Annotated in this window: 41 protein-coding genes; 17 read left to right on the plus strand and 24 right to left on the minus strand. The window is 69.8% G+C overall.

Going from position 1 to position 57,671, the window contains the following annotated elements; genetic code table 11:
* Positions 1-137 precede the first annotated feature (137 nt).
* Positions 138-1,154: a LacI family DNA-binding transcriptional regulator gene (locus IEZ21_RS16230; protein ID WP_189322614.1), complete on the minus strand. Its 1,017-nt coding sequence runs from the start codon at positions 1,152-1,154 to the stop codon at positions 138-140.
* A 285-nt stretch (positions 1,155-1,439) separates the two neighbouring features.
* Between IEZ21_RS16230 and IEZ21_RS16235 the strand changes: the two genes are divergently transcribed.
* The 4 genes from IEZ21_RS16235 to IEZ21_RS16250 all read left to right on the plus strand — a co-directional run bounded on the left by IEZ21_RS16235 (position 1,440) and on the right by IEZ21_RS16250 (position 6,385).
* Entirely contained in the window at positions 1,440-2,753 is a 1,314-nt protein-coding gene (locus IEZ21_RS16235; RefSeq protein WP_189322615.1) for an extracellular solute-binding protein, read from the plus strand.
* Positions 2,754-2,884: 131 nt separating this feature from the next.
* Entirely contained in the window at positions 2,885-3,874 is a 990-nt protein-coding gene (locus IEZ21_RS16240; protein WP_373302242.1) for a carbohydrate ABC transporter permease, read from the plus strand.
* A gap of 13 nt (positions 3,875-3,887) precedes the next feature.
* Complete coding sequence (locus tag IEZ21_RS16245; protein ID WP_189322617.1) at positions 3,888-4,829, plus strand: carbohydrate ABC transporter permease; 942 nt, start codon at positions 3,888-3,890, stop codon at positions 4,827-4,829.
* Positions 4,830-4,924: 95 nt separating this feature from the next.
* The gene (locus IEZ21_RS16250) at positions 4,925-6,385 is read left to right on the plus strand and encodes a GH1 family beta-glucosidase (protein WP_189322618.1); all 1,461 of its coding nucleotides are present in this window, start codon (positions 4,925-4,927) and stop codon (positions 6,383-6,385) included.
* A 379-nt stretch (positions 6,386-6,764) separates the two neighbouring features.
* Here IEZ21_RS16250 and IEZ21_RS16255 read toward each other — a convergent pair whose 3' ends face one another.
* The 10 genes from IEZ21_RS16255 to IEZ21_RS16300 all read right to left on the minus strand — a co-directional run bounded on the left by IEZ21_RS16255 (position 6,765) and on the right by IEZ21_RS16300 (position 26,558).
* Positions 6,765-9,878, minus strand: a complete 3,114-nt coding sequence (locus IEZ21_RS16255; RefSeq protein ID WP_189322619.1) for an alpha-N-acetylglucosaminidase — start codon at positions 9,876-9,878, stop codon at positions 6,765-6,767.
* Between the two features lie 67 nt (positions 9,879-9,945).
* Positions 9,946-10,842 carry a beta-sandwich domain-containing protein gene (locus IEZ21_RS16260; RefSeq protein WP_189322620.1) on the minus strand — a complete coding sequence of 299 codons (897 nt, stop codon included), beginning with the start codon at positions 10,840-10,842 and terminating at the stop codon, positions 9,946-9,948.
* On the minus strand, positions 10,839-11,783 hold the full coding sequence (locus IEZ21_RS16265) for a hypothetical protein (RefSeq protein WP_189322882.1): 945 nt from the start codon (positions 11,781-11,783) through the stop codon (positions 10,839-10,841). Before IEZ21_RS16265 ends, IEZ21_RS16260 begins: the two co-directional genes overlap by 4 nt.
* 5 nt (positions 11,784-11,788) lie before the next feature.
* A complete protein-coding gene (locus IEZ21_RS16270) occupies positions 11,789-13,237 on the minus strand; it encodes an alpha-L-fucosidase (protein ID WP_189322621.1) in 1,449 nt (482 codons plus the stop codon).
* Positions 13,238-13,248: 11 nt separating this feature from the next.
* Entirely contained in the window at positions 13,249-15,402 is a 2,154-nt protein-coding gene (locus IEZ21_RS16275) for a GDSL-type esterase/lipase family protein (protein ID WP_189322622.1), read from the minus strand.
* Between the two features lie 9 nt (positions 15,403-15,411).
* Positions 15,412-16,632 (minus strand): SGNH/GDSL hydrolase family protein, encoded by a 1,221-nt coding sequence (locus tag IEZ21_RS16280; RefSeq protein ID WP_189322623.1) that lies wholly within the window; start codon positions 16,630-16,632, stop codon positions 15,412-15,414.
* A 14-nt stretch (positions 16,633-16,646) separates the two neighbouring features.
* Positions 16,647-20,288: a beta-galactosidase gene (locus tag IEZ21_RS16285; RefSeq protein WP_189322624.1), complete on the minus strand. Its 3,642-nt coding sequence runs from the start codon at positions 20,286-20,288 to the stop codon at positions 16,647-16,649.
* On the minus strand, positions 20,285-22,156 hold the full coding sequence (locus IEZ21_RS16290; protein ID WP_189322625.1) for a DUF4091 domain-containing protein: 1,872 nt from the start codon (positions 22,154-22,156) through the stop codon (positions 20,285-20,287). The genes IEZ21_RS16285 and IEZ21_RS16290 overlap by 4 nt, the downstream gene beginning before the upstream one ends.
* 115 nt (positions 22,157-22,271) lie before the next feature.
* Positions 22,272-25,301: a TIM-barrel domain-containing protein gene (locus IEZ21_RS16295; RefSeq protein WP_506004885.1), complete on the minus strand. Its 3,030-nt coding sequence runs from the start codon at positions 25,299-25,301 to the stop codon at positions 22,272-22,274.
* Positions 25,302-25,664: 363 nt separating this feature from the next.
* Positions 25,665-26,558 carry an SIS domain-containing protein gene (locus tag IEZ21_RS16300; RefSeq protein ID WP_189322626.1) on the minus strand — a complete coding sequence of 298 codons (894 nt, stop codon included), beginning with the start codon at positions 26,556-26,558 and terminating at the stop codon, positions 25,665-25,667.
* Positions 26,559-26,753: 195 nt separating this feature from the next.
* On the opposite strand from IEZ21_RS16300, the gene IEZ21_RS16305 reads away from it, so the two are divergent.
* The 3 genes from IEZ21_RS16305 to IEZ21_RS16315 are packed head-to-tail and all read left to right on the plus strand — an operon-like array spanning position 26,754 to position 29,868.
* On the plus strand, positions 26,754-28,013 hold the full coding sequence (locus tag IEZ21_RS16305; RefSeq protein ID WP_189322627.1) for an extracellular solute-binding protein: 1,260 nt from the start codon (positions 26,754-26,756) through the stop codon (positions 28,011-28,013).
* A gap of 26 nt (positions 28,014-28,039) precedes the next feature.
* Positions 28,040-28,984: a carbohydrate ABC transporter permease gene (locus tag IEZ21_RS16310; protein ID WP_246567797.1), complete on the plus strand. Its 945-nt coding sequence runs from the start codon at positions 28,040-28,042 to the stop codon at positions 28,982-28,984.
* A gap of 56 nt (positions 28,985-29,040) precedes the next feature.
* Positions 29,041-29,868 carry a carbohydrate ABC transporter permease gene (locus IEZ21_RS16315; protein WP_189322885.1) on the plus strand — a complete coding sequence of 276 codons (828 nt, stop codon included), beginning with the start codon at positions 29,041-29,043 and terminating at the stop codon, positions 29,866-29,868.
* Positions 29,869-29,918: 50 nt separating this feature from the next.
* On the opposite strand, the gene IEZ21_RS16320 is transcribed toward IEZ21_RS16315, so the two are convergent.
* Positions 29,919-30,707, minus strand: a complete 789-nt coding sequence (locus IEZ21_RS16320; RefSeq protein ID WP_189322628.1) for a DeoR/GlpR family DNA-binding transcription regulator — start codon at positions 30,705-30,707, stop codon at positions 29,919-29,921.
* Between the two features lie 164 nt (positions 30,708-30,871).
* Between IEZ21_RS16320 and IEZ21_RS16325 the strand changes: the two genes are divergently transcribed.
* On the plus strand, positions 30,872-31,726 hold the full coding sequence (locus IEZ21_RS16325) for a class II fructose-bisphosphate aldolase (RefSeq protein WP_189322629.1): 855 nt from the start codon (positions 30,872-30,874) through the stop codon (positions 31,724-31,726).
* A gap of 78 nt (positions 31,727-31,804) precedes the next feature.
* Here the strand turns inward: IEZ21_RS16325 and IEZ21_RS16330 are convergent, their stop codons facing one another.
* Positions 31,805-33,721, minus strand: coding sequence for a glycoside hydrolase family 5 protein (locus IEZ21_RS16330; RefSeq protein ID WP_189322886.1), 1,917 nt, complete (start codon positions 33,719-33,721; stop codon positions 31,805-31,807).
* A 491-nt stretch (positions 33,722-34,212) separates the two neighbouring features.
* Here IEZ21_RS16330 and IEZ21_RS47610 point away from each other — a divergent pair, with 491 nt between their 5' ends.
* The gene (locus tag IEZ21_RS47610) at positions 34,213-34,473 is read left to right on the plus strand and encodes a hypothetical protein (RefSeq protein ID WP_246567799.1); all 261 of its coding nucleotides are present in this window, start codon (positions 34,213-34,215) and stop codon (positions 34,471-34,473) included.
* 61 nt (positions 34,474-34,534) lie between these two features.
* On the opposite strand, the gene exaC is transcribed toward IEZ21_RS47610, so the two are convergent.
* The 5 genes from exaC to xylB all read right to left on the minus strand — a co-directional run bounded on the left by exaC (position 34,535) and on the right by xylB (position 41,396).
* Complete coding sequence (gene exaC / locus IEZ21_RS16340; RefSeq protein ID WP_033322886.1) at positions 34,535-36,058, minus strand: acetaldehyde dehydrogenase ExaC; 1,524 nt, start codon at positions 36,056-36,058, stop codon at positions 34,535-34,537.
* Positions 36,059-36,210: 152 nt separating this feature from the next.
* Entirely contained in the window at positions 36,211-37,479 is a 1,269-nt protein-coding gene (locus IEZ21_RS16345; protein WP_246567801.1) for a GAF domain-containing protein, read from the minus strand.
* Between the two features lie 144 nt (positions 37,480-37,623).
* Positions 37,624-38,235: an N-acetylmuramoyl-L-alanine amidase gene (locus tag IEZ21_RS16350; RefSeq protein ID WP_246567803.1), complete on the minus strand. Its 612-nt coding sequence runs from the start codon at positions 38,233-38,235 to the stop codon at positions 37,624-37,626.
* Between the two features lie 418 nt (positions 38,236-38,653).
* On the minus strand, positions 38,654-39,868 hold the full coding sequence (locus IEZ21_RS16355) for an ROK family transcriptional regulator (protein ID WP_189322631.1): 1,215 nt from the start codon (positions 39,866-39,868) through the stop codon (positions 38,654-38,656).
* An 82-nt stretch (positions 39,869-39,950) separates the two neighbouring features.
* Positions 39,951-41,396 (minus strand): xylulokinase, encoded by a 1,446-nt coding sequence (gene xylB / locus IEZ21_RS16360; RefSeq protein WP_189322632.1) that lies wholly within the window; start codon positions 41,394-41,396, stop codon positions 39,951-39,953.
* Positions 41,397-41,562: 166 nt separating this feature from the next.
* On the opposite strand from xylB, the gene xylA reads away from it, so the two are divergent.
* Together xylA and IEZ21_RS16370 are read left to right on the plus strand one after the other, a co-directional pair.
* Positions 41,563-42,729, plus strand: coding sequence for a xylose isomerase (gene xylA, locus IEZ21_RS16365; RefSeq protein ID WP_189322633.1), 1,167 nt, complete (start codon positions 41,563-41,565; stop codon positions 42,727-42,729).
* A 122-nt stretch (positions 42,730-42,851) separates the two neighbouring features.
* Entirely contained in the window at positions 42,852-43,721 is an 870-nt protein-coding gene (locus IEZ21_RS16370; RefSeq protein ID WP_189322634.1) for a hypothetical protein, read from the plus strand.
* Between the two features lie 67 nt (positions 43,722-43,788).
* On the opposite strand, the gene IEZ21_RS16375 is transcribed toward IEZ21_RS16370, so the two are convergent.
* The 3 genes from IEZ21_RS16375 to IEZ21_RS16385 all read right to left on the minus strand — a co-directional run bounded on the left by IEZ21_RS16375 (position 43,789) and on the right by IEZ21_RS16385 (position 49,381).
* Entirely contained in the window at positions 43,789-45,135 is a 1,347-nt protein-coding gene (locus IEZ21_RS16375; protein ID WP_189322635.1) for an esterase-like activity of phytase family protein, read from the minus strand.
* 119 nt (positions 45,136-45,254) lie between these two features.
* On the minus strand, positions 45,255-46,523 hold the full coding sequence (locus tag IEZ21_RS16380; protein WP_189322636.1) for an SWIM zinc finger family protein: 1,269 nt from the start codon (positions 46,521-46,523) through the stop codon (positions 45,255-45,257).
* On the minus strand, positions 46,520-49,381 hold the full coding sequence (locus IEZ21_RS16385; RefSeq protein ID WP_189322637.1) for an SCO1167/SCO6262 family helicase: 2,862 nt from the start codon (positions 49,379-49,381) through the stop codon (positions 46,520-46,522). The genes IEZ21_RS16380 and IEZ21_RS16385 overlap by 4 nt, the downstream gene beginning before the upstream one ends.
* 246 nt (positions 49,382-49,627) lie before the next feature.
* Here IEZ21_RS16385 and IEZ21_RS16390 point away from each other — a divergent pair, with 246 nt between their 5' ends.
* Both IEZ21_RS16390 and IEZ21_RS16395 read left to right on the plus strand, forming a co-directional pair.
* Positions 49,628-50,671, plus strand: a complete 1,044-nt coding sequence (locus IEZ21_RS16390; protein ID WP_189322638.1) for an acyl-CoA desaturase — start codon at positions 49,628-49,630, stop codon at positions 50,669-50,671.
* 106 nt (positions 50,672-50,777) lie between these two features.
* Positions 50,778-50,960: a tail-anchor membrane protein gene (locus IEZ21_RS16395; RefSeq protein ID WP_033322903.1), complete on the plus strand. Its 183-nt coding sequence runs from the start codon at positions 50,778-50,780 to the stop codon at positions 50,958-50,960.
* 121 nt (positions 50,961-51,081) lie between these two features.
* Here the strand turns inward: IEZ21_RS16395 and IEZ21_RS16400 are convergent, their stop codons facing one another.
* The 3 genes from IEZ21_RS16400 to IEZ21_RS16410 form a co-directional block, all read right to left on the minus strand.
* Positions 51,082-51,942, minus strand: coding sequence for a hypothetical protein (locus IEZ21_RS16400; protein ID WP_189322639.1), 861 nt, complete (start codon positions 51,940-51,942; stop codon positions 51,082-51,084).
* 184 nt (positions 51,943-52,126) lie between these two features.
* Entirely contained in the window at positions 52,127-52,420 is a 294-nt protein-coding gene (locus tag IEZ21_RS16405) for a hypothetical protein (protein WP_033323004.1), read from the minus strand.
* Between the two features lie 165 nt (positions 52,421-52,585).
* Positions 52,586-53,194, minus strand: coding sequence for a class I SAM-dependent methyltransferase (locus IEZ21_RS16410; RefSeq protein WP_189322640.1), 609 nt, complete (start codon positions 53,192-53,194; stop codon positions 52,586-52,588).
* 194 nt (positions 53,195-53,388) lie between these two features.
* Between IEZ21_RS16410 and IEZ21_RS16415 the strand changes: the two genes are divergently transcribed.
* Genes IEZ21_RS16415 through IEZ21_RS16430 form a run of 4 tightly spaced genes read left to right on the plus strand, consistent with a single transcriptional unit; the run spans position 53,389 to position 57,617 of the window.
* The gene (locus IEZ21_RS16415; protein ID WP_189322641.1) at positions 53,389-54,162 is read left to right on the plus strand and encodes an MHYT domain-containing protein; all 774 of its coding nucleotides are present in this window, start codon (positions 53,389-53,391) and stop codon (positions 54,160-54,162) included.
* Positions 54,163-54,215: 53 nt separating this feature from the next.
* Entirely contained in the window at positions 54,216-56,753 is a 2,538-nt protein-coding gene (locus IEZ21_RS16420) for a sensor histidine kinase (protein ID WP_189322642.1), read from the plus strand.
* Positions 56,750-57,187 (plus strand): roadblock/LC7 domain-containing protein, encoded by a 438-nt coding sequence (locus tag IEZ21_RS16425; RefSeq protein WP_189322643.1) that lies wholly within the window; start codon positions 56,750-56,752, stop codon positions 57,185-57,187. Before IEZ21_RS16420 ends, IEZ21_RS16425 begins: the two co-directional genes overlap by 4 nt.
* A gap of 16 nt (positions 57,188-57,203) precedes the next feature.
* A complete protein-coding gene (locus IEZ21_RS16430) occupies positions 57,204-57,617 on the plus strand; it encodes a DUF742 domain-containing protein (RefSeq protein ID WP_189322644.1) in 414 nt (137 codons plus the stop codon).
* Positions 57,618-57,671: the final 54 nt, after the last annotated feature.

Here is a 57,671-nt window from a genome sequence, read left to right on the forward strand (position 1 = left end):
CGTCCACCCGCCGGTGGCTTGTCTCCGGGCGCCCGACCCGACCGAGCCGATGCTTTCGGCATGGCGCCCGGCCCGGCTCCACCGCGGAGGCGTGTCGGCTGTCGGCGACGGGTGACCCACCAGCACCCCTCATGGGCTCATGACGATTCGCGTACGACGAGCTCGGTGGGAAGCGTGACCTGCCGACGCGGTTCCTCGGGATTGTCGATCTCTTCCAGAAGGATGTGGGCGATCATGCTGCCGATCTCCTCGACGGGCTGACGCACGGTGGTGAGGGGCGGATTGCTGTGCCGGGCGATGATGGAGTCGTCGAATCCGACCACGGCCACGTCGTCGGGGACGCGGCTTCCTTGCCTGCGCAGCTCCGCCAGTGCCCCCGCGGCCATGACGTCCGAGGCGACGAACACGGCGTCGAGCTCGGGGACTTGTTCAAGGAGTGAACGCATCGCCGCCTCGCCGCCCTCCACGGTGAAGTCGCCCGAGGCCACGAGACGGTCCGTGGCCTCGTGGCCCGCCTTCTCGAGGGTCTCGCGCCAGCCCTGGAGCCTGCTGCGCGCCACGTCCATGTCGAGCGGGCCGCTGATGGTGGCGACGGCGCGCCGCCCCCGCGTGAGGAGGTGGCTGACGGCCGTCGCGGCCCCGCCCGTGTTGTCGGAGTGCACGTAGCTGAGTGACTCGTCGGGGGAGCGGCGCCCGGCGAGCACCGTGGGCAGCCCCATGTCTTCCAACAAGCCCGGCAGCGGGTCGTGTTCGTGCACCGAGACCAGGAGCACCCCGTCGACACGCCGCTCCGCCACCGACTCGGTGAGCTGGTCCCGCTCGGCCTGGTCGCGTACGAGCACCAGTTGGAGCTGTGTCCGGGTCTCGGCGAGCGCGGTGCTGACCCCGCGGATGACCGCCGAGAAGTAGGGCTCCGAGCCCAGTCTGCTCTCCGACTCGGGGATCACCAGGGCCACGGAGTTCGTCCTGCTCGTCACCAGCCCCCGGGCAACCGAGTTCGGTACGTAGTTCAGCTCGGCTATGGCGGCGAGCACGGCGGCCCTGGCCTTCTCGCTGACGAGTTCGGAGCCGTTGATGACTCGTGAAACCGTGGTGCGTCCGACACCGGCGCGCGCGGCCACGGTCTTGATGGTCGGGCGTTGCCTGCCCCCCATGACGCCTCCCTCACTTCTGCGCTGTTCGGACGGCTCTCACCTGCGCGCATTGTGCCAGACCGGCGCCGAGCCTCCGCAGGGTCCGAGCGCGGGGCAGGACATCTTCTCGCAACGAAGTGGATTTGACTTCTTGACAGACGCCTCTCGTGGCGGCGAAGCTGCGGGCTCCCGAGTGGGCACGTTCCCATCGCTGTTTGGGAACGTACCCACCGGACAAATCGTGCCTGCGGAGCGGACCGTGGGGCTCGAACTCCGGTGCGCCAGCGCCGCCGCTAGGAGGGCGAAATGTACAAGTTCCGAAGGAAGTTGCGTACGAGGGTCGTGGCCGCCGTGTCGGCTGTGTCGGCTCTCGGCCTGGTCGTGGGCTGCGGGGGCAGCAGTGACGGGGGGACCGGTGGGGGGAAGAAGGACGGCAAGGTCACCATCACCATGGGGCTGTTCGGCGTCATGGGCTTCAAGGAGACCGGGCTGCTCGACAAGTACATGAAGGAAAACCCGAACGTCGTCATCAAGGCGGACGTCGCGGGCGACGAGCAGACCTACTACACCGCCCTGCAGACCCACTTGGCCGCCGGCAGCGGGCTGAAGGACATCCAGGGCATAGAGATTGGTAGGGCCAAGGAACTCTCCGACACCCAGAAGGACAAGTTCGTCGATCTGGCCGGCGTGGCAGGGACGGACCACTTCCTTCCGTGGAAGCAGAGCCAGGTCACCACCGCGGACAAGAAGGTCATCGGCCTCGGCACCGACATCGGCCCGATGGCGGTCTGCTACCGCAAGGACCTCTTCGAGCAGGCCGGCCTGCCCACCGACCGCGACGAGGTCGCCAAGCTGTGGGAGGGCGACTGGTCGAAGTACGTCGACGCGGGCAAGCGGTTCAAGCAGAAGTCGAAGGACGACAAGGTCGCCTTCATGGACAGCTCCAGCGGGCTGTTCAACGCCATGATCTACGGCAACTCCCAGCAGTTCTACGACAAGGAGGGCGAGCTGATCTATGCCACCAACCCTGTCGTGAAGGACGCGTGGAAGCTGGCCTCCGAGGCGGCCACGTCCGATCTGACCGCGAAGCTCCGCCAGTTCCAGCCCGGTTGGGACCCCGGTCTGGCCAACAGCACCTTCGCCAGCACCGTCTGCCCGGCGTGGATGCTCGCGCACATCAGCGAGAAGGCGGGCCCGAAGAACAAGGGCAAGTGGGACGTCGCCAAGGCACCCAAGGGCGCCAACTGGGGCGGAGCGTTCCTCGGCGTGATGGAGAAGAGCCCCGTCAAGAAGGAGGCGCAGGAACTCGTCGCCTGGCTCACCGCCCCTGAGCAGCAGGCCTACATCTTCAAGAAGCTCGGCAACCTCCCCTCGTCGCAGACCGCGTTGGAGATGCCCGAAGTGGTCAATGCCAAGTCGGACTACTTCAGCGGCGCGCCCATCGGGCAGATCTTCGCCGCCGCAGCCCAGGAGATCCCCGACGAGCAGGTGCTCGGCCGCAAGGACGGCACCATCAAGGACATCTTCTCGCAGGGTCTGACCTTGATCGAGGCGCAGAACAAGAGCCCGAAAGAGGCATGGGAGACCAGCGACAAGCGCATCGAGAAGGCTGCCGGCTGACCTCGGGCCCCATTGCCTGTCTCCGTAGCCGCCCGGCGCCCCACGCACGGCCCGTGTGGGCCGCCGGGCCCCTGCTCGCCTCCCTCAGAGCCTGTTTCTGAACCCTCCAGGAAGGACGCCTTCCGGTGGCCATCTCCACCTCGACACCCCAAGACGGTGCGCCCGGCACCGCCCCGCCGGCCGGGACCGGCACCGGCGGGGACGGTCAGCGGCGCCGTACGCTGCTGCACCGCCTCGACGTCCGGGGCGCGCCGTACGCCTTCGTCGCCCCGTTCTTCGTCGTCTTCGCCGCCTTCAGCTTCTACCCGCTCATCTACACCTCGTGGATCTCGCTGCACCGCGTCGAACTGTCGACCCTGAACCTCATGGAGTGGGTCGGCTTCGACAACTACACGGCCCTGTGGGACGACGAGCGCTTCTGGAACGCGCTGCTCAACACCTTCACCATCGGCGTCCTGTCGACCGTGCCGCAGTTGCTGATGGCGCTCGGCCTTGCGCACATGCTCAACTACCGGCTGCGCGGCTCTACGTTCTTCCGCGTCGCCGCCCTGACGCCGTACGCCACGTCGGTGGGTGCCGCGGCCCTCGTGTTCACGATGCTCTTCGAACGCGACTTCGGCATGATCAACTGGATGTTGAGCCTTTTCGGTGTCGACAACATCGACTGGGAGAACAACAAGTGGGCCGCGCAGACGGCGATTTCCTCCATCGTCATCTGGCGCTGGACCGGCTACAACGCCCTGCTCTACCTCGCCGCGATGCAGGCGATCCCGCGCGACCGCTACGAAGCCGCGGCCATCGACGGCGCCTCGCGGTGGCAGCAGTTCCTGAAGGTCACCGTCCCCGGCATCCGCTCCACCATCGTGTTCACCATCGTCCTGTCCACGATCGGCGCCACCCAGCTCTTCGGTGAGCCCCTGATCTTCGGCCAGGGCCCGAACGGCATCACCGGGGGAGCGGACAACCAGTACCAGACGCTGGGTCTGCTGCTGTACGAGGAGGGCTGGAAGAACTACCAGATGGGCCGGGCCGCCACGGTCGCCTGGGCGATGTTCCTGCTGCTCATCGTCGTGTTCATCGTCCAACGAGTCGTCAAGCGCGTCCTGGCGCGCAAGGCCTGACCGGGAGATTTCCATGACCACAGACAGCATCCCGGTCCAGGCGGCGGACGCGCGCCCCGGGGTCGCGAAGAAGGCCCGGAAGGACACCCCGTCCGGCGGACGGCGCCGAGGGCTGTTCCGGCATCCGGGTGCCGGACGTCAGCACCATGCGGGTCCCGTTGCCTACATCCTGCTGGGGATCGCGGCGCTGTTCTCGCTGTTCCCGCTCTACTGGACGATGGTGGCGGCGTCGACCGACAACACGCGTGTCACCCAGACGCCTCCGCCGTTCCTGCCGGGACCCCACCTGCTGGAGAACCTCGGCAAGGCCTGGCAGGACGCTGCGCTGGGCAAAGCCATGCTCAACAGTCTGATCGTGGCCGGCGTGATCGCCCTGTCCACGGTGCTGTTCGCCACCCTCGCCGGCTTCGCGTTCGCCAAACTCCGCTTCAAGGGCCGCAACATCCTGCTGATGCTCGTGATCGGCACGATGATGGTGCCGCCTCAACTCGGCGTCGTACCGCTGTTCATGATGATGACGGAACTGGGCTGGGGCCAGAAGCTGCCCGCCGTCATCTTCCCCACGCTCGTCAGTGCCGTCGGCGTGTTCTTCATGCGGCAGTACCTGTCCGAGGCACTGCCCGACGAACTCGTCGAGGCCGGGCGGGTGGATGGTGCGCACTCTCTGCGCATCTTCTGGAGCATCGTGCTGCCGATCGCCCGGCCTCCCATGGCCGTGCTGTTCATGATCACGTTCGTGCACGCCTGGAACGACTTCTTCTGGCCGTTCATCGTGCTCGACATGACCAATCCGACGGTCCCCGTCGCTCTCACCCAGCTCAGCGCGGGATACGTGCGCGACCAGTCGCTGATCATGGCGGGCGCTCTGCTCGGCACGCTTCCCCTGCTCGCCCTGTTCATAGTCTTCGGCCGGCAGATCGTCGGCGGCATCATGCAGGGAGCGGTCAAGGGATGAGCACTCTGCCGTCCCCCCCGCTGCCGCGGCCCTTCGACGCCCGCCACCCCGCTTCGTCTCTCCCGCCGCCCCGCAGTACACCTGGAAGGACCCACGTGACCACCGCAACCCGACGTGTCGCGCCCGCCCCGGAGAACACCACCCGCATCAGCTTCCCGCAGGGATTCACCTGGGGCACGGCGACCGCCGCGTACCAGATCGAGGGCGCCGCCTCCGCGGACGGACGCACCCCTTCGATCTGGGACACCTACTCGCACACGCCCGGCAGGGTGCGCAACGGCGACACCGGTGACGTCGCCACCGACCACTACCACCGCTGGCGCGAGGACGTCGAGATCATGGCCGACCTCGGAGTGAGCGCCTACCGGTTCTCCCTGTCGTGGCCACGCGTGCAGCCGACCGGCCGCGGCCCGGCCGTCGAAAAGGGACTCGACTTCTACCGCGCCCTCACCGACGCACTGCTGGAAAAGGGCATCGAACCGGTCGTCACGCTGTACCACTGGGACCTGCCGCAGGAACTGGAGGACGCCGGCGGCTGGCCGGAGCGCGCCACCGCCGACCGGTTCGCCGACTACGCGGCGCTGGCGGCCCGTGCGCTGGGGGACCGGGTGAAGACCTGGATCACCCTCAACGAGCCCTGGTGCAGCGCCTTCCTCGGATACGGCTCGGGCGTCCACGCGCCCGGACGCACCGACCCGGTCGCGGCCCTGCGCGCGGCGCACCACCTGAACCTCGCCCACGGCAAGGCCGTTCAGGCGCTGCGCGCCGAACTGCCCGCCCGCGCACAGGCGTCCATCACACTCAACATTCACCACGTCCGCGCACTGACCGAGGCCGCCGAGGACCTCGACGCGGCCCGGCGGATCGACGCACTGGCCAACCGCGTCTTCACCGGCCCTGTGCTGGAAGGCCAATACCCCCAGGACCTCCTCCAGGACACGGCGAGCCTGACCGACTGGTCCTTCGTACGGGACGGCGACACCGCCACGATCCACCAGCCGCTGGACTTCCTGGGCGTCAACTACTACACACCCACGCTCGTTTCCGCCGCCACCGGCGATGCCAGCCACGGCTCCGACGGCCACGGGCAGAGTGAGCACAGCCCCTGGCCGGGCGCCGACAAGGTCGCCTTCCACCGGCCGCCGGGCAGTACCACCGCGATGGGCTGGGCGGTCGACCCCAGCGGCCTCTACGACCTGCTGATGCGACTCAAGGCGGACTTCCCCGCGATGCCTCTGGTGATCACCGAGAACGGGGCCGCGTTCGACGACTACGTGAACCCGGAGGGCGAGGTGGCCGACCCCGAACGCATCGCCTACCTCCACGGCCACCTGTCGGCCGTGCACCGGGCGATCGTGGCCGGCGTCGACGTCCGGGGCTACTTCCTGTGGTCTCTGCTGGACAACTTCGAGTGGGGCTACGGCTACAGCAAGCGCTTCGGTGCCGTCTACGTCGACTACCCGACCGGCAAGCGCATCCCCAAGGCCAGCGCGCGGTGGTACGCCGACGTGGCCCGCACCGGCACCTTGCCGGAGGGGAGCGGCGGGAACCCTTGAGCATGGGGGCCTCGCCACCAGTCCCATGACGACAGCTTTCACGGAGGACCTGCCGCTGGTCCCGGGGTCACGTCCGCGGACGTGACCCCGAGGTGGGTTGAACACAGTGATGTCGAGGTCCTGTAATGCCTCTGCGGTCCAGCGCTGCCAGTCCGGGCAGTCGCTGATACCGCCAGACGAACGTCTGGACACAGTCTCTGAGCCGGCGCGGGGCACGGGGTCCTGCGACCACTGGTAGCAAGACCCCGCTTGGCAGGAGTCGTCAGAGGCGTGGTCGTGCTGTGCCGGTGTCGTCCGACAAGGCCGGGCCGTCGTCTTGTGGCCGAGCTTCCGGGCTACCGCCGCGGCGTGCTGACCGCGGCCGTCGCGGTCACAGAGATCACGCCACCGTGAATCCGTCGAACGTGGCGATGCCCCGTGCGCCGTTCCAGCCGTTGGCCGCGGTCATGAAGACCCCGACGTCCTGTGCGGCCGCCGCGCCTCCCGGCGTGGCCGTGCCCACCGTCGTCCAGGTGACGCCGTCCGCGCTGGCTTCCCCGATGTACGAGGCGCCGGACCTGGTCAGCCGCAGCCGCACCGGCGCGGTGAAGGAGCCCGACAGCGCGATCGAGTCGAAACGGCCGTCACCGTCGGCGTCCCAGCTCAGCGCGCAGCCGTTGGACGGTGTGACCGCCAGGTTCACATAGCCCGCGCCGGCCTGAGTGCCCAGGTCGTTGCGGACGACGAGGCCCGCCCGTGCCCAGCCCCCGGTCGCGTCCTGGGACGTGACCATGACCTCGGCCACGGTTCCGTCGCCGTACGCGCCCGCCCGGTACACCGCCCCGAACTCGTTGGTGGCGCCCCACAGGTCGGCCCCGGCGCCCTCGACGGCGATCTCGTCGCCTGCCTGGCCGAACACGGCGTCGTTGTAGGAGACCGTGCGGTACGGGTCGCCGACCCCGGCCGCGGCCACCAGCCGTACCGGCGCGACCGCCTTCCCGCCACCCGCGTACGCCGCCGCCGCGACGACCCGGCCGACCAGTTCCGTCGGCTCACCCGCAAGAGAGACCTCGAAGCGAGCGGCGAACGTCTCGCCGGACGCCACCGACGCCGCGCGCACCGGATCGAGCGGCTTCACCGCCATGCCTTCGGGGGCGGTGACGGAGAGGGTCACGCCGCGTACCGCCGCGAACCCGTTCCTGTTGGTGAAGGTGACCGTCACCGTCGCGGGCGTGTCCTCGGCCACCGCTCCCCGGTCGGTCCCCGCGGTGAGGGCCGCCTGATGGGGAGTGGCGGCGAGCAGGTCGCGCACGCGGCGGGCCAGGGCGTACGGGGAGCCGTGGGGCTCGGGCGGGTGCGTCTCGTGCGCGTGAGCCCAGCGGTCCTCCAGGGCGAACCAGTCGATCGTCGCCGGGTCCTTTCCCGTGGCGAGTCCCGTGGCGAGCGCGTCGAAGTACGTCTTCCAGCGGGTGCGGTACAGGCCGCCGACCAGCCCGGCCCACTCCCGGTTCGCGTAGTCGTGCAGGCCCTCTTCGCTGCTGGCACGTCCGCCCCAGGTGGTGAGGAGGGAGCGGGCGTCGTATTCCAGGCGGTCCTTCTCGGTGCGGTCGGCGCCCCAGGAGCGTGCGTCGGCAAGCCACCGCCCGAGCAGGTGCGGGCCGGAGGCCGCCAGCAGGTCGTCGAGGAGGTTCATCCAGTGCAGCCAGGTCCCGGTCAACTTGCCGAACAGGGCCCTTTCCCCGGCCTCGTACGCGGCCTTGATCTGCGGCAGCAGGACACGGCTGCGGTTGGACAGGACCTGCCGGGCCACGTCGACGACGTCGTAGCGATACGCCGAGCTGTCCCTCAACTCCGCGCGCACGGCAAGGAGTTCGGTGAGCGCGGTGTCGAAGGCGGTGGTGTCGTAGCGGTCCTTCTCCGGGCCCCAGGCGGCGGCCTTGTTCGCCGTCAGGCTCGGACGGGCGCCGAACAGGCCGTCGGGCGCCTCGCTCCAGGAGTCCGCGCGGGACATGTTGTACGCGGTGTCGCGGATCGTCTGCCAGGCCGCGGCAGCATGCCGGTCCGGGCCGCCGTAGCGGGAGAGCGCGTAGGCGGCGAACCAGTCGTCCAGGTCGATGACGCCGGGTGTCCAGGCCAGGTCGGTGAGGAGGGCGAGGGCGGGTGCGTTGTTGTCGGCGGCCTCCGGCATCGCCGCGATACCGGCGAGCGAACTGCCCTCCTTGTCACGCCACTTGGGGTACTGCTCCACCCAGTCCGGGGCGTTGGCGCCCATCGGGGTGTGGCCGCCGAAGTTCCAGATGCTGCCGAAGGCGTACGGGGTGCCGTCCCAGTCGCTCTCCCGGTCGGTGACGGTGGTGTAGCGGTCCGACAGACCGTCCACGATCAGCATCCGGGACTTGTCGACGCCGTCGAGCAGCGCCTTGGACGGGTTGGACTGCCAGCCCAGGATGGCCCAGATCGCGCCCGGGTGAGCCTTCTGGAGCGCCCCTTCGACGGCTGCCGCGGCTTCGTCCACCGGAACGTCACCGGGATTGCCGCCCTCGTGCAGCAGGTCCATCTTGTACATCGTGCTGTCGCCGAACCGCTCCGACTGGGACCGGTAGAAGGCGGCGGACACCTCGTCGAAGGCCGTCGTGCGCGGGTCGAGCCAGTCGGGTCGCTTGAAGGCGCCCCAGTCGCCCTGGGGGACCACGGCCGCGTCCCCGCCGTGCTTGGCGACGAAGTCGTCCGGCACGGTGCCGAAGTAACCGGGCAGCACCGGTGTCATGCCCAGTTCGCGCACCCGGTCGGTGATCTTCCGGGCGAGATCGGCGCGCCTCTCGATGAGCCGCCTGGACACCGGACCGCCGAACCCCGACATGTTCTGCAGCAGCCACCACGGCTGATGGGCCGGTGCCGGTATCCACGCCCGCATCTCGGCGTCGGAGTAGCCGAACTGCCGGAAGGTGTCGTAGTAGACGGCGTCGCCGCCGGTGTAGACCAGCACCCGGTTGATGCCGTGCAGCGCGAGCACGTCCAGCTCGCGCTCCCACGCGTCCCAGTCCCGGTAAGGGCCGGTGTAGCCGTCGTTGGTGTCGTTGAGGGCGAACCGGTGCGGCACGTTCGCCGATCCGGCGATCTCCCCGTCGGGGGCGGGCAGCAGCCTGGGGAGGTTCAGCTGTTCGCCGTTCCAGGAGATGTCGGCCTTTGCCACCCGCGCGAGATAGGTGTTGAGACCGGTGAGCAGCACCGCCGGGCTGGTGCCCTCCACGGTGATCGCCCCGGCCCGGCCGGTGACCTTGAACCGGTCGGCGCTGCCGTCGTCCAGCGCGCGCAGCGTCACCTGCCGGTGGTGGTCGGGCAACAGGCGTCGCAGCGCGACCGATGCGGGGGTCGTGTTGAACGGCTTGCCGTCCTTGTCCGCGGCCCCTGGGGCGGCGTGGGCACCCGGCTGCGGGGTCAGCAGCACCACTCCGCCGAACGCGGCCGCTCCGGTCAGCAGGCGTCTGCGGCTGAGGGGTTGATTGCCTGTCATGAACGTCCTCTCAGAACTTTTCGGATCTTCCGGGCGGCGGTGCGACCTGGCGGTACCGCGGTTCGGATCAGGCGACGGTCAACGCGAAGATGTGCAGAGCGGGACTACCGCTCGGCAGGCCGTCGCTGACCTTCGGCAGCACGACGGAGTGCAGTTCCTTGTCCTTCAGCTCGACGCCGAAGGTGTAGAGGCTGACCGGGTTCCTGTCCTGGCCCGAGGGGGTGTTGCGGTACGGCAGTACCACCGCGGCCGCGGGGTTCGCCCAGTACCAGTCGGGGACCTCGACGGAGAAGGCCTGCTCCGTACCGTCCGCGTACACGACCTTCCCGGACCCCTTGCCGTCGCCCCAGGTGCAGGTGCCGAGGAAGGCCAGCCGTGAGCCGGTGCCGGACAGCCGTACGGTCTGCCCGGAGGACACCACGTTGTCCTTGGCCCCGGGCTCCGTGTCCGGCCAGGTGAAGGTCGTTCCGCCGTAGGTGACCGAAGCCCCGGGAGTCAGTCCGACCGATGCCAGCGCCTGGGCGGACAGGCTGGATCGCGAGCCGTCGATGTCGGCGGTGGCGGTGGCGTCGTCGGAGGAGATGCCGGCGTTGTCGAAGGCGCTGGCCAGCGACCGGTACGGCAGTTTCAGCGACGAGGTCGCGCGGGTGCAGTCGGATCCGTCCTCGTGCACGTCGAAGAGCGCGTGCGCGATGCAGGGGACCACACCCTCGGCGTCGTCGGGGAGCCGGGTCTTCCAGGTACGGGTCACCACCTTGCCGGGCGCCACCTTGCCGAGGACGAAAGGCGCCTGGCCGGAACCGTCCACGGAGAGATACAGCACGGTGCCGCGCAGCGTGATCCTCGTGGTGTTGGTGAGTTCGGCCGTCAGTGTCACCGCCTGACCGGGCTCGGGGGCGGGCGGCTCGAGGGTGATCGAGACGGGCGGGGTGAGGAAGTCCTCCTCGGAGCGGTAGGGACTCATGCTTCCTCCACCGTGAAGTGGTCGAAGACCGCCTGGACGGTCGTGCCGGGGTAGTTGAGGTTGACGGCGCTGGCGACGACGCCGGCGTCCATGGCGCCACTCGCCGAGGGCACCGTCACGCTCGCGACCTCGGTCCAGGAAAGGCCGCTGTTGGTGCTGGAGTACGCGGTGCAGGAGGTGCCGTCGCGGACCAGGCGCAGCCAGGCGGGGTGGGTGGAGCCGCCACCGCCGGCCCAGGTGTCGAGCCGTCCGTCGCCGTCGCTGTCGGTCATGAACTCCAGGCCGAACGACTTCGACATGGTGAGTACGGCGTAGCCGCCCTTCTCCGGGGCGGTGAGGTCGTTGGCGACCGCGATGCCGTACTTGGCGGTGGGGTTGTCGCTGCCGGTGAGACTGACCGTCTTGACCTGCACCACGCTCGACTCGGCGGCGGAGGCGGGAAGGAGGATGCCCCCTTTCTCGTCGGTGCCGCCGGAGAAGTCGCGGCCGCCCGCCCAGATCACCAACTGGCTGCCGTACTGGCCGAACTCGGCGTCGTCGGTGGTGGCGAACGTCCGGTACGGGTCGCGCACCTCATTGGGCTCGTAGGGCACCGTGAACGTCTTCGCGGAACGCGCGCAGTCGCTGCTGTGCCCGTCGACGTCGAAGACCACGTGCGCGGTGAACGACACGTTCCCGGCCACGTCGGCCGGCATCGCCGTCTCCCAGCGCCGGGTCGTCTTCGCGCCGCGCCGCAGGTCGCCGAGCGGGATGGTCTTCGCCGCCGTGGTGGCGCCGGGGTCGATCAGGTGGAGCACGGCGTTGCGGAGCGGGAAGGGGCAGTCGTTGGTGAGGACCGCGGTGGCGGTGACCGTGTCACCGCCGGCCGGCTCGGCCGGCTGCGTGGTGACGGTGAGGGTGGGGCCCAGGGTGTCGAACTGGGTGCCGTCAGGGATTCCCATGCCGGTCACCGGGCCCAGTCGACGGTGAAGACGTTGGCGATGTCGCTGGGCAGGGAGGACGGGACGGTGATGTTGATCTTTCCGTCACCGCGGGTCCATCTCAGACTGCCGCTCTTGCCGAGCAGCCGGATCCGGGAAGTGGCGCTGATGGGGATGTCGCCGGGCACCGAGAGGGTGCCGCGGGGCGCGCCCAGCACGATGATGTTGAACTTGCCCGGGGAGACGGTGTAGCGGATGCCGAGCGAGCTGCCCTCCTCCTCCGCCCGCACCCAGGGCGTCGACCCGTAGATCGCCGGGCCGTTGACCTTCAGCCAGGCACCGATGTCCCGCAGCCGCTCCTGCATGATCTCGGGGATCGTGCCGTCCGGCCTGGGACCGATGTTGAGCAGCAGGTTGCCGTTCTTGCTGACCACGTCGGCGAGCAGCTGGATCAGGAACTCGGACGTCTTGTAGTCCTCGTCCGGCTCGTGCTTGTTGTAGCCCCAGGAGTAGCCCATGGTCATGCAGCACTCCCACTTCTGCGGATCCATCGTGGGGTTGGTGCGCTGCTCGTACGTCGCGAAGTCGAAGTGGGTGTCGAACCGGTCGTTGATCACGACACCCTTGGGGTACTTACGGTTCTTGGCCTGGTTGTAGTAATGGGCCATGGGCTCTTCGCTGCGCCACGGCGGTTCGCCGGTGGGCCGGAACCACTGTCCGTCCGCCCACAGCAGCTCCGGGTCGTAGCGGTCGATGATCTCGTACAGCTGCTTGAGCTCGTAGTCGCCTATGTAGTCATTGACCGGCTTGTAGCCGGTCATCGGGATTTCCTTGTCGGTGTAGAAGTTGCGCATCGGCCGGCCGATCGCCGGGTTGAAGTACTCGCCGAGCGAGTAGTACAGGCCCGGCCGCACGGTGCCGCGCTTGCGGGCCGCGGTCATCAGCTCACCGACGAGGTCGCGCTTCGGGCCGTACGCCACGGAGTGACGGTCCGTCACCTGGCTCGGGTAGAGGGCGAATCCGTCGTGGTGCTTGCTGGTCAGCGCGAAATACTCGGCGCCCGCCTGCTCGAACAGCTTCACCCAGGCGTCGGGATCGTACTTCTCGGCCTTGAACTGCGGGATCAGGTCGTCGTAGGTGACGTCCTCGCCGTAGGTGTCGCGGTGGTACTTCCACTCGGCGGTGTCCTTGGTGCTCTGGTACCAGAGGTACCACTCGGAGGCGCTTCTCGGGGTCGCGCCGGCGATCACCGAGTAGATGCCCCAGTGGACGAAGATGCCGAACTTGGCGTCCTTGTACCAGCGCGGCACGGGATGGGTGTCGAGGGACGCCTTGGTGGGTTGGTAGTCGGGAATGCCCGGGGTCCCGGACACAGCGCCCTGCGCGAGCGCCTGGGCGGTGCCGGGCGGGGCGAGCAGCACCGCGCCGCCGAGGGCTGCCGCGGTGGTCATGAAGTGTCTGCGGTCGACTGCCATGAATGTGCCTCTCACTCGTGGGTGGAGAAGGAGTCGAAGAGTGCGGTCGTGGTCTGGCCGGGGTAGTTGAGGTTGACGGCGCTCGCGACCATTCCGGCGTCGCCGGTGCCGCTTGCGGACGGCACGGTGGCGGTGGCGACCTGCTGCCAGGCGGTGCCGTCGGGGCTGGCGTACGCGGTGTAGGCGGAGCCGTCGCGGACGAGCTTCAGCCAGGCCGGGTGGTACGAACTGCCGCCGCCTGCCCAGGTGTCGAGCCGTCCGTCGCCGTCGCTGTCGGTCAGGAACTCCAGGCCGAACTGCGCGGACATGGTGAGCACCGCGTAGCCGCCCGCCTCCGGCGCGGTGAGGTCGTTGGCGACCGCGATTCCCGCCTTGGCGGAAGGGCCGCTGCCGGTCTGACCGACGACCCGGGCGGTCACCGTGCCGGACGGCGGCACGGCGTCGGCGAGGTAGACCGCCGCCTTCTCGTCCTTCCAGCCGGACAGGTCCTGGCCGCCCGCCCAGATGGCGAACTGGTCGCCGTTCTGGGCGTATTGGGGCTGTTCAGGGGTGGTGACGGTCGTCAGGTACGGCGTCCGCACCTCGGAGGGAGCGGGGGCCACCGTGGCGTCCACGCTGTCGGAGTCGTGGCGTGTGCGGCCGTCCTGGATGAAGGACGTGCGAACGCCGATCTCGTGGGTGCCCCAGACCGCGTCGGCCGCAGGGGTCACCGTCCAGGTGACGGTGGCGCTGTCGCCCGGGGCGAGGGAGCGTGTCGGCGTGCTGTCGGCCGGTTCGGCGGACCAGCCGTCGGGGAGATCGAGACGGGTGCTGACCTGGGTGACCTTTGTGGGGCCGGTGTTGGTTACGGTCGAAGTGATCTCCGTGCCGTCGCCCCCGGCTTGCAGGGTGGGCCGGTACGGGGTGAGCCGGACGTGGACCGACGGGCAGTCGCGGCCCGCCCCGAGGGTGGTGAGGTCGACGGCGTCGGCGAACGCCTTCATCCCGGTGTCGTTGGGATGCAGATGGTCACCGGAGTCGAACGCGGCGGCGTAGAGGGTGGGGTCGTCCGGGTCCCGTACCGCCTTGTCGAAGTCGGCGTAGTCGTCGAAGACGCCACCGGAGTCGCGGACGAACGCGTTGACCTTCTGCCGGTCGGCCTCCTTGGCCTCGGTCCACCAGTCGCCCCAGCCGCGATACGGCACGACCGTCGCGCCGATCAGACGCAGCCCGCGGGCGTGGACACGGCGCGCGATCTCCTTCATGCCGTCGATCACCTGATCGCCGGTGGCGCCGCCCCAGCTGAGGTCGTTGACACCCTCGAACAGGACCACCGTCCGGGCGCCCGGCTGCGACAGCACGTCGCGTTCCAGCCGGTCCAGCGCCGACGGGTTGCCGTCGACACCGGCCGTGATCCGGTTGCCGCTGATGCCCTCGTTCAGCACCCCGGCGGTGGACGAACACGCCGACAGCCGCCCCGCCAGATAGTCGGGCCAGCGCCGGTTGGCGTTGGCAGTGGAGGACGCCCCGTCGGTGATGGAGTCGCCGAGCGCCACCACGGCGCCCGCCGCGTCACCGCCCCGCACGTCGACGCCGGTCAGGAACGGGAAGGTGGAGTCGGTCCGGGTGAAGGCGTCCCCGTCGGCGTCCGAGGCGTGGTCGCCGCCGCCGTCGGGCGTCCAGTAGACGGTCTGGAGGCCCATCCAGTGCTGGCTGATGTGGGTCAGCCGGCCGGGGAAGTACAGGCTGACGACCAGGTCGCTGCGGGCCGGCACGGGGACCCGGACGGCATCGCTCACCGCCTGTTCCCCGGCGGGGATCGTCACCTCGTCCTTGCCGCCGAACCGGACCTCGTACGGCTTCGCGACGGCGGAACCGCCGTCCCGGCGCCCCACGGTCGCGTGCCCGATCGTCACCGGCTCGGTGGTGAAGGCATTGGTCAGGCGGATGCGTACGCTCGACCCGCCGGCGCTCACCCGCACCGGTATCCGTACGGTCACCTCCGAGGTGCCCGGGTCGTACGAGGCGTGCTGTGCGGTCGCCCAAGTCCCTGTCCACTCCGGCTGCTTGGTCTCGGCCGCGGCCGGAGTCGCCGGGAGCAGGGCCGCCAGGACGGCCGCCACGGCCGCGGTCAGGGCTGCGAATCTTCGGCGTTCACGCAGGTGTCCACGTAGATGTCCGAACACGGGTCCTCCTCAGGAACAGCCGCGGCCGAGCCCGAGCGCGGCGAGGTCGATGGAGTCGGCGAAGGCCTTCATCCCGGCGTCATTGGGATGCAGATGGTCACCGGAGTCGTACGCCGCGCCCAGCCGCCGCGGATCCGCCGGGTCCCGTACCGCCTTGTCGAAGTCCGCGTAGTCGTCGAAGACCCCGCCGGAGTCCCGGACGAACGCGTTGACCTGCTCTCGCCGGGCCTCCGTCTCCTCGGTCCAGCCGCCCCAGGTGAAGTCCTTGTACGGCGTGATCGTGGCGGCGACGACCCGCATCCCGCGCTGGTGCGCCCGGTCGGAGATCTCCGTCATCCCGGCGATGATCTGCTCGGCACTCGCCCCGCCGAGATCGTTGATGCCCTCGAAGAGGATCAGGGTCCTGGCCCCCGGCTGGGAGAGCACATCCCGTTCGAGGCGGTCCAGGGCCGAAGGGTTGGTCGCGGTCCCGGCGGTGATCCGGTTGCTGGTGATGCCCGCGTTGAGCACTCCGGCGCCGGGCCGGCACGCGTTCAGCCGGGCAGAGAGCAGGTCGGGCCAGCGCTGGTTGGTGTCGGGCGTCGAGAAGGACCCGTCGGTGATCGAGTCGCCGAGCGCCACCACCGATCCGGTTCTCGGCGCGATCACGTCGACGCCGCTGAGGAAGGGCCAGCTCGTGGTGGTCCAGGTGAAGGCGTCACCGGCGGTGTCGGCGGCGTGGTCGCCCGCCCCGTAATCCGTCCAGTAGACGGTCTGCTGCGCCCACCAGTGGTCGGTGATGTGCGTGACCTGACCGGGCAGATGGAGACTGACCACCAGGTCGGCCAGGGCCGGCACGGCGAGTCCGACCGGATCGCTGACCGCCTCGCCGCCCGCCGGGACGGTCACCTCACGCTTCCCACCGAACCGCAGGTCGTACGGGCGCGCCACGGCGGAACCGCCGTCGCGCAGGCCCACGGTCGCGTGCCCGATCGTCACGGGGTCGGTGGCGTAGGCGTTGGTCAGACGGATGCGTACGGATGAGCCGCCGACGCTGGTGTGCACCGGCATCCGCACCGTCACCTCGGACATGCCCGAGACCTCGTAGTGCTCGCTCGGTGCCGTGGCCCACGTCCCCGTCCAGCCGCGCCGATCGTCCTGCTGACCGGCCTCGGCGGGCGCGACCGTCCCCGCCACGAGGGCCATGACCGCGAGCAGCAGCACGGTGAACCTGCCGCGTGTCGAACGCATCCCGCTCACGGGCATCAGACACCGCCGCCGCAGGTCAGCCTCGCGTCGGCCCAGTCGGCATGGTCCGTGGAGACATCGCCGTCCCCGTCGACCAGCAGGTCCAGCCAGCGGGCTCCGCTCACGTCCACGTCGACCGCGGCGCCGCCGTCGGAGCCGTACCGCACCGGGCTGTCGAACAGGGTGCGGCCGTCGGCGATCACCTCGAAGGAGACGCTGCCGTTGTCGCCGACCTCGTCGTCCACTCCGGCGGTCGCGGTGAAGCGGGTGCAGCCGCCGCCGAGATAGACCCGGACCTGACTGTTCGCGTGGACGCCGAGGCCCTTGTCGTACGAGGTGTCACCGATCGAGAGCATCCGCCCGTCGCCCGCCGCGGACTCGCCGTTGGAGGCGTCCTTCTCCACCGGACCCCAGCCGTTGACCGCCTTGACCAGGGTCAGGTCGCTGACGTAGGCGTCGGCGGACAGCCCCGGCGGCGGCACCTGCACGGCCCGTGCACCCGTGACGGTGCCCGGACGGCCGGGCTGTGTGAGCGTGGCGGTCGCGGACAGGACGGCGTAGTGGACCGGGTCGCCGGGCGGGGTCACGGTGTAGGTGGCGGTCACCGTGTCGCCGGGCCGCACCCGGTCGAAGCGTGTGGTGTCGTCGGTGGTCGAGGTCCAGCCGTCCGGGGCCTTCAGCGCCAGCTTGACGTTCCGGGCGGTCGGCGCGTCCTTCGGCACGCTCAGGGTGACGGGGACCTTGGCGGCGGTACCGGTGCTCAGGAACGGCTCGGCGTCGACGGTGACATGGGCGCCCGAGTCCGGCATGGCGTACGTCTTGGCGTTGTACGAGGGCGCGGCGACGGGGCGTACGTCGACACCGCCGGCGGAGGCTCCGAGGTCCACGAGCTTCGCCGTTCCCGGGCCCGCCTCAGCCTCGGTGGACCAGATGGCCAGGGCGATGGAGTTGTTGCCCTGCTCGCGCAGGATCCCCTTGGGGATGACGAAGCGTGTCTGGGGTCCGGTGTTCGGCAGGTAGCGGCCGATCAGCCAGCCGTTGAAGAAGATCTGGGCGCGGTAGCCGGTGCGGCCACCGTCGGCTTCGGCGAGATCGAGTGCGATCGCGTTGTCCTGGCCCTGCGGCAGGTCGAGCCGGGCGGAGGTGCGGTACCAGCGCACGCCGGGCCCGGTCTTCCCGGACTGCCCGGACAGGGTGGTGCTCTTCCAGCCGCCGTCGGGGAAGCCCGGCAGCGACCAGCCGGCCCGCTCCCCGTAAAGCCCGCCGTTGTTGTACGGGCCCCGGGCAGTGTCGACCGGGTCCTCGCCACCCCGGCTGCCCTGGATCTTCCAGGTGAGCGTGGAGGCCCCGCCGACCACCTCGGCGCCGAGCAGACCGCGCGGCTCCTTGGAGTAGTCGTGGCCCCATTCCTCGTTGTGGCCCGCGTTCTCGACGAGCACGGAAAGGACGTTGTCGCCGTCCGCCTTGAGCGTCCCGGACGGGATGTCAAAGGTGTGCGCGCCGTCGCCGGAACTGCCGAGGTAGCGGCCGTTGAGCCAGACCGCGTACTGCCCGGTCGGGCCGGTGTTGGCGTCGAGTGCGAGCGCGGTCGCGGCACCGGTGGTTCTGAACCGGCCGCGGTACCAGACGTTGCCGTGGTGGTAGCCGTACTCGTCCATCGCGAGGACCGGCAGCGACCCGGCCAGTTCTGGGTTATTGGCGGTGAGGTGGTCGGCGGTGGTCCAGGTGGAGTCGTCGAAGCCGGGTGCGGACTCTGGCGCCTCCTCCTTGTACTTCCACGTCGTCAGCTCGGGCAGCTCGATGGGGCGCGGCGCCCGGGTCACGGCGACCTTGCGGCCGTTCCAGGTCACCTTCTTGGCATCGGCGATGACCTCGATCTTCGCGGCCTCGGTGGAGTCGCCGGTCAACTTCAGGGTGTTGCCCGCCAGTTCGGCCGTACGGACGAGGGACGGGCCGCGTACGAGAACCGGGCCCGTGGCGGTGTCCTGTTGCCACCAGTGGGCGGTCTCGGCGGTGTCGGCGATCAGCAGTTCCATGCCGTTCACCAGCACACGGGCCAGGCCCTTGTGGGTGTAGTTCAGCCGCAGGTCGCCGCGTTCGGCGTCCCAGGTGGTGGTGACATCCCCTTCGAGGACGGTGACCTCGGGCCGCTCGGCGTACCGCAGCACGGTCTCGCCGACCTCGCCCTCACGCCCGTACAGCAGCGCCACGTCCCGGTCGGCGATCTGGGCGTGCGTCATGATCTCCGAGGTGGAGTAGACGAGCCGCTGGGTCTTGCTCAAGTCGTAGCCTGCGACGAGGAGTTTGGCGTCCCGGCCGTCGACGGTGATCGTTCCCTGCTGCGGCACGCGCGGGTAGTCGCCGTCCGCGCCGGTCAGGGACAGGGTGGTCTCGTCCTTGTCCTTCACCCGGGTGTCGGCGTGCCGGACGGTGAAGAACTGGGTGCCGTCGTCGGGGTTGACGCGCCGGTCGATGCGCAGGGCGTCGTCGGACGGGGCAGGGGCCTCGGCCTTGTCGGTGCGCGCCAGTGAGGTGACGGAGTTGACCATGTAACCCAGGCGCTTGAACTCCTGGTACTTGTCCGTCAGTTGGCGGGACTCGTTGATCGGGGCCCCGTAGTCGTACGACGTGTAGACCGCGTTGGGGTCGGCGAGCCAGCCCCAGTTGGTGCCGCCGTACGTCATGTAGAAGGACTGGCCGCTCACCCCGGCAGCGATGTTCATCTTGCTGAACACCCTGGTGAAGTCGGTGCCGGTGAGTTTCGCGCAGTCCTGGTATCCGGTGCCGCCCCAGGGGTCGAAGGCGCCGCCCTGTGCCTCCGGGATGATCAGGGGAGACTCGGGCTTCCACTCATTGACGTACGAGTAGTCGGGCAGGTTCTTCCAGGTGTCGGGGTCCTTGCAGTCGAAGCCCTGCGGGTAGGCGTCGAAGCCGTAGATGTCCGGGGCGCCCTTGCCGCTGACCCAGTTCTGGTTGGCGCCGCCGTCGTTGACGAAGGTCGGGACGTCGATGCCGTCCTCGCGTGCCCAGTCGATGAGGGTCTGCATGTAGTCGGCGTCCTCGCGACCTCCCTGGTACTCGTTCTCGACCTGATAGAGGATCACGTTGCCTGTGCCGCGCGTCAGTTGGTGCCGCGCGATGATCGGGTTGATCCGGCTCATCCACTCCCGGGCCGCCTTCATGTACTCCGGCTCGGAGGTGCGGTTCACGCCGGCCTGTGTCTTTCGCCAGGCGGGCATGCCGCCGCCGGAGACCTCCGCGTTGATGTACGGGCCCGGTCGGGCGATCACATACAGGCCCGCGCGCTCGGCCTCGTCGAGCAGCCGCTCCACGTCACGGGTACCGGTGAAGTCGTACGAGCCCGGCTTGGCCGAGTGGTAGCCCCAGTCGAAGTAGAGCGAGACCGCGTTGAATCCGCCCGCCTTGATCTTCTGGAGGACATCGCGCCAGGCATCCGGGCTGGGCAGCCGGAAGTAGTGGAACTCGGCGCCCCAGATGTACAGGGGTTTGCCGTCGACCCGCACGGAGTACTGGTCGTAGGTGACGGTGTGCGGGGCCGTCGGCTTCGCCTGAACCGGTGCCGCGGCAGCACCTGTGCTGGTCAGGGGCATGACAGACAGGACTCCGGCGAGCAGCAGAGATCTCCACTTGCCCCTCATGACGTCAGCCCCTTCACGACCGCCGCCCGCGCGGTCTCCATGTCGCTGACGTCCTTCGTCCGGCCATCGAGGTTCCGGGTCGCGGTGGTGAGGGCATCGGTCAGCGCGTCGCTGTCGGTGCCGCCGCCCTCCTTCTTCCGCAGCTGGGCGATGAGTTCGTAGTCCTCGATGCCCTCCTTCAGCTGCTCCCAGCGGATGCTGGACATCGGGCCGTCCTTGCCCGGGTAGACCAGGTACTCGTCGCCCTGCGTGAAGATGTGCACCGGCTGCTTGAAGGGGTCGCTGGTCCAGCTGTTGTACGACCAGCGCAGGAAGCCGTCCAGGTTCCGCTGGGCGGAGATCCACGGCAGCATCCGTGACTCGACGGCGGGCGAGTACGACAGCGTGTTGGGGTGGGCCGGCGCGCCGTACACGTAGAAGGTCGTGGTCTTGCCGGCCTTGCGCCGCTCGGCCACCTTCTCCTTCGTCATCGCGTCGATGCCGCCCCAGTCGACGGACAGGTTGGACGCGACGCCCTCGGTGCTGATCGAACCGGCCACGGAGATACGGTCGTCGAAGACCGGCGCCACCTCGTGGACGAAGTCCTTGACGACCGTCATGGTGTCGATGGGCCGCTCGTCGAAGGACAGCCAGGTGTCCTCCAGCCAGCCCCTCGCCTTCAGATGCTTCTCGAAAGCGGGAAGGAACGCTCCCCACGCCTCCCGCCAGCGGTTCCCGCCCAGATCGACGTTCTCGTAGACCGTCTTGCCGGTGCGGGTGTCGGTGTAAGTGAGGTGCTCCTGGTCCTGGAACGCCAGCATGGAGAAGGCACCGATGTCGGGCCCGAGACCGGCGCGTCTGGCGGTCTGGACGTACTTGTCCCAGCGGCTGAAGTCGAAGGAGAACGTCTTCCCGTTCCAGGTCCAGCCCACCATGCTGGTGTACGGAGTGGCGGTCTGCGACTCCCGGGTGCCGAGTGACCACTGGTGGTGCCACGGGTTGTCGACGATGGTGGTGTTGATGACCTTCTGACCGCGCGACGCCAGATCGCGGTTGTACTTCTCGATCAGCTTCCAGTGCTGGTCGGACCAGAGCTTGACGCCGTGGTTCTTGGCCATCGTCTCCGGCTGCGCCCATACGTCGAGGAAGAAGTCGTAGTCCTGAGGGTCGGGCACGCTCGCGTCCGCGACCTCGATGGCCAGCGGGTAGGTGGTCTGGGTACGGCCGTCGGCGTTGACTTTCACCGTGCCGGTGTAGGTGCCGGGCCGGGCCTTCTCAGGGATCTTGAAGGTGAACCACAGTGGTTGTGCCGCGTACGCGGGTACGTCAACAGAGGACCGCTCCTCCAGCGCGTCGCCCACCACATCGGGATTGCGGTCGCCGGACACCTCCTTGCCCGAGCTGACCTGGTCGATGGTGGCGGACCAATCGACCTCGCTCTTGGAGCGCTGTACGGGCACGTACTTGACGAACCTGACCTGGGTGTCGTCACCGGACAGCTTCGCTCCGCCGGGCCCGACGAGGTCGCCGACCACGGCCTTGACGTCGTCGAGGTCCTGGCCGGACGCGATCGCCAGCTGCGCCGAGACCTGCTCATTGCGCACGGCCGAGAGCTTGAGCTTCTTGGTGTCCTTACCCTGGATGGCGGTCATCGGGTAGCGCGGGACCCGCTCCTCCGCGGAGCCGGCGAAGGAGCCGGTGGGAACCCAGGTGATGGTGTCCCTGGTGCCCATGGCGTCGGCGACCTTGACGGTCAGCCAGGTGGTGGTGGGCTTGGAGTTGAGGTCGGTGCCGGTGGTCGTCGTACCTGTGACGGCGATCGCGGTGGTGCTCGCGGCCACGACCACGCCCGCGACGAAGCCGGCGACAGCTGAGGACGTACGTGCCATGGGGGTGGGTTCCCTCTCTCATGGACGTGCAGGGAGTGTCCGTCCCCGGCAGGCCCCACGGAGGGCCTGCCGGGAAACGGGGGTGGTGCCGGCGGTGCCACTGGCACCTGTGGCGTCAGGAGGTGACGGAGAATCCGCTGAAGACGGCTTCAATGTTCTCGTCGGGGTAGTTGGCGTTGGCCGCGCTGGCGACCATCCCCGCGTCTCCGGTGCCGGCGGCTGACGGCACCTGGGCGGTACCGACCTGCGACCAGGTCTCGCCGTCCTTGCTGGCGTACGCGGTGTAGGTGGCGCCGTCCCGGGTCAGCTTGAGATGCGCCGGGTGGTAGGTGGAGCCACCGCCCGCCCAGGTGTCGAGCTTGCCGTCGCCGTCGCTGTCGGTCATGAACTCCAGGCCGTAGCTCTCGGTCATGACCAGCACCGCGTAACCGCCCTTCTCGGGTGCGGTCAGGTCGTTGGCGAAGGCGATGCCCGCCTTGCCGACCGGTGAGGCGCTGTCCTGGGAGACCAACTGGGCCTGCATGGTGGCCTTTTCGGCGGCCGCGTCGTCGCGGTAGATGACGCCCTTCTCGTCCTTCCAGCCGGACAGGTCCTGGCCGCCCGCCCAGATGGCGAACTGGTCGCCGCCCTGGGCGTATTGGGCGCCTCCGGAGGTCGTGTCGGCCGTCAGATACGGCTCCTGCACACTGCCCGGGGCGGCCTTCACCTGCGCCCGCACTGTGTCGGACACCTTCTGCGAGCTGTTGCCACCGTTGTAGATGGCGGTGCCGGTGAGGTCGTGGCTGCCCCAGCGGGCGTCGTCGGCCGGGGTCACCGTCCAGGTGGTGGTGAGGGTGGCGCCGTTCTTGAGGGACTTGGCGGTGGTCGGGCCGGTCGCCTTGGCGGTCCAGCCGTCGGGCAGGTCCAGTGCCGTCTTGGCGTTCCTGAGGGTCCGGGTGCCCCAGTTGGTCACCTCGGTGGTCACCTCGAACGGCTTACCGGCGTCGGTGGACGGGGCGTCCGGAGTGATCAGGACGGAGGCGGCCGGAGCGTCGTCGCGCTTGAGCGCCTTGACGGCCTTGGCGGCACCCTTGGCCTTGAGGTTGACGAAGGCCGGGGTGACGCCGAGCGGCGCCGCATACCCCTTGAGGGTCTTGGGGCCGCGGATCACGGTGCCCTGGTTCACGTCGTACCACGTGCCCGGCGGCAGATGGACGGAACGGGTGGCGCCGGTGCTCAGCTTGGGTGCGGCCAGCACGGCCGGGCCGAGCATCCACTCGTCGGTGACCGTGTAACTCGCCTCGTCCTTCGGGAAGTCGAAGAACAGCGGCCGCATGATCGGATCGCCGGTCTTCAGGGTGCTCTGCACCTGGTCCCAGATGTACGGGGCGAGCTTCTCGTGGGTCTCGATCGCCTCCCGGTAGAGGTCGACCGTCTCCTGGTCGTAGTCCACCTTCTGCCCCGTGGTGGTGTCGTTGGTGTCCACCGGGGATGTCGAGGCGTACATCAGCGGCATCAGTGAGGCGGATTGCGCCCACCGCACCAGTACGTCCTTCGTCGGTGCGGGCTGGCCGCCGGAGCCGCCGATCATGTCGGACTCGACGAACGGGTAGCCGATGGTGGAGATGGCCAGGTTCTGGGTGGCGGAGGCGCGCAGGGAGTCCCAGCCGGTGCCCTTGTCGACCTGGCGGGTGACGAAGCCCGCCTCGTGGGCTGTCTGGTTCCAGTGCACCCGGATGCCGGCGCCCTGGAGGTCGAACTCGTCGGCGAGTTCGGTGCCGAGCTTCTGGTAGTCCGTGGCCTGGTGGCCCTCGCGCGGTGCGCACTTCTCGTCGAAGAAGCGGGTGTCGAACTTCAGCCCGTCGATGTCGTACGTGTCCATCAGCTTCTTGAGGTTGCCCTCGTACCAGGCTTTGGCTTCGGGGTTCGCCAGGTCGATGATCCCGGCCTGGCCGTTCCACCAGGTCACTTCACATGGCTTGCTCGTGTCCTTGGCGTCCATGAGCAGATAGCCCTTGTCGACCGCGTACTGGTAGTTGTCGGAGTCCAGGTTGATCCACAGGGTGACCCAGATGCCGAAGTCGAATCCCATGTCGTGGATCTTCTTGGAGAGGCCCTTGGGATCGGGGAAGGTCTTGGGATCCCAGGTGAGATTGCCGTAGTTCGACTCCCACTTGTCGTCGAGCTGGATGGTGTGTCCGTCCAGACCGTTGTCGTGGAGGTCGGTGGCGTAGTCGAGCAGTTTCTCCTGGTCGATCTTTGTGTAGAACTGCGCCCAGGAGTTCCACAGCGGTTTGGCGTACTGCTCGTACGTGGCGTCGCTCTTGGTCGGCTTGCCGACGATGCCGATGTAGTCGCGGTAGACCTCGAGCGGGGTCGACTCGACGAACACGGTGGCCTTGTAGGTGTTGGGCGACTCGACGGTGAAAGTGCCGAGGCCGTCCTTGCCCTTGTTGAGCGCCACGTCCATGACGTCCCCGGTGTCGACGCGCAGACCGGTCGACTTGGAGGTGTACCAGAACGGGTCGATCATGTTGTACGACGCCGGGCCGAAGGTCTCGTGGTCGACCTCACCGGCGTCGAGCGGCCAGGGCTGGTTGACACCGGGACCGCCCTGCGGGGTCTCCGCCTCGCCGTGGCCGTACCAGTGGCCGGCCGATGACAGGTCGTAGGCGAGGCCCAGTTGCTCCGCTCCGCCGCCGTGGACGTCCCAGTCGAGCTGGTAGCGGTCGGCGCCGGGGGTGATCCGGGCCTCCACCGTGGTGCCGTCGAGGGTGCTGTCGGCGGTGACGGTCAGGACGCCGTTCTTCCACGTCCAGTCGGTGACGCCGGTCGCGTGCTGCCATGTGCCGTCGGCCGCGGTGAAGCGCAGGGCGCCGGTGTCGCCGGTGGCGGTGGCGAGCACGGTCTTCCTGGCGCGGCGCGTGGTCAGGGCGAGTTCGTCGGTGGCCACGTCGAGGGTGTAGCCGGGGGTTCCGGCGGAGGCCGGTACGGAGACCGTGACGGCGTGCGCGGTGCGGGCCACCTTCGGCCCGTCGGTGGTGGCGGTGGTGGGGCGGGCGGCGGCCGTTGCCGCGGTAGAGCCGGTGACGGGCGCCATCAGCATGGCGGCGGTCAGGGCGGCAGCGAGCAACAGGCCGCCGGGATTGCTCAGTCGGGCGTGCACTCGTGTCCTCCTGTCGGACAGGACGGTGACGGTGACTCAGAAGCTGCGGTGCGTGGTGCCGGTGGCGTGCGGAGTGCGCGGTCACGAGGAAGCGCGGCGCTTGGGAGGGCTTGATGTCTGTTTGATGCTGCGTGCAGATGCAAGATTCCAAGCGATTTCGCTCATGTTCTTGCGGTAACCGCCACCTGTCAACCTGTGGGACACACGGCTTCCCAAGGGCCCCGAGGGTTCTCGTGGAACAGTTGTTGTCCCTGGTGGCAGTCGGTCCCGGGGCCCGCCGAGAGGCCTCGACGGGCCCGGAATCCGTTCGTAACGGACGGGTAAATTCTGCGACTTCCCCGAGATCCGTCCGGGGGCGCCCGGTCAGGTCAGGATCACGGAACGGGCCAGATGGCGCGGATTGTCCGGGTCCAGCCCGCGTGCCGAGGCGAGGGTGGCGGCCAGCCTGTGCACCACGACGAGGTCGGACAGGGGGTCCCGGCCGAGTGCCACCAACTGCCCGCCGGTGCGGGCGATGTCGTCGGCGAGACCGGACGGAAGGGCCGCCGGGTCTCCGAACCACCACGCCACGCGGCCGGGTCCGGTAACACTGATCGGGCCGTGCCGGTACTCCATCACCGGATAGGCCTCCGTCCAGGCGCCCGCCGCCTCGCGCATCTTCAGCGCCGCCTCCTGAGCGATCCCGTAAGCCCAGCCCTGCCCCAGGAAGGTGAACTGCTCGGCCTCGAGCACCCCGGCCGGCAGCGGTTCGTCCAGCGCAGAGTGCCCCTGCTGCGGCAGATGTCCCAGGTCCTCGCCCAAATGCGCCCGCAGGAGCACCAGTTCCGTGCTGGCGAACCGGGTCTGGACGACCGAGATCTCGTCGGCGAAGTCGAGCACGACGACGGCGTCCGCCAGCCCCGTCACCGGCGCCTGCGGTACCGCGGTCACTGCGGTCGTGGGGGTGCGCCCGTGCAGTCGGCGGAGCAGCTCCAGCACCTCGGTCGTGGTGCCGGACCGGGTCAGCGCGACCACCCGGTCGTAGGCACGCCCGGCCGGCATCTCGGAGGCGGGAAAGGCGTCGGTCTCGCCGTGGCCACCCGACTCCCGCAGCGCCGCGTACGCCTGGGCGATGAACCAGGACGTCCCGCAGCCGACGACGGCCACCCGCTCGCCGGTTCGGGGCAGCGAGGCGGGGCCGTCGGGCCGCCGGGCCAGTGTCACGGCCTGCCGCCAGCAGTCGGGCTGGGTGGCGATCTCGATCTCGGTCTGACTCATCGGGAGTCTCCCCTCTCGGGCGCGCGGTGTGACCGATACGTGATGTGACGGCCCTTGACGCCGTGCGCGTTTCATTGAGCATCATGTCGTTGGATGATTGATAACACCAGTAATCGAGCATAAACAAGCAAGCGAGCGCGCCATCAGGCGAGCACGCGCTTGACGAAGCACGCCATGCGTGCGGAGAGGTACTCCGTGAAACGGCACCTCGCATGCCTCGCCGGGGGACTGTCCCTGGCACTGGCCCTCACCGGATGCGGCAAGGGCAGCTCGTCGGACAGCGGCGGATCCGACGGCAGGACGATCAGGTTCGTCGCGGCGAAGTACGACGACGACACCCAGGCCTACTGGACGGCGCTGATCAAGGACTTCGAATCCGCGAACCCCGGCTACCGGGTGAATCTCGAAGTCGTCGACTGGGAGCAGATGGACTCCAAGGTCAAGACGTACGTCCAGACCAAGCAGGAACCCGACATCCTCAACTACAACAAGTTCTCCGACTTCGCCCGCGACGGCCTGGTCCACAAGGCGCAGGACGTCGTCTCCCCCAAGGTGCTGGCCGACTTCCTCCCGTTGTTCCGGCAGAAGGCGCAGTACGAGGGAACCCAGTACGGCCTGCCCTTCATCTCCAGCGCGCGCATGTTCTTCTACAACAAGGACATCTTCGCCAAGGCGGGCATCGCCCGGCCGCCGTCCACCTGGGCCGAGGTCGAGGCCGACGCCAAGAAGATCAAGCAGGCCGGTTACATCGGCCTCGGGCTGCCCCTGGGCCCCGAGGAGGCCCAGGCCGAGTTCCAGATCTGGGCGATGAACAACGGCGGCGGCTGGACCGACGCCTCGGGCACATGGGCGATCGACCAGCAGGCCAACGTCGACACGCTCACCTATCTGCGGAAACTGACGAAGGACAAGGTCACCCAGCCCAACCCGGAGACCACCAACCGCAAGGACGTCTTCAACCAGTTCGCCCAGGGCAGGATCGGCATGCTGAACGGGGCGGTCTTCATGCGGAAGGGCTTCATCGACCCGGTCGACGCGAAACTGAACTACGGCGTCGCGCCCCTGCCGAGCAAGGACGGCAGTACGCACAAGACGCTCGGTGTGCAGGACTACCTCGTCGCGTTCAAGAAGGGCGACGGGTCGAACAAGGCGGCGGTGAAAAAGTTCCTCGACTTCTTCTACCAGAAGGAGAACGCCGCCGAGTTCGTCTCCACCGAGGGGTTCCTGTCGGTCACCAAGTCGGCCGGTGAGGTGCTCAGTTCCGACAGCCGGGACGCCGCCTACTACAAGCCGTTCGTCGACGCCCTCTCCGACGCGGAGTTCGCCCCCACCGACGACCCCGCATGGGCCGCGGTCGACGGCGCCGTGAAACAGCGCATCGGCACGGCGGTGGCGGGCGGCGACCCGGCGAAGGTCCTGGACGAGATCCAGAAGACCGCGCAGAAGGGCGACTGATCTCGGTGGCCGTACACGATGTCACCGTGAGCGCCACCGGGGCCGAACACCCGGCCCCGGTGGCGCCGACGCCACCCTCGCCGCGTCGCCGTCGCAGGACTTGGCGCGCGCTGGAGCCCGTGTTGTGGCTCGGTCCCGCGACCCTCCTCATCCTGACCATGGTCGTCTGGCCGGTCATCGAGATGATCCGTACGTCCCTGACACGGGTGAGCTCCACCGGACAGTCCCAGGGGTTCGCCGGCGTCCGCAACTACACCGACCTGTTCGCCGAGGGCGACCTGCCCGGAGTACTGCTGCGCACCCTCGTGTGGGTCGTCGGAGTCGTCACCGTCACGCTCGTGCTCTCTCTCGGCCTGGCCGGGCTGCTGAACTCCCGGTTCCCCGGGCGCAGGCTGGTGCGGTGGGCGCTGATCGTGCCCTGGGCCTCGTCCGTGCTGATGACGGCGCTCATCTGGCGCTGGATGCTCAACAACTTCTACGGCGTGGTCAACCGGCTGCTCATGGACCTCGGTGTGCTGGACGCGCCCGTCAACTGGCTGGCCAAACCGGGTCTGGCCCTCGCCGCGATGATGGGCGTGGCGGTGTTCGTCTCGCTGCCGTTCACCTCGTTCGTCCTGCTGGCCGGTCTGCAGAGCATCCCCGCCGAGGTGTACGAGGCGGCGCGGGTGGACGGCGCCGGCCCGGTCCGCGGTTACCTGGGCATCACCCTGCCGCTGCTGCGGCCCTCGCTGGTGGTCGCCGCGATCATCAACATCATCAACGTGTTCAACTCGTTCCCCATCATCTGGGCCATGACGCGCGGCGGCCCCGGTTTCGCCACCGACACGACCACCACCTACCTGTACAAACTCGCCTTCGACAACCAGTCGGTGGGGGAGTCGGCCGCCATGGCCGTCGTCAATTTCGGGCTGATCCTGGCTGTGGTGCTGGTCTATCTGCGCGTCGTCCGCCGACAGGAGGACACCGCGTGAGCAGGACCGCCGTCATCCCCCGCAAAGCCGCGCCGCGCAGGAGGCGGCCAAGACCGATGAAGCTGCGCACCGCCCTGCTCACCGCCGTCGGATGGCTGGTGGCGCTGGCGTTTCTCGCGCCCTACGCGGAAATGCTGCTGACGGCGCTCAAACCGACGCCCGAACTGATGAAGTCCCCGCCGTCCTATCTGCCCTCCCGATGGGAGTGGTCGAACTTCACGCACATCTGGTCGCTCACCGACCCGCGCGTCGCGGACGCGCTGGTCTTCTCGCTGTACGTCGCCGGGGCGGCGACGCTGCTCGCCCTGGCCGTCGGGCTGCCCGCCGCGTACTACACCGCCCGGCACAGTTTCCGCGGGCGCGGCGCCTTCCTGCTGCTCGTACTCGTCACCCAGATGTTCGCGCCGACCGCACTGCTGGTCGGCATCTACCGGGAGATGGTCAGCCTCGACCTGACCGACACCGCCGAGGGCCTCATCCTGGTGAACGCCGCGTTCAACCTGCCGTTCTGCGTGTGGATCCTCAACGCGTACTTCGCCAGCATCCCCCGGGAACTGGAGGAGGCGGCCTGGCTCGACGGCACCGGGCGGTTCGGCGCCCTCACCCGTGTCGTACTGCCGCTCGCGATGCCCGGTGTGGTGACCGCGCTCGTCTACACCTTCATCGCCGCGTGGAACGAGTACGTGGTGGCGCTCACCATCACCTCGTCCAGCAACCGGATGACCCTGACCAGGGCGATTCCCGGCTTCGTCACCTCGTACCACGAGCAGTGGCAGTACCTGTTCGCCACTTCGCTCGTCTCGATCGTGCCCGTGGTGGTGCTGTTCGTCTTCGTGGAGCGCCACCTCGTCTCCGGCCTGACCGCGGGCGGCGTCCGGGGATGACGACGGGATGCGCATCGCGGCCGGGGCCGGCACGGGAGCGGCGCGCGGTGTCAGGCGCGGATGACCTCCACACCGGCCGCCACGAACGACTTGGTCAGCTCGTCCGAGGCGGCCTTGTCGGTCACCAGGACGTCGATCTCCTCCACCGGGCAGATGCGGGCGAAGGCCCGCCGGTCCAGCTTGGAGGAGTCGGCGACCGCGACGACCCGCTGGGCGCGGCGGGCCAGCGCCCTGTTGATGCTGGCCTCGCCCTCGTGGTGGGCGGTCGCCCCGTGGACCACATCGATGGCATCCACCCCGATGAAGACCAGGTCCAGTGCGATCTCCGCGAGCAGTTCGGTGGCCAGCGGCCCGATCAGCTCATAGGACGCCGGCCGGGCCACTCCACCGGTCACCACGAGCTTGACATGGCGCCGCACGACCAGCTCGTTGGCGATGTTCAGGGCGTTGGTCACCACGGTGACCGCCGTCTCCGCGCCGCCGGAACTCAGGTCGGCGCGGGTGGCCAGTGCCCGCGCCACCTCGGTGGTCGTGGTGCCGCCGTTCAGCCCCACCACGGCGCCGGCCTTCACCAACTCGGCGGCCGCGTGCGCGATCCGCTCCTTCTCCGGAGCGTTGCGCGCGGCCTTGTAGCGCAGTGGCAGGTCGTAGGCGATGGCGTTGAGCGCGGCCCCGCCGTGCGTGCGGGTGACCATCTGCTGGCGGGCCAGCTCGTCGAGGTCTCGCCTGATCGTCGCGGCGGAGACCCGCAACTCCTCGGCAGCCGCCTCGACTTCGATCCGCCCGTCGCGCGTCAGCATCTCCAGCAGCGCACTCCACCGGGCTTGCGGTGCCGCCATGTCTCACAACTCTCTGTCGATGGTGTGCGCCACAATGTGCGCACCTCCATGAAACCACAGTGCTTGATTGGGTATTTTATGGTAGCGAAACGAGCAAAATACTGCACTCCCCACACGTCCATGCCGCTGTCGCGGCCCTCGCACGCCGCGATCGGAGGCCGTCCGTGCCGCTGACTCCCACCGCCGACGTGATGAGCTCCGCGCGCCGCGGCAGACGGGCCGTCGGCGCCTTCAACGTGATCACTCTGGAACACGCCGAGGCCGTGGTCACTGGGGCGGAAGCCGCGGGCTGCCCGGTCATCTGCCAGATCAGCGAGAACGCCGTGCGGTTCCACGACAGCCGGCTCGCCCCGATAGCCCGCGCCACCGCCGCGCTCGCCGAGACGGCCGCCGTCCCCGTGGCGCTGCACCTCGACCATGTCACCGACGAAGCGCTGCTGCGCCGGGCCGCGGACTGCGGCTTCGGATCCGTCATGTTCGACGCGTCCGCGCTGCCGCACGCCGAGAACGTCGCCGCCACGCGCGCTGCGGCGCGATGGGCGCAGGCCCAGGGCCTGTGGGTGGAGGCGGAACTCGGCGAGATCGGCGGCAAGGACGGAGTGCACGCCCCCTCGGCACGTACGGACCCCGATCAGGCGCGCGACTTCGTGTCCGTCACCGGGGTCGACGCACTGGCCGTCGCGGTCGGCAGCTCCCACGCGATGACCACACGCACCTCCCGGCTGGACCACGGCCTCATCACCCGCCTCGCCGAGGCGGTCCCCGTGCCGCTGGTTCTGCACGGCGCGACGGGCGTGCCCGACGTGGAGCTCCGGCAGGCGGTGGCGGCCGGCATGGTCAAGGTCAACATCGGTACGGCACTGAATGCCGCCTTCACCGGCGCGGTCCGCGACACACTTGCCGCGGCGCCCACGGTCGTCGACCCCCGCCCGGCCCTCACCGCGGCGCGCCGGGCGATGGCCGATGCCGTGACCTCGGCGCTGCGGACCCTGTCGGGCGGCGGGTACGGGACGAGATGAACCGACCGGGGTCTGTAGGACCCGGCGCCCCGAACCGCTCGGCGGAGCCCGGCACGGTGACCCTGGTGGCGCAGCCGGTCAGCTCAGTTTTCGGCAGTACAGGGCGTCCGGAGTCCGTGCTGAGCCCACCCGACCCGTGTACGCGATCCCGGCCGCGTACTCGTCGTCCGCGCACTGGCCCTTGTAGCGGCCCTGCGCGAAGTCGCCGCCCTTGGCGGCCGAGCCCCTGTTGTCGCCGCGGTCGAACCAGACGGTGCGGCCGCTCGTGCCGGTGATCGATCCGGGTGGGGCGGCCGCGCACAGGGCGGCGGAGACGGCGGAGCCGCGGACGCTGTAGCCGGTCAGGAAGTGGCCGTCGGTGCACTGGAGTTTGGTGTATCCGGACGCCCAGTCGTGGCCCGGCCTGACGTACCGGTCGTCGACGACCACCACATGTCCGCCGGCCGGGTCCCACAAGGGGCCGACGGACACGTCCGAGCACAGGCCCCGGTTGCCGGTGTGGCTGAGGCCGAGCAGCCGCTGTCCGTCGGGGCACACGGCCTTGCGGGCGCCGGGGTCCCAGTCGGGCAGGGCCCGTATCCGCCGCGACTGGACGAAGTCGCCGTGATCGGGGCTGAGCATCGACCAGTCCACCACGGGCTCCACCGGGCCGGTGCGACCCTGGGCCTGGATGAGCCGGGTCCAGGCGGCGGCCCGCCAGTCGTCGCCGTCGTAGAGGCCCATGCGGCGGCCCTCGGCGTCCCAGTGCAGAAGGGCCCAGCCGTTGCCCTTGCGGTCCTCGTGCCAGCCGACGAGCGGCCAGTACGCGAAGTCGGCGTCGGTACGGATCAGGTGGTCGACGAAGTTCCCGAACCAGGCGCGCTGCTTGTCCCCGGTCTCGTCCCGGCCACCGACACCGAACTCGCTGATCCAGACAGGCGCGGTGAAGTGCCGGTCCGTCTCCGCGGTCACGAAGAAGGCCTGGCGGTCCAGCATCTTGATCAGTTCGGCGGGGCTCAGGTCGCGGTAGCGGGGGTCGGTGGTCTCGCCGGTTCCGGTGGCGCCGCTGTGGTTCGGGCCTGTGTAGTCGTAGAAGTGAGCGGAGTACACGAGCTTGTCGGAGTCGACAAGCGTGTGCGAGAGGCGGCGTACGGGCTCCAGGGTGGGGCGTTCGTGGGGGAGTCCGTCGACGGGGATGCCGGTCCAGTTGATGCCCTCCACGATGATCAGGAGGTCGGGGTCGGCCTCCGTCAGGATGCGGTCACCGACGCGCTGGGAGGCGGCGAACCAGTCGTGGTTGTCACCGAGCCCCCAGTTGGGGTCGTCCCAGACATTGCGGCGCACCTCGTTGTAGAGGTCAGCGCCGACGACGCGCTGGTTGTCCCGGTAGCGGCGGGCCATGAAGAGCCAGTCGTTCTCCCAGGTCTCGGCGGACTGGCTCGCGTTCCAGCGTTCGTTGCCGTCGACTCCACAGCACCAGCGTGTGGTGTTGGTGTGGTTGTTCAGGATCACCGCGAGTCCGGCGGCGGTGAGTTCCCGTACCACGGCGTCGTACACCTGTAGCGGGGTCCTGCCGCGCAGGGAGGGATTGGCGGCGACGGCGTCGTCCCTGACGGGGACGCTGTCGTGGATCATCTCGTTGGAGAAGGGCAGCCGGATGCTGTTGATTCCGATCTCCTGGAAACCGGCGATGATCTCGGCCATGGGGGCGCGGTCCAGGCCGAGCGGTATCCGGCCGGAGTTCTCGCCCGCATGGTGGTTGGCGTCCTCGTCCGCGCTTCCTGAACCGTTCCAGGTGCCACTGGCTCCGTGCCAGTTGCCGGACCGCAGCTTGAAGCGGTCGCCGTCCGCGTCGACGATCCAACGACCCCGCGTGCTGAGCGGTGGCGTCCAGTCCGCCGCGGTCGCGGCGATTTCGGGTCGGGCGCCGGCCTCGGGGGCGGGCTCTCGCCCGGCTGCTGCCCCGGCAATGGGCGCCAGGGCCACCAGGAGGAGTACGGCGGCCAGTGAGGCCATGGCCCTGATGAAGGATCCGCGCACGGTCACCACCCTGAGGCATGCATTGTCATGGCACCGTCATCATGGAGGACTGTGCGGCATTGGTCCAGTCCTGCGCACAGGGGGACCGGCCCGTCGCTCGGTGAGTCACGTCCCAGCTGTCGGCATCCACATGACGAAGAGCCTCCCAGTCGCCCGACTGCTTGCCGCCGTCAAGGCCCTACCGGGCCGTGGCCATCGCCTGTACGCCTTCTTCGGCTGCATGTACTACGCCGCCATGCGTCCGGCGGAGGTCATCCACCTGCAGAAATCTCAGTGCCGTCGGCCAGCGAGCGGCTGGGGACTTCTGAACCTGAAGGGTGGTGTGGTAAGTGCGGGTAAGGAGTGGACGGATGGCGGCGCTGTCCATGAGATCCACTCCCTGAAACGGCGAGCAGCCAAGGCTGCGAGGCCGGTGCCAATCCCTCCCGTCCTCGTCCGCGTGTTGCGCGAGCACATACGACTCTTCGGTGTTGCATCCGACGGATGTCTGTTCCACAGGGCAGAGCATCCAGGTCCTCTTCCGCTACTACGCCAAGTTCCTGGCCGAAGCGCGGAACCATGCCAACCGGCTGATCGAGGAGTCCATGCAGCGGTGGGAGGCCCCGACAGATGACCCGGAGGGTGCCTTGGCTGGGCCCTGGCCCAGAAATGCCCCTGAACTGCTGGTCAGGGCTGGGATACGGGTGGGAGATATCGGGAGCAAGGTCGCGTTCCGGCTCTCGGTGTAGGCGTGCGCTCAGAAGGGCGCCTGGCGGGCATACGTCCTGGTCAGGCGCCCTTCCGCTGCGCCTAGAAGAACCCCAGCTTCTTCGGCGAATACGACACCAGCAGATTCTTCGTCTGCTGGTAGTGCTCCAGCATCATCTTGTGGTTCTCGCGGCCGATGCCGGACTGCTTGTAGCCGCCGAACGCCGCATGCGCCGGGTACGCGTGGTAGCAGTTCGTCCACACCCGGCCCGCCTGGATCGAACGGCCCGCGCGGTACGCCGTGTTCATGTCCCGCGTCCATACGCCGGCCCCGAGCCCGTACAGCGTGTCGTTGGCGATCTTGATGGCGTCGTCGAAGTCGGCGAACGACGTGACCGAGACGACCGGGCCGAAGATCTCCTCCTGGAAGATCCGCATCCGGTTGTCGCCCTGGAAGATCGTCGGCTGGACGTAGTAGCCGCCCGCCAACTCACCGTCGTACTCGATGCGATGACCGCCCGTCAGCACCTTGGCGCCCTCCTGCTGGCCGATGTCCAGGTAGGAGAGGATCTTCTCCAGCTGGTCGTTGGAGGCCTGGGCGCCGATCATCGTCTCGGTGTCGAGCGGGTGACCGGGCTTGATCTGCTCGGTGCGGGCGACCGCCGCGTCGAGGAACTCGCTGTAATGCCCCTGCTGCACGAGCGCCCGGGACGGACAGGTGCACACCTCGCCCTGGTTGAGCGCGAACATCGTGAAGCCTTCGAGCGCCTTGTCACGGAAGTCGTCGTCCCGCGCCCAAACGTCGTCGAAGAAGATGTTCGGGGACTTGCCGCCGAGTTCCAGCGTGACCGGCTTGATGTTCTCGGAGGCGTACTGCATGATCAGCCGCCCCGTCGTGGTCTCCCCGGTGAAGGCGACCTTCGCCACGCGCGGGCTGGACGCGAGCGGCTTGCCCGCCTCGACCCCGAACCCGTTGACGATGTTCACGACGCCCGGCGGCAGCAGATCCGCGACCAGACTCATCCAGTAGTGGATGGACGCCGGAGTCTGCTCGGCGGGCTTGATGACGACCGCGTTGCCCGCGGCGAGCGCCGGGGCCAGCTTCCACACCGCCATCAGGATCGGGAAGTTCCACGGGATGATCTGCGCCACCACACCCAGCGGCTCATGGAAGTGGTACGCGACGGTGTCGTCGTCCAGCTCACCGAGCGAGCCCTCCTGGGCACGTATCGCCCCCGCGAAGTAGCGGAAGTGGTCGATCGCGAGGGGGATGTCGGCGGCCAGGGTCTCGCGCACCGGCTTGCCGTTCTCCCAGGTCTCGGCGACCGCCAGCTTCTCCAGGTTCGCCTCCATCCGGTCGGCGACCTTGAGGAGGATGTCGGCGCGCGCGGTCACCGACGTGCTGCCCCAGGCGGGTGCGGCCGCGTGCGCCGCGTCCAGCGCGCGCTCCACGTCCTCCGCCGTGCCCCGCGCGATTTCCGTGAACGGCTGCCCGTTCACCGGGCTCGGGTTCTCGAAGTACTGCCCGCGAGCCGGCGGCACGTACTCGCCGCCGATGAAGTGGTCGTACCGCGCCTGGTAGGAGACGATCGCGCCGTCGGTGCCGGGCGCTGCGTAACGGGTCATGCTGTTCTGCCTCCCGGGGAAGGGCCGCCCGCCGTTGGGCGGCTCTCGGCGCGAGGGTAGGAGCGGAGACGTTGCAGGTACGTTGCGCGAGTACGGCGGGGGAGCGGGAACGGTGCCGGCGAAGGCGAGACTGCGGCGACGGATGAGGGCCGTCAGCGTCCCGGCCACCCGCGCGGCGCCGACTGCTCGGCCTCCAGTTCCTTCAGGCGAGCCCGTACGGGCGCCGTCGGGCGTATCGCGGCGAGCGTCCGCCATACGTCGAGATCGTCCTCGCCCCACGGTGCGTGCGCCCAGTCCGCCAGCAGGTCCGGGTCGCGGCGGGCAACGAGCGCCGCGCGCAGCCCGTCGGCGAGCCTTCGGCGCAGCCGCACCACCTCCGGCGCCTGCGAACCGGGCAGCAGCGGACCCGAGTACGCCCTCGCCGCAGCTGTGACCGCCCCAGCGCTGAGCCCGCGCTCCACGACCCTGACATCGCACTCCACCGGAACCGTCAGCCGGTACGGCCGCGAGCCGAGCAGCCCCGCGCCGAGGAGCCGCCGCAACCTGGCCAGTTCCGCACGCAACGTCACCGGCGTCACCGACTCGTCCTCGTACAGCGCACACAGCAGCTCGTCGCCGGTCAGCCCTTCGGGGTGCCTGGACAGGAGCACCACGATCTCGCTGTGTCTGCGGCTCAGGCGCAGCTTGCGGCCGCCCGCCATGAGCAGCGCCTCATCACGGCCCAGCGCGGTCAGCTCGAGCACGTCTGTGGTGGTCGGGGCCGGTGCCAGCAGTGCCAGTTGGGACTCCGCCGCTCGTGCCACGGCCTGCACGAATCCCAGGCTGTGCGGATGCGCGAGCCCGTTCCCGCCCGTGATGTCGACCGCGCCCAACAGCCGTCCCGTGCGTGGATCGTGCACGGGAGCCGCCGCGCACGTCCACGGCTGCACACGCCGGATGAAGTGCTCGGCCGCGAAGACCTGCACCGGCCGGTCGAGAGCGACCGCCGTACCCGGAGCGTTCGTACCGACCGCCGACTCCGCCCAGTGCGCACCCGGTACGAAGTTCATCCCGTCGGCCTTCTGCCGGGTCCCCGCGTGGCCCTCGACCCACAGCAGCCTGCCCTGCGCGTCGCACACCGCGAGGAGATGCTCGCCGTCCGACGCGAACGTGCCCATGAGCTCACGGAACAGCGGCATCACCCGGGCCAGCGGGTGCTCCGCACGGTAGGAGCCCAGGTCACCGTCCATGAGTTCCACGCGTGCGGTGCCGTCAGGGCCCACCCCTGCCCGCGCCGAGCGACGCCACGAGTCGGCCACCACGGAACGCACCGGCCGCGTCACCGTGCCCGCTTCCGTGAACGTCTCGTGGGCGCGGCGCAGCACCCGCACCCTCTCGAGGGGATCGGACCCAGGCTCCAGGGCCACCCATGGATCGGACAACTGGGCCTCCCCGGAAGACGATGCGGCTGGGGACATCGTCGCTCCGGTGATGAGCGCGGACAAGCGTCACGACCATGCTCGGTACGGGCTCGGTATGAGCTCGCCCGGGGCCCCGCTGCCTTCCATCCCTCAACGGTCCGTCCATCAGGCGGAGTTGACCAGCTTTATATACCGTGTCCAGTCCCAGTGCGGCCCCGGATCGGTGTGGTCCGAGCCCGGCACCTCATAGTGCGCGAGGATGTGCGAGCGGTCCTTGGGGATGCCGTACTTGGTGCAGATCGCCGCGGTCAACCTCGCCGACCCCTCGTACATGCGGTCGGTGAAGTACGCGGGTTTGTCCACCCACCCTTCGTGCTCGATACCGATGCTGCGTGTGTTGTAGTCCCAGTTGCCCGCGTGCCAGGCGGTGTCGCGCTCCCGCACTATCTGCGCGACGTTGCCGTCGGCCGACCGCACGACGTAGTGCGCGGACACGTTCTTCTCCCGGTTCTGGAAGATGCGCAGAGTGTTCGCGTAGGTCGCCTGCGCCACATGAATGATCACGAAGTCGATGGGATGGTTCCTCGGACGGTCGGAGACCGTGTAGTTGGAGGGGCTCGCCGGAACCCATTCGGCGAGCGGGTAGTCGAACGCCGGGGTCCGGGCGCCGGCCCGTGTGCTGGGCAGTAACGCGGTGGAAAGTGTGGCGAGGGCGGCTGTCTGCAGGATGCGCCGCCTGCTGGGAAGTGACTTGGGCAGGAAGCCGGGACGGTTCAAAGGGGGACTGCCTTTCGGTGGTCAGTGGTGGTGAGTCGTTTCGCGCAGCCGAGCGTGCAGCCCGCGAGGTATCTCGCGTTCTGACAGCCGCTCTTTGCGGAGCTTGGCCACGCTCGGGAACCCGCCCGTCTCCGACCCGTTCCGGCACCGCAGCAGTACTACTCCTGACATGTGAATCCCCCGATCCCCAGTCCCGGACAACACGGTCCATGGACAAGTCTCCATCGCCCTGACAGCAGGCGTCTCGCGTGAATTACGGTACGGCGCTTGCCGGTTGAGGAGGAAGTGGGCCGGCCAGATCCGTGGACAACTCGGGAATTGTGGATAACTCGGTCACCCGCAAGGGGGATTGGGGCAGGAGGTGCGGCCACCGGACGGGGCCCGGAAGAGGCCGCCACGCGGCCGAGCGAGCCCAGGCTTACGCCCTGCTCCCGCTCCCCACCGCCGCCGGATCATCGAGCACAGCCCGCACCACCGAGTGTGCGGCGCCCAGCAGCGGGCCCTCGGACCCGAGCCGGGAGACGGCCACCGCGCACACGGGACCGGCCGTGCGCCGCGCCAGTTCCCGTTCCAGCGACGGCAACAGCCACGGCGCGAGCTCGGACAGGGCCCCGCCCAGCACCACGGCTTCAGGGTCCAGCAGATTGACCGCTCCGGTCAGCGCGATGCCCAGTGCGGTTCCGGCGTCGTGCAGAGCCCGCCGTACGTCCTGGTCATCCTGTGCGGCCCGCTCGGCCAGCAGCCCGACGCGGTCCTCGCCCGGTTCCAGGCCGGCCACGCGCAGTACGGCCTCCTCACCCGCGTACTGCTCGAGACAGCCCCGCCCGCCGCACGCACAGGCCGGCCCATCAGGACGTACCGGCACATGCCCCAACTCGCCCGCGAACCCGTGCCTGCCGCGCAGCAGCCGACCGTCCACGACCACCGCTCCGCCAATACCGATCTCCGCCGAGACATGCAGAAAGTCGCGTGGTGCCGCCTCGTTGAGCCAGAGTTCGGCGAGTCCGCCGAAGTTCGCCTCGTTGTCGACCGTCAGCGGGAGCTCGCCGGGCAGCAGCGCACCGAGGTCCGTGTCATGCCAGTCGAGGTTGGGGGCGCGTACCACGGTCCGGGCATCGCGGGCCACCAGCCCGGGCACGGCGACGGCGAGACCCGCGGGCCACAGGCCTTCCCGGTCCGCGTCGGCGATGACCTGGCGCACCAGCGCGGTCAGGTCTCTCAGCACCGGTTCGGGTGACCGGCCACGGTTGGCGGTGTGCCGCACCGCCCGTGCCCGCACCTCGCCGCGCAGATCCACCGCGCACACGGCGAGATGGTCGACGCCCACTTCCGCGCCGATCCCGGCGGGACCGTGCCCGCTGACGGCCAGCGCCGAGCCGGGCCGCCCCACCCGGCCGGGACGCTCGGGGCCGAGCTCTTCGAGAAGCCCCGAGCGGATCAGTTCGTCCACGAGCGTGGAGACGGCCGCCCGGGTCAGCCCGATGCGGGAGGCGACGGCGGCACGGGACAGCGGCCCCTCGGCGCTGACGGTGTGCATCACGCGCGAGAGATTGCGGCGGCGCATGCCCTGCTGGGTGTCGGGCAGGCGGCGGCCGGGACTGCTCGGGTGGGCCTCGTGCAGCGGTGCGGTCATGCCTCCGTCAGTCCTCGTCCGGCCGGCCCCTGTCAGGGCCGGCCTGGTCAGTGCGGGCCGACGCCCGCGGAGGTGGATCTCGTCAGCGCTGATCCGACTGGCGCTCCAGTAGCGGGGCCGCGTCGGAGAGTACCCCGGCGATCCGCGCCAGTGCCGCCTCGTCCCGCTCCACCGCCTCCAGTACCGGTCCGCGCGCGGTGTCCCAGCGCCGGGCCACCGCCGCCGCGTCCTCGCCGGTCAGCACACCTGCGGCCTGCGCGGCGGCGCCGAGCGCGACCAGTTCCTTGGCCTCGGGCACCTGAACGGGGCGTCCCGACAGGCGCCGTACGGTCTGCTGCCAGGCCGTTCCGCGCGAGCCGCCGCCGATGAGCAGCAGCGGAGCCGAGCGGTCCGCGTCCGCGTCGAGCACCAGGTCGAGGGCGCCGAGCAGCGAGTGGACCGCGCCGTCGTACGCGGCCTGCAGCAGTTGCCCGGGCGTCGTGTCGTGGCGCAGTCCGTGCAGCAACCCCGAGGCGTGCGGCAGGTCCGGTGTGCGCTCGCCGTCCAGGTAGGGGAGCAGGGTCACGCTCGTACCCGGCTCGACGGCCTCGCGGTCGATGCCCAGCAGGGTGGCGACGCGGTCCACGGCAAGCGTGCAGTTGAGGGTGCAGGCCAGCGGCAGCCAGTCGCCGCGCGCGTCGGCGAAGCCCGCCACGGTCCCGGTCGGGTCGGTGGGCCGGCGCGTCGACACCGCGTACACCGTGCCGGACGTGCCGAGGCTGAGCACCGCGGTGCCCGGGCGCAGCCCGAGTCCGAGCGCGGCGGCGGCGTTGTCCCCGGTGCCCGGGGCGACCAGCGTGCCCTTGGAGAAGGGCAGGTCGCCGCTGTCGCGCACCGTTCCGACCACCTCGCCGGGCCGGACGACCCGGGGCAGCAGGGCCGGGTCGAGGCCCACGTGGCGGAGTACCTCCTCGTCGTACGCTTCGGTCCCGGACGCCCACCAGCCCGTACCGGAGGCATCGCCCCGGTCGGTCGTGCCCAGACCCGTGAGGCGCTCGGTGAGGTAGTCGTGAGGCAGCCGCACGGCCGCGGTCGCACGGACCGCCTCAGGCTCGTGCTCGGCGAGCCACGCCCACTTCGTGACCGTGAAGGACGGGCCCGGCACGCTGCCCGTGCGCTCGGCCCAGGCCTTCGGGCCGCCCAGTTCCTCCACCAGGCGCCGGGCCTGGGGGGCCGAGCGCACGTCGTTCCACAGCAGGGCAGGGCGCACGGGGTCCCCCTGGGCGTCCAGCGTGACGAGCCCGTGCTGCTGGCCGCCCACGGACACCGCCGCGGCCTCGTGCGCCGCGTCGCCGCACTGGTGCAGCGCTTCGCGCAGCGCGTCCCACCACTGCCGTGGATCGCTCTCGCGGCCCGCCCCGGAGGAGACGGTGTGCGGCGCCTGCCCGCTCGCCACCACCTCTCCGGTGGCCGCGTCCACGACCAGAGCTTTGGTGGACTGGGTGGACGTGTCCACGCCGACGACGAGCGGACCCTCGGCTGCTGACATCGGGCTCTCTCCCTCTTTCCGCGGCTCCGCGGGATACGGCCTGCTTCCGGGCGCCCGGACCGACACGGGTCCGGCTTTCACACCTGGTCTCTTCCCAGAGATGCCTCCGCATACTAATTTGTTAAGCGCCATGACGAAATAGTCGGAGCGAACAAGGAGCCGCGGCATGAACTACCAGCCCACCCCCGAGGACAGGTTCACCTTCGGCTTGTGGACCGTCGGCTGGCAGGGAAGGGACCCGTTCGGCGATGCCACCCGGCGTGCCCTTGACCCCGTCGAGTCGGTGCAGCGCCTGTCGGAACTGGGTGCCTACGGAGTGACCTTCCACGACGACGACCTGATCCCCTTCGGGTCCTCGGACACCGAGCGCGAGTCACACATCAAGCGCTTCCGGCAGGCGCTCGACACGACCGGCATGACCGTGCCGATGGCTACCACGAACCTGTTCACGCACCCCGTCTTCAAGGACGGCGCGTTCACCGCCAACGACCGGGACGTGCGCCGCTACGCACTGCGCAAGACGATCCGCAACATCGACCTCGCGGTCGAGCTGGGTGCCCAGATCTACGTCGCCTGGGGCGGCCGGGAAGGCGCCGAGTCCGGCGGTGCCAAGGACGTACGCCTCGCACTCGACCGCATGAAGGAGGCCTTCGACCTTCTCGGCGAGTACGTGACCTCCCAGGGATACGATCTGCGCTTCGCGATCGAGCCCAAGCCGAACGAGCCCCGCGGCGACATCCTCCTGCCGACGGTCGGCCACGCCCTGGCGTTCATCGAGCGTCTGGAGCGGCCGGAGCTGTACGGCGTCAACCCCGAAGTGGGCCATGAGCAGATGGCCGGGCTGAACTTCCCGCACGGCATCGCTCAGGCCCTGTGGGCGGGCAAGCTCTTCCACATCGACCTCAACGGCCAGTCCGGCATCAAGTACGACCAGGACCTGCGCTTCGGAGCCGGTGACCTGAGGGCGGCGTTCTGGCTGGTGGACCTCCTGGAGAGCGCCGGTTATGCGGGGCCGAAGCACTTCGACTTCAAGCCCCCGCGTACCGAGGACCTCGACGGCGTGTGGGCTTCGGCCGCCGGCTGTATGCGCAACTACCTCATCCTGAAGGAGCGTTCGGCCGCCTTCCGCGCCGACCCGGAGGTCCAGGAGGCCCTGCGCGCCTCGCGTCTGGACGAACTGGCACAGCCCACCGCCGCGGACGGCCTTCAGGCGCTGCTCGCCGACCGCGCGGCCTTCGAGGAGTTCGACGTGGAGGCCGCTGCCGCGCGCGGGATGGCGTTCGAGCGCCTGGACCAGCTGGCCATGGACCATCTGCTGGGCGCCAGGGGCTGATCCGCCTCCGCTGATGACGTCCTGCGCGGAATTCTGCGGAATCGTGCGGTCCATGCCATGAGTCCGTATCAAGTTCCGCGCAGGGGTCGCATGATGACCGGTTGGAGGCGACTCTTGGCGGTATGGCCATGCCGCCCTTACCGCCCCAGCCTCCCCGGCCGCCGGACGACACGCCGCCTCCGGGCAACGGCGGCTTCGGCCCGCTGCCCGAAGGCTTCGGTCCGCCTCCCGAGGGTTACGGCACGCCTTCCGGGGGCTATGGTCCGCCCCCTGGGGGCTACGGGCCGCCGCCCGGAGGCGGTGGCCCGCCGTGGCAGGGCGGCGGGGACTGGCAGCAACCGCCGCCCCCTGGCCCACCCGGCGGTCCGGGAGGGCGCCGCAACGCGCTGTTCATCGTGCTTGCCGTGATCGTGGCGATCGGGGCCGTCGCCGCGGTGGTGCTGGTGGTCACCAGCGACGACGGCTCGTCGGGCAAGAAGTCGCCTGCCGCGAGCAGCGACACCACAGGGAGTACGCCCACGCCGTCGCTGAGCATCCCCTCGGACCTGCCCAGCGAACTGCCCTCCCTGCCCTCCGGTGTGCCCGATCTGCCCAGCGGCCTGCCCACCGACCTGGAATCACTGCTCCCGACTCCCGCGGGCAACGAAGTGCCGTACTACATGCTGAAGGCCGGCGACTGCTTCAACGTCGACAACAGCAGGCCCGGCCAGGCCGCGAAGCGGTCGTGCCGTACCGCCCATGACGCCGAAGTCGTCAAGGTGACCGAGCTGACAGGCACTTACTCGACCGATGCCGCCCTCAAGAAGGCGGCAACGGACCTGTGCGAGAAGCCCCTGCAGGCCAAGGCGGTCAAGCAGCCGGCCGGGACCGTGCGCGGCACCCTGGTGCAGTATCCGGACTCCACCGGCTTCAAGCTCGGCATCGACAACGTCGCGTGCAGCCTGTCCGCGGACCCCGGCGGGAACCGCAAGCTCACCAAACCGCTGACGTGAGCCACGCGCGCGTAGCGCACGAACGTCGGCTACGCGCGCGTACCGGATGAAAACGCGGACCGGGCTTTCAGATTCCGCTCCCGCGCGGCAGCCGTACGTACGTCACCGTCGTCTCGACCCCGCTGTCCACCAGGCGTCCCTGTGCGTCGAACGCGCCCTCGCCGTCCGTCATCCCGAAGTCGTTGTCGTTGATGAGGGCGAGCGTGTCGTGGCCCACGCGCGCGACGCCCTCGATCTTCCCGGGCACCCCCTCGACCTTGCCCAGGTCGACGACGAGGCGCTTGCGCAGCACCGGAACACCGGAGGCGGCGGGATCGTCGAGCTGCTCCAGGGACGGGGACGTGGTGTCGTCGTCCCACTTGTCACCGAGGATGTCCGCGCCGCGGCTCAGCTTCACGACCTGCAACCTGGCGGCCTTGTCGGTGCGCTCCTCGACGAGCAGCCGGTCACGGCCGACGGCCACCACGGAGGAGATCTTCAGCTCGGAGGTGTCGTCCTCGCTCGGGTCGACCACGTTCACCGGGTCGAAGCGGTACGCGTACTCGGCCGTGACGGCCCGCTTCTTCGGCGAGAAGCGCAGCAGGCGCGTCGTGAGCGATGCTTCACCCGCGTCCTCGTCCGGCACGGACAGCGGGCTCTGCACGGCCATCACCAGGTCCCCGCCCGGGAGTTGGGTGAGCCCTTCGAAGCCCCGGTTGACCTTCCGGTGCAGCAGGATCGAGGGCAGTGCCTCGACGACCGGGTAGTCCGTCCCGGTTAGGTCCAGCCCCTCGGGCACATAGCGGGTGAGGACCTTCCCGCGCGCGGAGACATGGATCAGCGAGGGCCCGTACTCGTCCACGAGCCAGAAGCTGCCGTCCTCGGCGCGCACGATGCCCTCGGTGTCCACACCGTTCGGGTTGTACGAGAGCGGTGTCTTCGCGTCGTACGAGTACGGCGCCTCGTCACGCCCCTTCTGGTTGGACAGACCTGTGACGGGCTTCCCGGAGGAGGTGGTGACCGGGACCGCGTCCAGCACCTTCACGGTGTCCCCGGACACGCGGATCTTCACGATGGCCGGATCGAAGCCGGGCACGGGGAACGTACGGCGCTTCTTGCCGTCGACCGTGATCTGGCCGTTGGGGCCGCGATCGGTGACCGTCCAGAACTCGCCCTTGCGGCCGGCCGGGTAGATGTCGCTGCCGATGCCGCCGAGGTCCACACCGCGGTCGTTGTCCACCGTGCCCGGCAGCGATGCGTTGCTGAACGCGCCGAGCGGGATGTCGCCGAGCGTCGCGGTGTGCGTGACCCGCGCGTCCCCTGAGGGGGTGCCGGCAGCCGTGCCGGCCACCACGAGGGTGGCCAGCAGGGCCAGCGGCACGCCCGCGGCGACGGAGCGGTGGACGTGGCGCCGGCCGACGGCGTGCGGGGACATCGAGCCTCCTGAGGCACAGGTTCGTGGACAGCGGCCAGATTTCGCCCTCGCACCGAACGTCGGGCGGCTGACAGGTGAACGCCGAGCGTCAACCACTCATCCGCTGGGCGGTGTTGGGTTCATTCGTGGCCTTCCGCCAGAGCGAGGGCTGTCGCCGGATCCTGTGCGGCCGGGCCCACGGGAGCCCATCGTCCCCGTTCCTTGCGATACGGCCACCAGCGGCCGTCGGGTCCCAGTCGCAGTTGCGCCTGCCCACCGACGACGGTCCAGCGATTGCGGGACGCCCGCAGTTGCGGCCGCTCGTCTTCCTCCCAGGCAGACTCGAGAGCGGCACGCGCGCGTGCGAGTGTTTCCGCCTCCACCGTCCACTCGGACTCGAGTACGTCGAGCGCGGTCACACCTCCGTACTCCCAGGCGCGGACGCCGAGCCCCAGCCCCTCCCGGTCGCGGCCCGACCCTTCGCCGAGCCGATCGGCCAGGGGGGACTCAGGGGCGCCCACGGCCAGCCGCACCGCATCCTGTGCGGCCGTCAACTCCGCCTCCACGGGATGTGCTTCGTGCCCGGGCCGGAGCGCCTCGGCGAGCAGCCGGTGGGCCTCGCGAGCCGTCTGCGTCGACAGGAACGCCAGGGCGGTCGGATCGACGCCGGGGGCCGGTCCTGCATCCGTGTCCAGCGAGGGCGGCTGTCCCGGCTCTCCGGGCAGAACAGGCGCGGCGGGCAGTGGCGGCAGGATGTCCGCCGCCGCGTACGCCTCAGCGGCGTCCATGCCCTCGTACGGCTCATCCCGCACGGGGGCCGTTTCGGCTCGCGGGACGCTGCGTACCTGCAACTCGTCCAGCAGCTCACGCTCTGCCCGGCCGCGCATCAACAGCAGCACGAACGGGTCCTGGTCCAGCAGCCGCGCCATCTGGTAGCACAGCGCCGCCGTGTGACCACAGTGGTCCCAGGCATCACAGTCGCACTCAGGCTCCAGATCGCCCAGTCCCGGCAGGAGTTCGACGCCGGCGGTCGCCGCGTCCTCGACCAGATGCGGTGGCATCTCACGGTCGAGCAGCGCCGCGATGTGCCCGGCCCGTTCCACGGCCATGTCCAGGAAACGGTCCCACTGGTCCTCGGACAGCTGCTGGAGCAGGACATCGGCGCGATGTGCGGTTCGGTCGCGGTCCTGGACCACCGCGGTGATGCGCCCGGGACGCACCGACACGGCTCCCACGGCTCCCGCGCGCGCGAGCCGGCGGCCCGTCCTCACCTGCTCCGAGTCCAGAGCCGCGTCCTCCAGCGCCTTCAGCCAGGCCTGCCCCCACCATGTCTGCGCGAAGCCCCGCCCGCGCGCGGGCGGCAGCGCGGCGAAGGTGCGCTCCGGGCTGTCTTCGTACGGATCGCTCATCGGGCGCCTCCTCGTAGCTCCACCAGGTCGGCCAGTTCGGTGTCGGTCAGTTCGGTGAGCGCCGATTCCCCGGTGCCGAGCACCGAGTCCGCCAACTCCCGCTTGCGCGCCAGCATGTCCGCGATCCGGTCCTCGATCGTGCCCTCCGCGATCAGCCGGTGCACCTGCACTGGCTGGGTCTGCCCGATGCGGTACGCGCGGTCGGTGGCCTGTGCCTCGACGGCCGGGTTCCACCAGCGGTCGTAGTGCACGACATGCTCGGCACGCGTCAGGTTCAGACCCGTGCCCGCGGCCTTCAGCGACAACAGGAAGACCGGTACTTCGCCCTCCTGGAAACGCTCCACCATGGCCTCCCGTCCGGCGACGGGCGTGCCGCCGTGCAGGAACTGAGTGGGCACCCCACGCGCCGCCAAGTGGCGCTCGATCAGCCGCGCCATCTGCACGTACTGCGTGAAGACCAGAACACTCGCCCCCTCGGAGAGGATGGTGTCGAGCAGCTCGTCCAGCAGCTCCAGCTTTCCGGAGCGGCCCACGATCTTCGGGCTTTCCTCCTTGAGGAACTGCGCCGGGTGATTGCAGATCTGCTTCAGTCCGGTGAGCAGCTTCACGATCAGGCCGCGACGCGCCATGCTGTCGGCGCCCGAAATCTCCGCGAGCGTCTCGCGGACCACCGCTTCGTACAGACCCGCCTGCTCCTTGGTGAGCGACACGGCGCGGTCGGTCTCGGTCTTCGGCGGCAGCTCGGGCGCGATGCCCGGGTCCGACTTGCGACGGCGCAGCAGGAACGGCCGTACGAGCTGGGCGAGCCGATCCGCCGCGCCGGGTTCCTGCCCGCCCTCGACGGCCTGCGCGTACCGGCTGCGGAACGTGCCGAGCCTGCCGAGCAGCCCAGGAGTCGTCCAGTCGAGAATCGCCCACAGCTCGGAGAGATTGTTCTCCACCGGAGTCCCGGTGAGTGCCACGCGCGCGCGTGCGCCGATCGTCCGCAGCCGACGTGCCGTGTCCGAGTACGGGTTCTTCACATGTTGCGCCTCGTCCGCGACGACCATGCCCCACGACGCCGCGGCCAGCTGCTCGGCGTCGAGCCGCATCGTGCCGTACGTCGTGAGGACGAACTCACCGTCGGCCAGGCCCTCCAGGCTCCGCCGCGGCCCGTGAAAACGGCGCACAGGGGTGCCCGGAGCGAACTTCTCGATCTCGCGCTGCCAGTTGCCCATCAGGGACGTCGGGCAGACGACAAGAGTGGGACCCGCCGACTCGTCGCTCTGCCGGTGCAGATGCAGGGCGATCAGCGTGATCGTCTTGCCGAGGCCCATGTCGTCGGCCAGGCAGCCGCCGAGCCCCAACGAGGTCATCCGGGCCAGCCAGTTGAGGCCCCGCAGCTGGTAGTCCCGCAGAGTCGCGGCGAGAGCGGCGGGCTGACCGATCGGCTCCTGCCCCTCCGGGTCCGCGAGCCGCTCCCGCAGCGTGGCCAGCCACCCTGTGGGCCGTACGTCGACCCGGCGGCCATCAACCTCCGTGGAGCCCGTCAGAGCCGCGCTCAGCGCGTCGATGGGCGTGACCTTGTGATCCTGCTGCGCACGAGCGCGGTGCACCTCCTGCGGATCGACGAGCACCCACTGGTCGCGCAGCCGCACCATGGGCCGGTTCGCCTCGGCGAGCCGGTCCAGCTCCTGCCGCGTCAGCTGCTGATCACCCAGCGCGAACGACCAGTTGAAGGCCAGCAGCGCATCGGCCGACAGGAACGACGGCACGTCCGACGACAGCCGCCCCGGGCCCTGCTCGTCATCCGGCGGTCCGATGACCGCGCGGGCCGTCAGCTTGCGCGCCAGCTCCTTGGGCCAGTGCACCTCGACCCCGGCGGCCGCGAGCGTCCGCGCACCTTCGCCGAGCAGTTCGGTGACCTCCTCGTCGGCGAGGTCGAGCGCGTCGGGCACGGCCGCCGACAACAGGGGCGTGAGCGGAGCCCAGGCCCGTGCGGCCCGGCGCAGGGCGAGCAGGGCGTCCAGACGCGCGCGCGGACCGAAGGCCGGACCCGACGAGCCCGCTTGGGCCCACACTTCGGCGGCGTCCGCGATCAGAGCCGGATCGCTCACACTGTGCAGCTGGAGCACCGCACGGAAGGGCAGCCGTGTCTCGTCCGCCATGGCCGAGTCCAGGCCCGGAACCTCGATACGCAGCGAGATCCGTACGCCCGCGTCGTGCCCCGCGGCGACGTCGGCGGCCCAAGCCCGCTGCTCGGGGATGTGCTGCGGTGCGGGCGCCGCGAAGGCCGCACAGCCCGTTGTGAGCGGCGCCGCGGGGGACCGGGGGAGCGTGTCAGCGACCGCGTCGAGGAAGGCGCGCACCAGCCGCTCCGGGTCGGGCAGACGCAACGGCTCGGTCTCCTCGACCGGTACCGCGTGCGCGTGCGGTGGCATCGCGGCGGCGAGTTCGCGGATCCGTTCCACGTCCTCCGCCCGCAGTGGGCCGACACGCCACGCGTCGTGGTCTGCGGCGCTCAGACCGGGCAACAACAGTCCGCGTGCGGCCAGTTGAAGCGCGAGCAGGGTCGCCGCGCCCCAGAAGGCGGCCGCCCTGTGCGCGTACGCGGCGGCACGCGCGCGCGTGAGGACCGGCAGCGCGGCTCGTACCGGCAACAGCACGGCCGGCACGTTCACCAGCTCGACACCGCCTTCGCCGGGCAGCACGACGGTCAGCTCCTCGACGGAGCCTGTTCCGACGGCAGGAGGAGCGTCGCCGTCGGGACGCCAGAAGGCGACGCTGCCGGTGCGGGCCGGTTCGGCGGGCACGAATACGGCGCAGCAGCGGGCCAGTTCGGAGATCTCGGAGGGAGTGGCCGCGGGATTCCTCTGCACAGGAATAGCTTATTCCTCAAACTTGACTACTGGAGGGCGGAGTGGCCGAGGGTACAGCACCGTGGGCATTTGAGAGGCAGGGCGTAGCTATGACGTAGGCCACTTCCTCTGAGGGTGTTGTCAGATCCACCTGAAGTCGGGTGGATGCCCCAGCTTGAACACGGGTGGTGCCGCCATGGTCGCCCAAGGTCACTGATCCGTACGTTTCTTCAGGTCAGCCCGTTCCCGGAGAGACCGGAGACCACCATGCCCCAGACCGCCGCAGCCGTCGCGGAACACCCTCCCCGAACTGCCGTCGGAAGCGAGTTCACGCCGCTCCTGCGCACCGTCAAGGGTCAGGGTCTCCTCGACCGCAGGCACGGCTGGTACGCCCTCGGCATCACCGTCAACGCACTGGCCCTGGCCGCTGTCGTCGTCGGCGTCGTCCTGATCGGCCACTCCTGGTGGGTGCTTCTCCTGGCCCCGCTGCTCTCCGTCCTGTCCGCGCGGACGGCCTTCATAGGCCACGACGCGGGCCACTCCCAGATCACCGGCAACCGGTCCGCGAGCCGCCTGATCGGGCTCGTCCACGCCAACCTGCTGCTGGGCATGAGCTACTCGTGGTGGAACGACAAGCACAACCGCCACCATGCCAACCCCAACCACATCGACAAGGACCCCGACGTCGCCGCCGACGTCCTGGTCTTCACCAGCGAACAGGCAAGGGGCCGGGCAGGCTTCCGCCGCTGGCTCACCCGCAACCAGGCCTGGCTGTTCTTTCCGCTCACCCTCCTCGAAGGCATTGCCCTGAAGATCTACGGCTTCCGGGACCTGCGTCGGCAGCCTCCGCGCGAGCGCACGGTGGAGGGCTTCCTGCTGGTGGTCCATGTCGCCGCCTACGCGACGCTGCTGCTCACCTCCATGTCCATCGGCCAGGCCCTTGCCTTCGCCGCACTCCATCAGGCGCTCTTCGGCCTCCATCTGGGCATGGCCTTCGCGCCGAACCACAAGGGCATGGAAATGCCCGACCCCGAAGGCGAGCGCTGGGGTCATCTGCGCCGCCAGGTGCTCACCTCCCGCAACATTCGCGGCGGCGCTCTGACCGACTGGTTCCTCGGCGGCCTCAACTACCAGATCGAGCACCACCTGTTCCCGAGCATGCCGCGCCCCCACCTGAGGCTGGCCCAGCCCCTGGTGCGCGCCCACTGCCGGGAGTTGGGTATCCCTTACGCGGAGACGGGTCTCGTCGACTCCTACCGTGAGGCCCTGCGCCACATGTACGAGGTCGGGGAGCCCCTCCGGAGCAAGTAGGGGTCGCGACTCAGGGTTGTATCAGGGTCGCGTCCTGGAACCGCGAAGGGCACGGACCCGTTCTCACGACAGAGAGCGGCAGTGGCCGCGAAGGAGGCGACACAAGATGTCGAAGAACGCGAAGATCGCCGCGGGAGGCGTGGCGGCCGGGCTCATCCTGTTGATCTGGCTGCCCTGGTGGGCCGCTTTTCTGATCATCGTGGGGGTTCCGGCGGCAGCGTATCTGACGCTGGACCCCTCACAGCGGCGCAGGCTGCGCCGCGTCACGCGCAAGGAGCTCGGCCGCTGAGACTTCACCGACCGGGTCAGTTCCCTTCCAGTGCACAGGAGTTGACCACACCGCCGCTCGCGGGCCTGCCGACGGCACGGTTCGCGAGCGGCGCTCCATCCCGGCGATGAGCGCGTACGGATCAGCTCGGGCGTACGGCCATCTTGTCCAGTGCGGCCAGCAGTCCGGGCAGCTCCGGTCCGCGACCCACGGGCAGGATCTCTCCCGGCTTCTCATCGAGCAGTACGAAGGCGATGTCGTCGGTCCTGGCCACCATCGACCACCCCGGACCGTCGGCCCGCAGAGTCCGAGCGTCACCCGGCGCGAAGGACGAGCGCACGCGGCCGAGGGGCGGTGGCGTGTCCACATAGGCGCGGACTTCCGCGAGGACGCGCCGGACACCGCTGCGCGGCTTGCTCCCGCCGTCGTCGCCCTCCTTCGTGTCGTCGTCGCTCTGCGCTGCCGCTTCGTCGGGAGCCTCGCCGTCCGGACGTACGAACTCCGCGTCGTCGATCTGCTCCCGCCAGGCCGCCCACTGGAGCGCTATCTCGTCGGCCCCGAGCCGCCGTTGGGCGGGTCCCCAGACCGAGGTGTCCGGCGGGGACAGCGGCTCCTGTTCGGCGACTTCGGGCGCGGGGTCGTGCGGGGCGGGCACATTGGGTGCCGCGACTGCCACGGCCAGCGGCCACCCGGGCAGCGCCGCGACCATCGAGCGCTCGTCGGGCGAGAGGTCGTACTCCATGCCGCAGTCCCACGACGCGATGGCGACGGCGACCAGCGACACGTCGTCCACGACGACCGTCCACCGTGCTCCGTCCCCGTCCTGCCCGAGCACCAGGCCGTATCCGTCGGCGAGGGGTGCCAGCCCGAGCGCCGCGCAGGCCTCCGGGTAGTCGTCCCCCAGCACGCTGGGGAACTGCGCGGGCGTCAAGAGCACCGCCGTCAGCACATACAGCGCGTCGTCGTCCACGGCGGCGACGGTGGTCTCGTCCGTCCCGGCCATCCCAGCCTCCCCATTGCTCCGTCCGTCGGCGCACCTTAGTGCGATCGCTCCGCGGTTGTCACGGGTCCTGGGTGCGCGCGAGGCCGCAGGTATCCGGCCGGCCAGAGGCGAAACGGCCGTCCGTCACGGCCCGGGTCGGCCGTCCGCCGCGTCCCTTGGGCTCTGTCCGGTACCAGCGTCGGTGTCAGACGGCAGGCAGACCGAGGAGCGTCCGCGCCACCGCCGTGGGCGTCTCGTCGCGCTCCCGCGCGAGGGCGATGACCGCCCGGCACGCCAGCTCGTTCACGCCGAACGACAACGCCTCCGGCGACACCCAGGCCGCGGCCTCGTCGATCCGGTCCTGGTCGTCGTCGGCGCACGCCGACACGTAGGCCGCTGCCGCCTCGAACAGGTTGTGAGTGCGCTTCTGCGGACGCCGGTCCTCCTGAGACCCGGCCGCTTCCGGGCGCGAAAGGAACTTGCGGAGTCTGGCTAGCATGCCGGACATGCGGGCCACCTTCCCCCTGTGTGAGTGCCACCGCTGATCGCTCACCTGCTGCTAATCAACGTAGAGACGAAGTCCCGGCACCAGAAGAGGGACGGTGCGGTGAACCGGCACGGCGCCGCAATCCGGGGTTACCGGCGCAGCCTCGCCGGAGCGTCCTCAGGAGTCTCGTACAGCCAGTGCGAGGAACCGGGCGTCCTCGTCGACGTACGACGTCATGCGCCAGCCGGAGCCGGACAGAAGCGGGCCGAGGTTGGCCTCCGCGCGCAGGTCGTCCGGTGTGATCTGCCGGCCCTGACGGGCCGCGAGCGCCGCCCGGCCGATGGGATGGAAGAGCGCCAGCTTCCCGCCGGGCCGTACGACACGCGCCAACTCCCGCAGATTCTCGGCAGGGTTCGGCAGGTGTGCGACGAGGCCCGCCGCGAAGACCGCCTCGAGCGAGGCCGTGCGCAGGGGAAGCGCGGCCGCATCGGCCAGCAGCAGCCTTCCCGCACGGTCCCGTCCCGCCCGTACCGCGGCCTCCAGCATGGCGGGAGTCAGGTCCGCGCCCAGAACCACTCCGGAGGGTCCCACGGCCTCCTTCAGCGGCGGCAGGGCCCGTCCTGTGCCGCAGCCCGCGTCCAGTACGTGATCGCCCTTCCGTAGGCCCAGTTCGGCGACCGCCGCGGTGTACGCCGGACCGTCGTCGGGAAACCGGGCGTCCCACTCGGCCGCGCGGACCGAGAAGAACTCCTGCACGTGTGCGTGGTCGTCGCTCATGCTCCGCATGATCTCGCACCGGCGCCCGGCCGGACGCTTTCGCACCGGCGCCGAGCCGTATGATCGGCACTGACGTGAACCGCGAGGCGGTGCACACGTTCGAGCATGACGCGATCGTTCAAGTACACCTTGGCGTCATATTCCAACACCTTTCGAAATGCGCCCCCTTCATGTACTCCAGACCGGGCTAGCGTCCCGGAGCCATGGGACACCTGGACCACGCCACCTTCGGCTGGCTGACCCCCGCGTTGTCGTACGTGATGGCCTGCATAGGCGCCGCCCTGGGGCTGCGCTGCACGGTCCGTGCGCTGGGCGCCTCGGGGCGGTCGCGCCGCAACTGGCTGCTCACCGCGGCCTCCGCCATCGGCACGGGCATCTGGACCATGCACTTCGTGGCGATGCTCGGCTTCAGCGTCAGCGGCACCGAGATCCGCTACGACGTGCCACTGACCATCCTCAGCCTGCTCGTCGCCATGGTCGTCGTCGGCGCGGGTGTCTTCGCCGTCGGCTACGGCCGTGACCGAGGCAGGGCACTGGTCCTCGGCGGCCTCACCACCGGGATCGGCGTGGCGAGCATGCACTACCTGGGCATGGTCGCCCTGCGGCTGCACGGTGACGTGAACTACGACCCGGTGCTTGTCGGGATCTCCGTCGTGATCGCCGTGGTCGCGGCGACCGCCGCACTCTGGGCGGCACTGAACATCAAGTCGCCCATCGCGGTCGCCGTCGCCTCCCTCGTCATGGGAGTGGCGGTGAGCAGCATGCACTACACCGGGATGATCGCGGTCAGCGTGCGTGTCTCCCCCTCCGGCGAGGCCCTGCCCGGGGCCACGGCGATGCAGTTCATCTTCCCCCTCGCCGTCGGCCTCGGGTCCTATCTCTTCCTGACATCGGCGTTCGTCGCGCTCTCCCCGACCGCTGGAGAACGCGCTGCCTCCGCATCGGCCCAGCGACCCGTCGAGAGCGCCGCCCACTAGCGCAGAGACCGCGACCTGCAGGCGCGCCCCGAACCACTTCGAGCGAGGAGGCCATGCGTACACCCCGTAGGACCCCAGCAGGCGGCTCCCAGCCGCCGCCCCCGGCTCCCGCACGGGGCCGCCGCGCGCACGCCGGACCACCGGCCGACGAAGACTCCGCACCGGAAGAGCCGGCCGGTACCGCGCCGAGTGAGATACCCACGCGCGCGGGACGTTGGAGTCCGCGCCCCCGCACCGTGCGGGCGAAGATCGTCTGCCTGTTGATGGTGCCCGTCATCTCCTTGCTCGCGCTGTGGGCGTACGCCACCGTCACCACGGCCCAGGACGTCGCGCGGCTGCGGCAGTTGCAGCGGGTCGACTCCCAGGTACGTACCCCGGTGGCCGCCGCCGTCGCCGCGCTCCAGGCCGAGCGCACGGCCGCCGTACGCCGTGCGACCGACCCCGCCGCCGAGCAGGAGAGCCACCTCAAGCAACTGGCGGCACGCACCGACCGGGCCGTGGCGAAGCTGCGGCTCGGGGAGCACAACACCGTCGCCGACAGCCAGGAGCTGCCCTCCGGAGTGGCGCAACGCCTCGAAACGTTCGTCACCCGTGCCGAGCAACTGCGTTCCCTGCGGACCGCGGTGCTCGAACGGCGGACGGGATGGCAAGAGACGTACGCGCAGTACACACAGACCATTTCGACGGCCTTCTCGGTGGGCGGTGCGCTCACCGGCATCCAGGACGCCGATCTCGGCTCCGACGCGCGCGTGGTGCTCGAGTTCGCCCGCGCGGGGGAGGCCCTGGCCCAGGAGGACGCGGTGCTTGCCGGCGCCCGGCTCACCGGGACCCTCGACGGAGAGCGGCTGCGACTGTTCAACGGTGCCGTCCACACACGCCGGTTGCTCACCGAATCCGCTGTCCCGGACCTGCGCGGGACCGAGCAGGCCGCGTGGGGTGCCCTCGCCGAGGGCAGCGCGTACGCCGAACTGCGCGCTGCCGAGGACAAGGTGCTCGCGAGCCGACACGGCCGCAGGGCCGTCCAGGCCGCGCCCGAGGAGAACTGGAAAGCGGCGCACGCGCGCGTGCAGGACGACATGCGGACGATCGAGGCAGGCGCGGGCCACGGCGTCGCGGACCGCGCCGACCCGTTCCGGCGTGGCCTGCTCTCACCGGCCGGTGCCGCGGTCCTCCTCGGCCTCATCGCCGTGGCGGCGTCCCTCGTCATCTCCGTACGCATCGGACGCGGCCTCGTCGTCGAGTTGGTGAGCCTGCGCAACAGCGCACTGGAGATCGCCCGCCGCAAACTCCCGCACGCCATGCGCCGACTGCGGGCGGGAGAGGAGATCGACGTCCGTGCCGAGGCCCCTCCCGGCCCGCCCGCGGAGGACGAGGCAGGCCAGGTCGCGGAGGCCCTGAGCACCGTGCACCGCGCCGCCCTGCGCGCCGCGGTCGAACGCGCGGAACTCGCCAGCGGCATCTCCGGAGTCTTCGTCAACCTCGCCCGCCGCAGCCAGGTCCTTGTGCACCGCCAGCTGAACCTGCTGGACAGCATGGAGCGCCGGTCCGAGGACCCGGACGAACTGAGCGACCTGTTCCGGCTCGACCACCTGACCACGCGTATGCGCCGGCATGCGGAGAGCTTGATCATCCTCTCCGGAGCTGCTCCCGGCCGGGCCTGGCGGATGCCGGTGTCGCTCTCGAACGTGGTCCGTGCCGCCGTATCCGAAGTCGAGGACTACGCGCGCGTGGAGGTACGACACCTCCCGGAGACGTCGGTCGTCGGAGCCGCGGTCGCCGACCTCACCCACCTCCTTGCCGAAATCGTCGAGAACGCCGCCCAGTTCTCGCCGCCCCACACCAAGGTACGCATCACCGGCGAGCCGGTCGGCAACGGCTACGCGCTGGAGATCGAGGACCGGGGCCTCGGCATGGGCAAGGAGACCCTCGCCGAAGCGAACCGTCGCATCGAGCAGTCCGAAGCTCTCGACCTGTTCGACAGCGACCGGCTCGGGCTCTTCGTGGTGAGCAGGCTCGCCGCCCGGCACGGCATCAAGGTGCACCTGCGGACCTCGCCCTACGGCGGCACCACCGCGGTCGTCCTGATGCCCACCACACTGCTTCACACAACGGCCGCGGAACGTTCCGGTGCCAACCGGGCGGAGACCGGACCGCCCGAGGAACGCGAGTACGCGCGCGTGCCCGCCGCCCCGCAACAGGACTCCGTGGAGCCCTTGAGCGAACGGCCCGCTCTGGTGGCCCCCGCACAGACGGCCACACAGGCCTCCGGGAACGGCCCGCACGACGCCCCACCGCCCGGCGTCACGACCCTGCGGCTGCACCGCCCGGCCGACGACGCCCAGGAATCCGAAGGGCTCCCACAGCGCGTACGACAGGCGAGCCTCGCCCCGCAGTTGCGTGAGGAGCGCCCCGCCGAGCCCGCGGCAGCGGCGAACCCTCAGGTCGACGAGGAGCGCACCCCCGAGCTGGTACGGGACCGTATGGCGGCCTACCGCGCAGGCTGGGCCCGCGGCGGCGGTCGCTCGCCCGGCCTCGGCGCAATTCCCGACCCCGCCTCGGACGGCGACGGCAGCGAAGGAGACCTCGCATGATCCACGACCGGGATATGGGAACCGCGCAGCGGACCGGTGAACTCGACTGGCTGCTGGACGACTTGGTGATGCGCGTCGGTGAGGTACGCCATGCCGTGGTGCTGTCCAACGACGGGCTCGCGATGGGCGCGTCCGGCGGCCTCACGCGGGAGGACGCCGAGCACCTCTCCGCGGTCGCCTCGGGCTTCAACAGCCTGGCCAAGGGCGCGGGCCGCCACTTCGGCGTCGGCGGCGTACGCCAGACGATGGTGGAGATGGACGACGGCTTCCTGTTCGTGGCCGCCGCGGGCGACGGCTCCTGCCTCGCCGTCCTCAGCGCCGTGACGGCCGACATCGGGCTGGTCGCCTACGAGATGGCGCTGCTGGTCAAGCGAGTGGGCGAGCACCTCTCCACGGCGCCGCGGGTCGCCGCGGGACCGGCCGCGTCCGGGTGAGCGAAGGACGACGGACATGACCGAGGACAGAACCGGCCCTCCTGAGCAGCCGGGCAGCCAGTGGTACGACGACGAGGCCGGGCCGCTCGTCCGCCCGTACGCGATGACAGGCGGACGAACCAAACCCGGACCCACCGGGGTGGGCTTCGACCTGATCGCGCTCGTCACCCTGGACACGAGCGCCCCGGACGTCGGCGACGACACCTCACTCGGCCCGGAACACCTGGCCCTCATCGACCTCTGCCGTGCGGAGACCCAGTCCGTCGCCGAACTGGCCGCGGGCGCCGACCTGCCCGTCGGCGTGGTCCGGGTGCTCCTCGGAGACCTCCTGGAGCTGGGCTGCGTCACGGTCAGCCGCCCAGTGCCACCCGCCCAACTGCCCGACGAACGCATCCTGCGCGAGGTCATCGAGGGACTGAGAGCGCTGTGAAGACGGACCCGAACCCACGCCGGCCATGGCCGGCACTCCCGAGAGAAGTGATCG

The sequence above is a fragment of the Streptomyces flaveus genome (assembly GCF_014647675.1).
GTDB lineage: Bacteria > Actinomycetota > Actinomycetes > Streptomycetales > Streptomycetaceae > Streptomyces > Streptomyces flaveus.

Bases quoted from the DNA above. Each gene is read 5' to 3' on its own strand.
- IEZ21_RS16230 (WP_189322614.1), bottom strand. From the start codon at position 1,154: ATGGGGGGCAGGCAACGCCCGACCATCAAGACCGTGGCCGCGCGCGCC.
- IEZ21_RS16235 (WP_189322615.1), top strand. From the start codon at position 1,440: ATGTACAAGTTCCGAAGGAAGTTGCGTACGAGGGTCGTGGCCGCCGTG.
- IEZ21_RS16245 (WP_189322617.1), top strand. From the start codon at position 3,888: ATGACCACAGACAGCATCCCGGTCCAGGCGGCGGACGCGCGCCCCGGG.
- IEZ21_RS16255 (WP_189322619.1), bottom strand. From the start codon at position 9,878: ATGACAGGCAATCAACCCCTCAGCCGCAGACGCCTGCTGACCGGAGCG.
- IEZ21_RS16260 (WP_189322620.1), bottom strand. From the start codon at position 10,842: ATGAGTCCCTACCGCTCCGAGGAGGACTTCCTCACCCCGCCCGTCTCG.
- IEZ21_RS16265 (WP_189322882.1), bottom strand. From the start codon at position 11,783: ATGGGAATCCCTGACGGCACCCAGTTCGACACCCTGGGCCCCACCCTC.
- IEZ21_RS16270 (WP_189322621.1), bottom strand. From the start codon at position 13,237: ATGGCAGTCGACCGCAGACACTTCATGACCACCGCGGCAGCCCTCGGC.
- IEZ21_RS16280 (WP_189322623.1), bottom strand. From the start codon at position 16,632: ATGCGTTCGACACGCGGCAGGTTCACCGTGCTGCTGCTCGCGGTCATG.
- IEZ21_RS16285 (WP_189322624.1), bottom strand. From the start codon at position 20,288: ATGAGGGGCAAGTGGAGATCTCTGCTGCTCGCCGGAGTCCTGTCTGTC.
- IEZ21_RS16290 (WP_189322625.1), bottom strand. From the start codon at position 22,156: ATGGCACGTACGTCCTCAGCTGTCGCCGGCTTCGTCGCGGGCGTGGTC.
- IEZ21_RS16300 (WP_189322626.1), bottom strand. From the start codon at position 26,558: ATGAGTCAGACCGAGATCGAGATCGCCACCCAGCCCGACTGCTGGCGG.
- IEZ21_RS16315 (WP_189322885.1), top strand. From the start codon at position 29,041: ATGAAGCTGCGCACCGCCCTGCTCACCGCCGTCGGATGGCTGGTGGCG.
- IEZ21_RS16320 (WP_189322628.1), bottom strand. From the start codon at position 30,707: ATGGCGGCACCGCAAGCCCGGTGGAGTGCGCTGCTGGAGATGCTGACG.
- IEZ21_RS16330 (WP_189322886.1), bottom strand. From the start codon at position 33,721: ATGGCCTCACTGGCCGCCGTACTCCTCCTGGTGGCCCTGGCGCCCATT.
- exaC (WP_033322886.1), bottom strand. From the start codon at position 36,058: ATGACCCGTTACGCAGCGCCCGGCACCGACGGCGCGATCGTCTCCTAC.
- IEZ21_RS16355 (WP_189322631.1), bottom strand. From the start codon at position 39,868: ATGACCGCACCGCTGCACGAGGCCCACCCGAGCAGTCCCGGCCGCCGC.
- xylB (WP_189322632.1), bottom strand. From the start codon at position 41,396: ATGTCAGCAGCCGAGGGTCCGCTCGTCGTCGGCGTGGACACGTCCACC.
- xylA (WP_189322633.1), top strand. From the start codon at position 41,563: ATGAACTACCAGCCCACCCCCGAGGACAGGTTCACCTTCGGCTTGTGG.
- IEZ21_RS16370 (WP_189322634.1), top strand. From the start codon at position 42,852: ATGGCCATGCCGCCCTTACCGCCCCAGCCTCCCCGGCCGCCGGACGAC.
- IEZ21_RS16375 (WP_189322635.1), bottom strand. From the start codon at position 45,135: ATGTCCCCGCACGCCGTCGGCCGGCGCCACGTCCACCGCTCCGTCGCC.
- IEZ21_RS16380 (WP_189322636.1), bottom strand. From the start codon at position 46,523: ATGAGCGATCCGTACGAAGACAGCCCGGAGCGCACCTTCGCCGCGCTG.
- IEZ21_RS16390 (WP_189322638.1), top strand. From the start codon at position 49,628: ATGCCCCAGACCGCCGCAGCCGTCGCGGAACACCCTCCCCGAACTGCC.
- IEZ21_RS16395 (WP_033322903.1), top strand. From the start codon at position 50,778: ATGTCGAAGAACGCGAAGATCGCCGCGGGAGGCGTGGCGGCCGGGCTC.
- IEZ21_RS16400 (WP_189322639.1), bottom strand. From the start codon at position 51,942: ATGGCCGGGACGGACGAGACCACCGTCGCCGCCGTGGACGACGACGCG.
- IEZ21_RS16405 (WP_033323004.1), bottom strand. From the start codon at position 52,420: ATGCTAGCCAGACTCCGCAAGTTCCTTTCGCGCCCGGAAGCGGCCGGG.
- IEZ21_RS16410 (WP_189322640.1), bottom strand. From the start codon at position 53,194: ATGCGGAGCATGAGCGACGACCACGCACACGTGCAGGAGTTCTTCTCG.
- IEZ21_RS16415 (WP_189322641.1), top strand. From the start codon at position 53,389: ATGGGACACCTGGACCACGCCACCTTCGGCTGGCTGACCCCCGCGTTG.
- IEZ21_RS16420 (WP_189322642.1), top strand. From the start codon at position 54,216: ATGCGTACACCCCGTAGGACCCCAGCAGGCGGCTCCCAGCCGCCGCCC.
- IEZ21_RS16425 (WP_189322643.1), top strand. From the start codon at position 56,750: ATGATCCACGACCGGGATATGGGAACCGCGCAGCGGACCGGTGAACTC.
- IEZ21_RS16430 (WP_189322644.1), top strand. From the start codon at position 57,204: ATGACCGAGGACAGAACCGGCCCTCCTGAGCAGCCGGGCAGCCAGTGG.